The 56,498-nt window shown below is 56.5% G+C and carries 57 protein-coding genes, 1 tRNA gene and 1 pseudogene (1 of these 59 running past the window's edge); 31 read left to right on the top strand and 28 right to left on the bottom strand.

Annotated features, from left to right (window positions below):
* Positions 1-58: the 5' portion of a sulfatase family protein gene (locus Pla100_RS27665; protein ID WP_146582169.1), read on the bottom strand. 1,910 nt of this gene lie to the left of the window's left edge; only the first 58 of its 1,968 coding nucleotides appear in the window; the start codon lies at positions 56-58; its stop codon lies beyond the left edge, outside the window.
* 115 nt (positions 59-173) lie between these two features.
* Here Pla100_RS27665 and Pla100_RS27660 point away from each other — a divergent pair, with 115 nt between their 5' ends.
* The 5 genes from Pla100_RS27660 to Pla100_RS27640 all read left to right on the top strand — a co-directional run bounded on the left by Pla100_RS27660 (position 174) and on the right by Pla100_RS27640 (position 7,989).
* Positions 174-761, top strand: a complete 588-nt coding sequence (locus Pla100_RS27660; RefSeq protein WP_146582167.1) for a signal peptidase II — start codon at positions 174-176, stop codon at positions 759-761.
* Entirely contained in the window at positions 758-3,118 is a 2,361-nt protein-coding gene (locus tag Pla100_RS27655) for an efflux RND transporter permease subunit (RefSeq protein ID WP_146582165.1), read from the top strand. The genes Pla100_RS27660 and Pla100_RS27655 overlap by 4 nt, the downstream gene beginning before the upstream one ends.
* A 111-nt stretch (positions 3,119-3,229) precedes the next feature.
* On the top strand, positions 3,230-5,710 hold the full coding sequence (locus tag Pla100_RS27650; protein ID WP_146582163.1) for a hypothetical protein: 2,481 nt from the start codon (positions 3,230-3,232) through the stop codon (positions 5,708-5,710).
* 153 nt (positions 5,711-5,863) lie between these two features.
* On the top strand, positions 5,864-6,946 hold the full coding sequence (locus Pla100_RS27645) for a hypothetical protein (RefSeq protein WP_146582161.1): 1,083 nt from the start codon (positions 5,864-5,866) through the stop codon (positions 6,944-6,946).
* Positions 6,943-7,989 (top strand): hypothetical protein, encoded by a 1,047-nt coding sequence (locus tag Pla100_RS27640; protein ID WP_146582159.1) that lies wholly within the window; start codon positions 6,943-6,945, stop codon positions 7,987-7,989. The genes Pla100_RS27645 and Pla100_RS27640 overlap by 4 nt, the downstream gene beginning before the upstream one ends.
* A gap of 263 nt (positions 7,990-8,252) precedes the next feature.
* On the opposite strand, the gene Pla100_RS27635 is transcribed toward Pla100_RS27640, so the two are convergent.
* From Pla100_RS27635 to dapA, 3 genes are all read right to left on the bottom strand, one after another.
* Positions 8,253-8,699, bottom strand: a complete 447-nt coding sequence (locus Pla100_RS27635; protein ID WP_146582157.1) for a YbjN domain-containing protein — start codon at positions 8,697-8,699, stop codon at positions 8,253-8,255.
* A gap of 75 nt (positions 8,700-8,774) precedes the next feature.
* Positions 8,775-9,743 (bottom strand): carboxylesterase family protein, encoded by a 969-nt coding sequence (locus Pla100_RS27630; RefSeq protein ID WP_146582154.1) that lies wholly within the window; start codon positions 9,741-9,743, stop codon positions 8,775-8,777.
* A complete protein-coding gene (gene dapA / locus Pla100_RS27625; protein WP_146582152.1) occupies positions 9,740-10,672 on the bottom strand; it encodes a 4-hydroxy-tetrahydrodipicolinate synthase in 933 nt (310 codons plus the stop codon). The genes Pla100_RS27630 and dapA overlap by 4 nt, the downstream gene beginning before the upstream one ends.
* A gap of 298 nt (positions 10,673-10,970) precedes the next feature.
* On the opposite strand from dapA, the gene rpsL reads away from it, so the two are divergent.
* The 4 genes from rpsL (at position 10,971) to Pla100_RS27605 (ending at position 15,351) form a co-directional block, all read left to right on the top strand.
* On the top strand, positions 10,971-11,336 hold the full coding sequence (gene rpsL, locus Pla100_RS27620) for a 30S ribosomal protein S12 (protein WP_008676202.1): 366 nt from the start codon (positions 10,971-10,973) through the stop codon (positions 11,334-11,336).
* Between the two features lie 70 nt (positions 11,337-11,406).
* Positions 11,407-11,880: a 30S ribosomal protein S7 gene (rpsG, locus tag Pla100_RS27615; protein ID WP_146582150.1), complete on the top strand. Its 474-nt coding sequence runs from the start codon at positions 11,407-11,409 to the stop codon at positions 11,878-11,880.
* Positions 11,881-11,999: 119 nt separating this feature from the next.
* Positions 12,000-14,093: an elongation factor G gene (gene fusA, locus Pla100_RS27610; RefSeq protein WP_146582148.1), complete on the top strand. Its 2,094-nt coding sequence runs from the start codon at positions 12,000-12,002 to the stop codon at positions 14,091-14,093.
* A 598-nt stretch (positions 14,094-14,691) separates the two neighbouring features.
* Positions 14,692-15,351, top strand: a complete 660-nt coding sequence (locus Pla100_RS27605) for a Uma2 family endonuclease (protein ID WP_146582145.1) — start codon at positions 14,692-14,694, stop codon at positions 15,349-15,351.
* 512 nt (positions 15,352-15,863) lie between these two features.
* Here the strand turns inward: Pla100_RS27605 and Pla100_RS27600 are convergent.
* Both Pla100_RS27600 and Pla100_RS27595 read right to left on the bottom strand, forming a co-directional pair.
* Positions 15,864-16,175: a transposase gene (locus Pla100_RS27600; RefSeq protein WP_197168290.1), complete on the bottom strand. Its 312-nt coding sequence runs from the start codon at positions 16,173-16,175 to the stop codon at positions 15,864-15,866.
* A gap of 1 nt (position 16,176) precedes the next feature.
* Positions 16,177-16,608, bottom strand: a complete 432-nt coding sequence (locus Pla100_RS27595) for a transposase (protein ID WP_146582141.1) — start codon at positions 16,606-16,608, stop codon at positions 16,177-16,179.
* A 191-nt stretch (positions 16,609-16,799) separates the two neighbouring features.
* Between Pla100_RS27595 and Pla100_RS27590 the strand changes: the two genes are divergently transcribed.
* From Pla100_RS27590 to Pla100_RS27580, 4 genes and pseudogenes are all read left to right on the top strand, one after another.
* A complete protein-coding gene (locus tag Pla100_RS27590) occupies positions 16,800-17,378 on the top strand; it encodes a hypothetical protein (protein ID WP_146582139.1) in 579 nt (192 codons plus the stop codon).
* Complete coding sequence (locus tag Pla100_RS27585) at positions 17,371-17,682, top strand: hypothetical protein (RefSeq protein WP_146582137.1); 312 nt, start codon at positions 17,371-17,373, stop codon at positions 17,680-17,682. The genes Pla100_RS27590 and Pla100_RS27585 overlap by 8 nt, the downstream gene beginning before the upstream one ends.
* Positions 17,683-17,873: 191 nt before the next feature.
* Positions 17,874-17,999, top strand: coding sequence for a hypothetical protein (locus Pla100_RS32260; RefSeq protein WP_261344829.1), 126 nt, complete (start codon positions 17,874-17,876; stop codon positions 17,997-17,999).
* A 124-nt stretch (positions 18,000-18,123) separates the two neighbouring features.
* Positions 18,124-18,306 (top strand): annotated as a pseudogene (locus Pla100_RS27580) (Uma2 family endonuclease); the annotation flags it as partial.
* A gap of 199 nt (positions 18,307-18,505) precedes the next feature.
* Here Pla100_RS27580 and Pla100_RS27575 read toward each other — a convergent pair.
* Entirely contained in the window at positions 18,506-19,138 is a 633-nt protein-coding gene (locus tag Pla100_RS27575; protein ID WP_146582135.1) for a Uma2 family endonuclease, read from the bottom strand.
* Positions 19,139-19,543: 405 nt separating this feature from the next.
* Here Pla100_RS27575 and Pla100_RS27565 point away from each other — a divergent pair, with 405 nt between their 5' ends.
* The 5 genes from Pla100_RS27565 to Pla100_RS27545 all read left to right on the top strand — a co-directional run bounded on the left by Pla100_RS27565 (position 19,544) and on the right by Pla100_RS27545 (position 25,620).
* The gene (locus tag Pla100_RS27565) at positions 19,544-20,326 is read left to right on the top strand and encodes a glycosyltransferase family 2 protein (RefSeq protein ID WP_231603704.1); all 783 of its coding nucleotides are present in this window, start codon (positions 19,544-19,546) and stop codon (positions 20,324-20,326) included.
* 13 nt (positions 20,327-20,339) lie between these two features.
* Complete coding sequence (locus tag Pla100_RS27560; protein ID WP_197168289.1) at positions 20,340-20,729, top strand: DUF2304 domain-containing protein; 390 nt, start codon at positions 20,340-20,342, stop codon at positions 20,727-20,729.
* 1,150 nt (positions 20,730-21,879) lie between these two features.
* Positions 21,880-23,757, top strand: a complete 1,878-nt coding sequence (locus Pla100_RS27555; RefSeq protein WP_146582129.1) for a tetratricopeptide repeat protein — start codon at positions 21,880-21,882, stop codon at positions 23,755-23,757.
* A gap of 123 nt (positions 23,758-23,880) precedes the next feature.
* The gene (locus Pla100_RS27550) at positions 23,881-24,804 is read left to right on the top strand and encodes an ABC transporter permease (protein WP_146582127.1); all 924 of its coding nucleotides are present in this window, start codon (positions 23,881-23,883) and stop codon (positions 24,802-24,804) included.
* A 156-nt stretch (positions 24,805-24,960) separates the two neighbouring features.
* Positions 24,961-25,620 carry a Uma2 family endonuclease gene (locus Pla100_RS27545; protein ID WP_146582125.1) on the top strand — a complete coding sequence of 220 codons (660 nt, stop codon included), beginning with the start codon at positions 24,961-24,963 and terminating at the stop codon, positions 25,618-25,620.
* Between the two features lie 564 nt (positions 25,621-26,184).
* On the opposite strand, the gene Pla100_RS27540 is transcribed toward Pla100_RS27545, so the two are convergent.
* Positions 26,185-26,637, bottom strand: coding sequence for a substrate-binding domain-containing protein (locus Pla100_RS27540; protein ID WP_146582123.1), 453 nt, complete (start codon positions 26,635-26,637; stop codon positions 26,185-26,187).
* A 237-nt stretch (positions 26,638-26,874) separates the two neighbouring features.
* Between Pla100_RS27540 and Pla100_RS27535 the strand changes: the two genes are divergently transcribed.
* The 9 genes from Pla100_RS27535 to Pla100_RS27495 all read left to right on the top strand — a co-directional run bounded on the left by Pla100_RS27535 (position 26,875) and on the right by Pla100_RS27495 (position 39,602).
* Positions 26,875-28,437, top strand: a complete 1,563-nt coding sequence (locus Pla100_RS27535; protein WP_146582121.1) for a serine/threonine-protein kinase — start codon at positions 26,875-26,877, stop codon at positions 28,435-28,437.
* Entirely contained in the window at positions 28,434-29,729 is a 1,296-nt protein-coding gene (locus tag Pla100_RS27530) for an FHA domain-containing serine/threonine-protein kinase (RefSeq protein WP_146582119.1), read from the top strand. Before Pla100_RS27535 ends, Pla100_RS27530 begins: the two co-directional genes overlap by 4 nt.
* A 110-nt stretch (positions 29,730-29,839) precedes the next feature.
* Positions 29,840-30,892 carry a type II secretion system F family protein gene (locus Pla100_RS27525; protein WP_146582117.1) on the top strand — a complete coding sequence of 351 codons (1,053 nt, stop codon included), beginning with the start codon at positions 29,840-29,842 and terminating at the stop codon, positions 30,890-30,892.
* Between the two features lie 58 nt (positions 30,893-30,950).
* Positions 30,951-32,240 (top strand): GspE/PulE family protein, encoded by a 1,290-nt coding sequence (locus Pla100_RS27520; RefSeq protein ID WP_146582115.1) that lies wholly within the window; start codon positions 30,951-30,953, stop codon positions 32,238-32,240.
* Positions 32,241-32,304: 64 nt separating this feature from the next.
* A complete protein-coding gene (locus tag Pla100_RS27515) occupies positions 32,305-32,847 on the top strand; it encodes a hypothetical protein (protein ID WP_146582113.1) in 543 nt (180 codons plus the stop codon).
* Positions 32,848-33,153: 306 nt separating this feature from the next.
* Entirely contained in the window at positions 33,154-34,434 is a 1,281-nt protein-coding gene (locus Pla100_RS27510; protein WP_146582111.1) for a glycosyl hydrolase family 98, read from the top strand.
* Between the two features lie 152 nt (positions 34,435-34,586).
* Positions 34,587-36,467, top strand: a complete 1,881-nt coding sequence (locus tag Pla100_RS27505; RefSeq protein WP_407938261.1) for a S1C family serine protease — start codon at positions 34,587-34,589, stop codon at positions 36,465-36,467.
* A 46-nt stretch (positions 36,468-36,513) separates the two neighbouring features.
* Positions 36,514-37,542 (top strand): S1C family serine protease, encoded by a 1,029-nt coding sequence (locus tag Pla100_RS27500; protein WP_231603703.1) that lies wholly within the window; start codon positions 36,514-36,516, stop codon positions 37,540-37,542.
* The gene (locus Pla100_RS27495; RefSeq protein WP_146582105.1) at positions 37,539-39,602 is read left to right on the top strand and encodes a trypsin-like peptidase domain-containing protein; all 2,064 of its coding nucleotides are present in this window, start codon (positions 37,539-37,541) and stop codon (positions 39,600-39,602) included. Before Pla100_RS27500 ends, Pla100_RS27495 begins: the two co-directional genes overlap by 4 nt.
* 118 nt (positions 39,603-39,720) lie before the next feature.
* On the opposite strand, the gene Pla100_RS27490 is transcribed toward Pla100_RS27495, so the two are convergent.
* The 4 genes from Pla100_RS27490 to Pla100_RS27475 all read right to left on the bottom strand — a co-directional run bounded on the left by Pla100_RS27490 (position 39,721) and on the right by Pla100_RS27475 (position 42,619).
* Positions 39,721-39,948, bottom strand: a complete 228-nt coding sequence (locus Pla100_RS27490) for a hypothetical protein (RefSeq protein ID WP_146582103.1) — start codon at positions 39,946-39,948, stop codon at positions 39,721-39,723.
* Between the two features lie 65 nt (positions 39,949-40,013).
* Positions 40,014-41,702, bottom strand: coding sequence for a TlpA family protein disulfide reductase (locus Pla100_RS27485; RefSeq protein ID WP_197168287.1), 1,689 nt, complete (start codon positions 41,700-41,702; stop codon positions 40,014-40,016).
* A gap of 108 nt (positions 41,703-41,810) precedes the next feature.
* The gene (locus tag Pla100_RS27480) at positions 41,811-42,026 is read right to left on the bottom strand and encodes a hypothetical protein (protein ID WP_146582101.1); all 216 of its coding nucleotides are present in this window, start codon (positions 42,024-42,026) and stop codon (positions 41,811-41,813) included.
* A 209-nt stretch (positions 42,027-42,235) separates the two neighbouring features.
* Positions 42,236-42,619 carry a hypothetical protein gene (locus Pla100_RS27475; protein ID WP_231603702.1) on the bottom strand — a complete coding sequence of 128 codons (384 nt, stop codon included), beginning with the start codon at positions 42,617-42,619 and terminating at the stop codon, positions 42,236-42,238.
* 261 nt (positions 42,620-42,880) lie between these two features.
* Between Pla100_RS27475 and csrA the strand changes: the two genes are divergently transcribed.
* Both csrA and Pla100_RS27465 read left to right on the top strand, forming a co-directional pair.
* Positions 42,881-43,075: a carbon storage regulator CsrA gene (gene csrA / locus Pla100_RS27470; protein WP_146582099.1), complete on the top strand. Its 195-nt coding sequence runs from the start codon at positions 42,881-42,883 to the stop codon at positions 43,073-43,075.
* Positions 43,076-43,215: 140 nt separating this feature from the next.
* Positions 43,216-43,288 (top strand) — tRNA-Glu (locus Pla100_RS27465).
* Here the strand turns inward: Pla100_RS27465 and Pla100_RS32535 are convergent.
* The 9 genes from Pla100_RS32535 to Pla100_RS27425 form a co-directional block, all read right to left on the bottom strand.
* Positions 43,251-44,327: a tyrosine-type recombinase/integrase gene (locus Pla100_RS32535; RefSeq protein ID WP_390620669.1), complete on the bottom strand. Its 1,077-nt coding sequence runs from the start codon at positions 44,325-44,327 to the stop codon at positions 43,251-43,253. The two genes, Pla100_RS27465 and Pla100_RS32535, sit on opposite strands and share 38 nt — an antisense overlap.
* Before the next feature lie 380 nt (positions 44,328-44,707).
* Positions 44,708-44,908 carry a hypothetical protein gene (locus tag Pla100_RS27455; RefSeq protein ID WP_146582097.1) on the bottom strand — a complete coding sequence of 67 codons (201 nt, stop codon included), beginning with the start codon at positions 44,906-44,908 and terminating at the stop codon, positions 44,708-44,710.
* Positions 44,908-46,230 (bottom strand): replicative DNA helicase, encoded by a 1,323-nt coding sequence (locus tag Pla100_RS27450; RefSeq protein ID WP_197168285.1) that lies wholly within the window; start codon positions 46,228-46,230, stop codon positions 44,908-44,910. The genes Pla100_RS27455 and Pla100_RS27450 overlap by 1 nt, the downstream gene beginning before the upstream one ends.
* Positions 46,227-46,607: a hypothetical protein gene (locus Pla100_RS31275; RefSeq protein ID WP_197168284.1), complete on the bottom strand. Its 381-nt coding sequence runs from the start codon at positions 46,605-46,607 to the stop codon at positions 46,227-46,229. The genes Pla100_RS27450 and Pla100_RS31275 overlap by 4 nt, the downstream gene beginning before the upstream one ends.
* A complete protein-coding gene (locus tag Pla100_RS27445; RefSeq protein WP_146582093.1) occupies positions 46,604-47,299 on the bottom strand; it encodes a hypothetical protein in 696 nt (231 codons plus the stop codon). Before Pla100_RS27445 ends, Pla100_RS31275 begins: the two co-directional genes overlap by 4 nt.
* Before the next feature lie 20 nt (positions 47,300-47,319).
* Entirely contained in the window at positions 47,320-47,661 is a 342-nt protein-coding gene (locus Pla100_RS27440; protein WP_146582092.1) for a hypothetical protein, read from the bottom strand.
* Positions 47,658-48,044, bottom strand: coding sequence for a MerR family transcriptional regulator (locus tag Pla100_RS31270; RefSeq protein ID WP_197168282.1), 387 nt, complete (start codon positions 48,042-48,044; stop codon positions 47,658-47,660). Before Pla100_RS31270 ends, Pla100_RS27440 begins: the two co-directional genes overlap by 4 nt.
* The gene (locus Pla100_RS27430; protein WP_146582090.1) at positions 48,041-48,232 is read right to left on the bottom strand and encodes a hypothetical protein; all 192 of its coding nucleotides are present in this window, start codon (positions 48,230-48,232) and stop codon (positions 48,041-48,043) included. The genes Pla100_RS31270 and Pla100_RS27430 overlap by 4 nt, the downstream gene beginning before the upstream one ends.
* Before the next feature lie 84 nt (positions 48,233-48,316).
* Positions 48,317-49,276, bottom strand: coding sequence for a hypothetical protein (locus Pla100_RS27425; protein WP_146582088.1), 960 nt, complete (start codon positions 49,274-49,276; stop codon positions 48,317-48,319).
* A gap of 262 nt (positions 49,277-49,538) precedes the next feature.
* On the opposite strand from Pla100_RS27425, the gene Pla100_RS27420 reads away from it, so the two are divergent.
* Together Pla100_RS27420 and Pla100_RS27415 are read left to right on the top strand one after the other, a co-directional pair.
* Positions 49,539-49,883: a hypothetical protein gene (locus Pla100_RS27420; RefSeq protein ID WP_146582086.1), complete on the top strand. Its 345-nt coding sequence runs from the start codon at positions 49,539-49,541 to the stop codon at positions 49,881-49,883.
* Positions 49,884-49,975: 92 nt separating this feature from the next.
* On the top strand, positions 49,976-50,752 hold the full coding sequence (locus Pla100_RS27415) for a hypothetical protein (RefSeq protein ID WP_146582084.1): 777 nt from the start codon (positions 49,976-49,978) through the stop codon (positions 50,750-50,752).
* A gap of 61 nt (positions 50,753-50,813) precedes the next feature.
* Here the strand turns inward: Pla100_RS27415 and Pla100_RS27410 are convergent, their stop codons facing one another.
* The 7 genes from Pla100_RS27410 to Pla100_RS27380 all read right to left on the bottom strand — a co-directional run bounded on the left by Pla100_RS27410 (position 50,814) and on the right by Pla100_RS27380 (position 56,300).
* Positions 50,814-51,086: a hypothetical protein gene (locus Pla100_RS27410; RefSeq protein ID WP_146582082.1), complete on the bottom strand. Its 273-nt coding sequence runs from the start codon at positions 51,084-51,086 to the stop codon at positions 50,814-50,816.
* Positions 51,087-51,089: 3 nt separating this feature from the next.
* The gene (locus Pla100_RS27405) at positions 51,090-51,371 is read right to left on the bottom strand and encodes a hypothetical protein (RefSeq protein ID WP_146582080.1); all 282 of its coding nucleotides are present in this window, start codon (positions 51,369-51,371) and stop codon (positions 51,090-51,092) included.
* Between the two features lie 98 nt (positions 51,372-51,469).
* Positions 51,470-51,805, bottom strand: a complete 336-nt coding sequence (locus Pla100_RS27400; protein WP_146582078.1) for a hypothetical protein — start codon at positions 51,803-51,805, stop codon at positions 51,470-51,472.
* A gap of 153 nt (positions 51,806-51,958) precedes the next feature.
* Complete coding sequence (locus tag Pla100_RS27395) at positions 51,959-53,179, bottom strand: hypothetical protein (protein ID WP_146582076.1); 1,221 nt, start codon at positions 53,177-53,179, stop codon at positions 51,959-51,961.
* A gap of 1,525 nt (positions 53,180-54,704) precedes the next feature.
* Positions 54,705-55,244 (bottom strand): hypothetical protein, encoded by a 540-nt coding sequence (locus Pla100_RS27390; RefSeq protein WP_146582074.1) that lies wholly within the window; start codon positions 55,242-55,244, stop codon positions 54,705-54,707.
* Complete coding sequence (locus Pla100_RS27385) at positions 55,241-55,609, bottom strand: hypothetical protein (RefSeq protein ID WP_146582072.1); 369 nt, start codon at positions 55,607-55,609, stop codon at positions 55,241-55,243. Before Pla100_RS27385 ends, Pla100_RS27390 begins: the two co-directional genes overlap by 4 nt.
* Positions 55,610-55,976: 367 nt before the next feature.
* Positions 55,977-56,300: a hypothetical protein gene (locus tag Pla100_RS27380; RefSeq protein ID WP_146582070.1), complete on the bottom strand. Its 324-nt coding sequence runs from the start codon at positions 56,298-56,300 to the stop codon at positions 55,977-55,979.
* Positions 56,301-56,498: the final 198 nt, after the last annotated feature.

The following is a 56,498-nucleotide window of genomic DNA, read 5'->3' as shown; positions in this document are numbered from 1 at the left end:
CATTTCCGCACGAAAAACGCGAGTTCAAAAACAGAAAGACCGGTTTTCGGTTGGGCATGAGGAGATCGCTGAGAATCGGGGTGATGAAATGAGGAGCTTTTCGATAGAACTACCAATATAACGCACATCGCATCGGCGATGCGGCCCCATTATTCATCCAGATCTATCAGCTCATGGCGTCGCCTGAACCTTCCATTCCGTTTTCTCGTTACGTGCTCTTCGGCGTGCTCGCGGTTGTCGGAGCCGGCGCGGATTTATGGACCAAGCAGGCGGTGTTTGAGTCGCGTGGGCTGCCCGGACAAAGCGACGTTTGGTGGGTCATCGAGGGGTATTTCGGGATCGAAACGGCGGTCAACATCGGTGCAGTGTTCGGCATCGGTGCCGGTAAAGGTTTGTTGTTTGCGGTGATCTCGGTCTTTGCGTTTTTCGGAATTTTAACGTGGTTGTTTTGGTTCCGCGGGGCCACCTCGGCTTGGTTGACGTTCGCGATGGGATGCATCACCGGCGGGATCATCGGCAATCTCTATGATCGCTTGGGGTTGTGGTGGCAGCCCGGTTATCCTGAACCATGGCGAAGCGGCGTGCGTGATTGGATTTTGTGGCAGGCATCGAATCAATGGAAATGGCCGAACTTCAATATCGCCGATTCACTGTTGGTCACCGGGGCGATCATGTTAGTCGTTCAGTCGATCTTCTTTCCGCCACCGATGATGATGGGTGAACAACCGGCCGACGAGTCGAGTTCGGCGTCACCGGAATGACGGGACTTCGCCGTCGGTCACGGAACACTCGGAAACAGAATGCTCGGCCGCTGATCGCTCGGCATTCCGCATCGTTGGCGAAGTGTCTCGTTCGATGGCGATGGTTCGCGTTGGTGCTGGGCTTGGCCACGCTCGGGCCGTTGTGGTGGGCGCAGGCGGGTCTGCGTGTCAACCGTGAACTCGCCGCGATGTTCGCCCCCGATGATCCGGTCTTGAATGACTACCAGACTTTGCAGTCGACTTTCGGTGGTAATGTCGTCGTGATGTTGGTTTACGAAGATGATTTGTGGTCGGTCGACGGAGTCCGTCGCAACCGGCAATGGTCCACCCGGGTCGATTCGATCGAAGGAGTTGCCGGCGTGCTGTCGGTGGCCAAGCTGGTCGACGTGTTCGCGTACCTGCGGCCTGCGCTTCCGTTTTCAAACCGCAGCGAACCGGCGTTGTTGGATCGCGGAGACCCTATCGCCGAACAGTTTCGCGATCTGTTCGAAGGCTACACCCACGGGCCGGAGCGATCCGGCCGATCGACCGCATCGATCGTCGCCATGATTGACCCACAGTTCGCTTCCCGTGCGGTTGGTGCGTTGAAAACACTGTCGCGTGAAATGGGCAACCAAGCGGTGCTCGTCGGAGAACCCGTCTTGCTCGAAGATGCGTTTGATATGATCGTCGCGGACGGGCGACGGTTGGCGATCGGGACGATTTCGTTATTGTGTTTGGTGATCGTCGTGTCGTTGCAAGACTTGCGAATCGTGTTGTTGTCGGCGGCGTCGATCACTTGGTCGACGATCGCGACCCGCGCCTTGATGGTCGCTTGGGGAATCGAAATGTCACTCGTTTCGACGATCTTGATCGCGATCGTTGCGGTCATCGTGGTGGCATCGGCGATGCACTTGGGCGTGCAACGTTTCCGAGGTGCGGTGACGATCGAACGAGTCTTGGCGGGACTGGCGATTCCGATCTCGCTTACGTGTTTAACCGACGCGGCCGGGTTCGCGTCGCTGATGGTTTCGGACGTCCGACCGGTAACGCAGTTCGGCGTGATGACCGCGACGGCTGCCATGATGGTGATGGTATCATTGGTGCTTTTCGCGCCAGCCATCATGAGTTTGCCCGATCGGCTGTCGTCGCGATGGGTTCGCAACGCATCACGATCGGGCCATGCGGTTACCATGTCGGTACGGCACCACGATGCACTGCGATCGATGGCAAGATGGTGCGTCGAGCGGAGCGGCGTGTTGAGCGTTCTCGTCGTTGTGACTGTTTTGATTGGCGGGATTTACGTTTCACGACTGACGACCAATACGAGCTTCTTGAAAAACTTTCGCGACGACAGTTCCATCGTCTCGGCCTACGTTCGGATCGAGGATCGCCTCGGCGGCGCGGGCGTGATGGACGTTATGATTCCCGCACCCGATCAGATCACATCGGAATTTCTCAAAACCGTTCGGGAGCTGGAAGATCGTTTGCGAGCGATTCGCGTCGGTTCGCAGCACGACGTCGGTTTGACAAAGGTCCTATCTCTGGCCGACGCCGATGCCGTGGCCGCTCAGGTCACGATGTTGTCGTTCGTTTCGCCGGAGGTTCGTTTGGCGGGAATGCGTTCGGCGATCCCAACGTTCGCCGAAGCGTTGTTGACGTTCCCAAACGCGAGCGATGATCGGTCATCGCAAACTGACCAAGCAACCGAGCAGCGTTGGCTGAGGATCATGTTGCGGACTCAAGAAGACCTACCAGGACCCGACAAGACCGCCCTCACCGAAGCGGTGCGGAACGAAGTCGAGTCGAGTGTCTGGAAAACATCGCGACGGCCGGTCGTGACGGGCTATTCGGTTTTGATGGCGAACTTGGTCAGCAGCTTGGTGCGGGACCAATGGTGGGCATTGACAACCGCCCTGTTCTTTGTGGGAGCCATTTTGTGGTGGTCGACGCGGCGGTTCGGCGAAATGATCGCGGCACTGGCGGTGAACACGATTCCGATCCTGATCGTGCTCGCGTGCACCGGGTTGTTCGGGGGCGAACTGGATTTAGGATCGGCGATGATTGGTGCGGTTTCGATCGGGTTGTCGATCGACGGTTCGGTCCATTTTCTAACCGGATACCACAGGCGCTTGCGACGGGGGCACGCCGCAGTTGATGCTGCGATCGATTCGGCCGCCGATCTGGGGGCACCGATCCTATTAGCCAGTTTGGCACTCGTGGTTGGTTTCGCCGTCTTGATTACGAGTCCGTTCGTCCCCACCTCCACCTTCGGATTGCTCGTGTCGGTGACGTTAGGCTTGTCATCGATTGCGAATTTAACGCTGCTACCGGCATTGGTGATCGCGTTTTCACGATCGAGTAAGGTGATGCGATGACCTTTTAGAGGTTGGTGGATTCGGCGATCGGTTGTTGTGGATTGGTATGCGAATCGCTTCGTTGGATCGGTTGAAACAACGACCTTCAATCCGCCTCGATCAAGGATCACCATGAACGCCAAACGAGTGTCACTTTACCGCCGGATCGCTTCGGCCACACGCCACACCGCATTGGTCGGTGGCGTCTTCTTAGCAGGTCAAGCGATTCAACCCGATCGTATGATTTGGGCGCAGTCGGCTGGTAACAATGTCGGATCATCGAGCAATCCGGCCGCTTCAACGAATTCTTCGGAGAACGTTGATCTGCAAAACTCACCTCCATTGCCGACACCGGAGGGAATGGAAGTGATTACTCGTGGACCCGTGCACGAAGCATTCGCCGAACCGCTTCCCGGGACTGGCGCCAACGGAGAGAGCCTCGAACAATTGAGTTTGATTGAACCACCGCCGGAACCGATTCAAGAAGCCGCTCCGGAAATCGACTTGCAAGCAACCGGCCGAACGGCACAGTGGGTTCCCGGCTATTGGGCGATTGAGGAAGGGACGTCGGATTGGTGTTGGGTCAGCGGGACGTATCGATACGCTCCTCCAGGACGGACTTGGGTCGGTGGCCAATGGGCCGACACGAACGGCCGACCGCAATGGGTTTCTGGATACTGGGCGCTCGAAAATAGTCAAGTCCAATACCTTCCGGCACCACCGCCATCGCGGGCAACCGACCCGACCACGGCCGCGCCGTCACCGCAACACATTTGGATCCCCGGCCAATGGGTTTACCAAGACGGTAACTATGCATGGCAGAACGGTTATTACACCCAAGGTTACGAAAACTGGATCTGGACGCCAGCCTGTTACGTTGGCACGCCGCGCGGCTACGTTCACGTACCTGGATATTGGGACTACCGACTCGAAGACCGCGGATTGCTGTTCGCCCCCGTGCGAGTGGCCGCCAACTACAACCGCTCGCGCACCTATCGACCTTTTGTGCCGTTGAATATCGGTGCCGCTCTGGTCAACCTATTCGTCCGTCCCAACTACGGGCACTATTATTTCGGCAACTATTACGGGAACCAGTACGATCGATTCGGGTACCAGCCTTGGGCTGCGTATCAAACCGGACGGGCGTACCGATATGATCCGCTGGCAAGTTACTATCGAACGTTCCAACCGAACTATCTCAGTCGTCTGGGTGCTTACCGCAACAACCTTTATCAGTATCCGAGCCTGCGGCCGACTATCCTTGCCGGTTCGAACACGCGAGATCTAATAACGAACGGGTTAGTGCTCGCCGGGACAGTTGCCGTTATTGACGCCATCACGGACAACGATAACAACCGTCGCCGCAATCGATTCGACAATGACCCGAGAAGACGTTTTTCGTTCACCGAAGAGAATTTGCGACAGCAACAACTCGAGCTCGGCGATTATCGCAATCAGTTGGAGCAACTCTCGTCGGGCTTGCCAACCAATCCGATGCAGAACTTTCAAGAACAGGTGACGCAACGGCTTGAGCAAACGATGGGTCAAACGGTTGATTCGGCGCTTGGTGCCAATGCGAATGCCGATGCCACCGAGAATCTTAGCGGCGAACCCGGACGGCAAGGTCGCAACGATTCCAATCAAGGTCTGTTGGGACAAACTCAGGATGGCCAGACCCAAGGCGGCCAGCCTCAAGACTCGCAAGCTCTCGATGGCGAAGCCATGGGGCAAGGGCGGGTCCGCGCAGCCAAACCGCCCGTGTCCGGTTCGGCGGAAGCAGGGACCACAGCTGATCCAGGCATCAACGTGAACCCCAATGATTCTGGCAACCCCAACGCCGGTCTCGATACCCCAGGAGGGGCGAATGTTACCGGTGAAGCCAATGCGAGTGGCGATGTCAACGTAGGCGGAGGCGCAAATGTTGGCGGAGGCACAAACGTCGGTGGTGGAGCCAATGCCGGTAGCGGAGCCAATGCCGGAGGTAGCGCAAACGTCGGCGGCAGTGCAAACATTGGTGGAGAAGCAAACGTTGGTGGTGGTGCAAACGTTGGTGGTGGTGCGAATGCCGATCTCGGCGGCGGCAATCTTCCAGGCAATGAACGGTCGTCGTCGGGCTCATCCTCATTGCCGGCACCGCTACCCGGTCAATCGCCGATGTCCAATCCGGGTGCCCGACAAGGCGGGGACAGTTCGTCTCGCAATTTAGGTGGTGCTTTCACTCCCGGCCGAGGCAACGGTGGTTTGCCCAACCGGGGCGGACTCACGCCTGGATCGAATCAACCCGCGCGCGGTTCGTTCAACCCGAACGAAAGCACGCGTCCTCAAACTCTTCCAGGCTCGGCTCCTGGCGCGATGCCATCTCCCGGGGCGTTCGATGGCGGACTCGGGAATGCAGTCGGGCCTCAGTCGAATCGTCGCTCGGGTGGCCGTGCGGTCCTGGGCGGTTTCGGAGCCGGCCAAAATCCGGCGGCAAGTGGGGGTCGTGGAGCCATTTCGCGAGCACCTTCGGCTCCATCCGCCGCAGCGTCACGAGCAACTTCGGCTGCTGAAGCGGCGAGCCAATCGGCTGGCCGAGCAATCGGCGACGCGGCTGGTGCGCTGGGTTCGGATTGATCGCTCATCGTGAGATGTTCAGGAGTTCGACCAACTGGACGTTAAAGTTTGCTTAATCGTTGTGTTGCGTCCCCTTCCAGGTGGGGTTATTCGATACGGTCGTTGAGACCGATCGAAAGGGAGGAATCCGCGCAACACTCACCGGAAACTTTCATGTCCGCAACCTTTCGATGGTATTGCCGAAGGCACCTCGGCGTTTTACTCCTCATTTTGTTTGTGTCGACCGGCGGGCTTGTCTTGCCGGGATGCACTCCCAAAGTGATCGTTCGCAAGAGCCCGACGGATCAGGATCGCGGCGTCCGATACTACCGGCCCAAGCCGTATTTAAAAATCGAACCGGCCGAGGTGGCTGTCAACAAAACACAGTCGAGCCTCGTGCCCGGTTTGGTTCGCATCTCGCTGGTCTACATGCCGGACTTCAGCGAAGAGTATTCCATCAGTGTTCGCAGCGGATGCGGGATCGCCGACGTGGGCATTAAACTGGAAGACGGTTGGAACCTGACCGAGATCAGTCAAGAGCTGGACAGTCAAACGGACGAAAACGTCGAAGCGATCGGTAGTTTGCTCAGTGCCGCCGGCGGATTGATCCCGACATCGGCCGCAGACCGATCGGCCGAGAACGTCTCGTTCACCGTACCCGCCCGCAACGTACCGATCGGTTTCTACGAATCGGTGGTCGGACGTGATTCCTGCAACGTCAAACGTTTGTACGGATTTCGTTATCTCGGCTTCATGCCATTTGCCGGTTGCCCGGTCGAGATGAACGGTCATTCTCACGCGTCGTGCCAAGATCCCAGCCTATGCGGTCAACATCCGGCCGGTTCGCTTTATGGTCTGACCTTTGTGGGCGGCGAGATGGTGTTTCAATCGCTCGACGTAATGGCAGTCACACCGGCGGTTTCGGCGGAGAGTTTGAGCGAAAAGCAACCGACACGTTCGGATGTAGACGCCGAACACCGATCTTCAGGCAACGAACCGGACGAATTGAAACCGCCGATCGCGACAGTCGATGTGTCTCAGCTGACGCTGGAACTTCGAGCGTATCTGACGGAATTGGGCGTCGATTTAACGATGCTCAATGCCGAAGCACAGGACGGTGTCACGCTGGTTCGCGTGGTCTTGCCGAATGCGTCCGCAGTGATGCCGGTTCGCCAAGCGATCGACGACTGGTTGGTCCGACGGTACTCGAGTCGAGAGCCTTTCGAAGTTCAACTTAGCATCGGTGCGGAGGGATGAGCCGATTGGGTTCATCGCAACGCCTTGGATTTCTGAGTTTGGATGACCTGCGGCGTTTGCAACAAACGTTTGAGAAACGGGTCGCCCGTCGAGATTCGGCGAACATCCGCTCGGTCGGTTTTTCTCCGGTGCAATCAATTGCAAATGAATCGATCGGCATCCGGGCCCGATTTGACGTTCATAGAAAACTGAAGCGGGTCGAACCGTCCAAACGAATCGAACCGATCGAAACGGTTCGATTACTCAACCAGCGAACTCGAAATTTTCGGCAGTTCGATATTGCTACCCAGGTTCGTCCTGCCGGCGAGATCGTGGCGACCGGGGTCAGCATCTCGACCGTGAACGATCGAGCGACGACGGCGTTAGTCGTCCGGTGGACGACCGTTCGGCCGATCCCACCGCGACCGGATCGGTCCCAGCCCGACGATCCGCGATGGCGATGGGGATTGTTGACGGTATCGCATTTGTTCGTCGGCCGCGGGGCGAATGAGAGCCGAGAACGAGCCCAAGTGCGGCGGGTCGCGGTGTGCGGCGATGGTCCGCAAACGATTCAATCACATGTGGTGGCACGCGGACGCATCCCGGGCGGACCCGACGTTGCCGTGACAGAAACCGGATGGGACCGCTTGTGGTTAAGTGGTTTCGTTCGCGAAATCGGATCGCCACCGCTGGTCGTCGTCACCGGCGCGGACTTGAGTCGATGGGTCGCCAGCGGAACGACCGGCCAGTTCGTCGGCGACGCGGTGTCGCACGATTGGTCTTGGCAGGCGTTTTATCCTGCGTTCTCGATCGACGGTTTAGGACGGTTGCAGCACGTGGTGTCCTACGAAACACCGAATGATTCGACTTCGCCAGACGCGCCGTTCGGCCCCGGTAGCAGCGGCGGGGTGATCACGGCGGAAGGACTGCTGATCGGATTGCAGATCGCCGCGATGAAACCGCGATTCCAAGTCGGATACGCTCAAACTTTCGACGTCAGTCTGGCTTGGTTGCAAACGCGATTGCGTGCGAGCGCGTTCGATGTGGTTGCGGTCGTTCGATAGGTCTACGCGGCGTCTTGGTGACGTTGAATACGAGTGACGTGAAGCGGATAAACCACCCAATCAGCCAGCAGGCTGTCGATTGAATCGTAACCCGATGCGTCAGCGAGGGATTCATCGCCATTAACACCTCTTTATATAACCTTCGCTCACGCATTTTAAAGTTGCGCTTTTTTCGTAACCCGCTGCGTAAGCGAGGGATCTTTGATATTGACTCATCCCTCGCTCACGCTTCGGGTTACGATGCAAACTAAATCAACGCGCCGCTAGAGCTCGGCGGCGTCAATGGCGAGCTTGACGTCTTCGTTGCCATAGATGATCGACAAGAACGCCGGAATGTACCGGTCGACCATCGCGCCGCCGACGTATAGTAAATGATCAAGAACCTCGTCGTCGGGAAGTTCGCCTTCGATCGGTATCGCGGTCTGGAATCGCAATTCACCGTCGTCAAAGTCCATTTCGAATTTACCGAGCTTCAAGCCGTAATTGGCTCGCGTGATCGCTTCGGCGATCCGATGTCGATGGTTGTCGGGAATTTTGTTGGCGGGGTGAGTGAAGATTTGCAGCATGGATTCTTCGACAATGATCAACACCCGAATGTCGCCGTGCTTGCCATCGAATGCCAAACGAAACAAGCCACGATCCTCATCGTGGTCGTACTTCAGACCGCCGCGATCAAGGTAAGCGCTGAATTGGTCAACTTGAGCGGACATATCGTTGGCTCCGAAAGTTGGCGGCAAGAAAAAAACAGGTCGGACGACCCGATCAAGTGATCGGGTTGCCAACCATCAACGGGTTTGCTTGAACAACCAAGCGTAGGTGGCTTCGTCGGCGTAAGTCGCCGTCCAACTGTCGTGTTGAACGCCTGGAAGTTCGGTATATCGAAGTTCACCGGAATGACCTTTGGAGGCGACCGCCGCGATCATTTCGCGACTGCGGGTGACCGGCACGACCGGGTCGGCATCACCGTGAACGGCCCACAGGTCCGTCGAGGCGTAACGGCCCGCCCAATCCGGATCGGCTCCGCCGCAAATCGCGAGCATCGCGGCAAAACCGCCGGTCGTCTGGTTGGTTGTCGCCTTGCGGGTTGTCGTCGCGGAAGCGTTCAATCGTGCGGAACTCATTTGCTCGGAACTCATTTGCTCGGGACTCGCCTTTCGGTTGTTAGCTTGGTGGGAGCTGCCGGGAGAGTACTCCGCCGCCGCATACCAGCTTCCGTAACCACCCATCGACAGGCCGGTAACATAAAGACGCGATGGATCGACGTCGGTTCGCTGAACTAACTCGTCGAGCAGTTCAAAAACCAATTTCATCGGTTCGGACGGGGTTTCGGGAAACGTCCCATTGCCGGGTGCTTTGCCCCAATCGGTCTCCACCCACCGCTTTTCCTTGGGACATTGCGGGGCCACGACGATCGCGGGGAAGCGTTGGTCGCGTCCATCGCGGATAAATTCCAATGCGCCGTGTTTCAGTTGGGCTTCGTTGTCGTCGCCCCGTTCGCCCGCCCCATGAAGGAACAGCACGAGTGGGAACTTGGTCGCGTCCGAGCCCGAGTCGTCACGGACACCGGCGGCCGGGAAGTGAATGCGGTAATGGAGTTTCTCACCAGCGGCATTCTCGTAGACCGCGTGCGCATAGGGACTCATGGAAGAACTTGGCGTGGAAATGGGGCGTTGATCGGCCAGTAGCGAGGCACCGCAACCGGTGGCGACCGCGAGGCTTACTGCAACGAGTCGGCAGAAACCGGCGAACCTCATGACGCCGAGCCGCTCGTTTGCATCGCCCCCGCGAGTGTTGAATCGAGACCGAACTGCATCAAGGTTTCCTGCAAAATCGCACGTTCGGAATCATTCAAGGCCACCATCGGCAATCGCAGCTCACCCGTGTCGCGACCGAGCATCTGCATCGCCGCCTTGACCGGAATCGGGTTGGTCGACAGTCCCAACATTTTACTGCACAGCGAATACAGCCGATGATGGACGGCGGCCGCGGTCGTGTAGTCGCCCGCTTGGGCGGCTCGGACCATCTCCAGCATCACCGAGGGGACCACGTTACCGGCGACGCTGACGACGCCTTCGGCCCCGACACTCATCATCGGCAAGGTCAACGAATCGTCGCCCGACAACACCGTCAGATCGGTCGTGTTCAACACCGCCGAACACTGGTCGAGCGAACCGGTCGCTTCCTTGACCATCGTGATGCCGGGTAATTCGGCGAGACGCTGAATTGTTTCGACTTCGATGTTCTTGCCCGTTCGTCCGGGAATGTTGTAAACACAAACCGGGATATCGATGTCCTCGGCGATCGCCCGGAAGTGCTGGTACATGCCTTCCTGGGTCGGCTTGTTGTAATACGGAGCGACTTGCAAGGTCGCGTCGGCCCCTTCGGCGGCAGCCCGGCGGGTCAATCGCAACGCTTCGGCGGTGCTGTTGCTACCCGTTCCGGCCATGACTTTCACCCGACCGGCCACGTGAGCGATCGTTTCGGCGATCACCCGTTCGTGCTCGTCGTGGGACAATGTCGGGGATTCACCCGTCGTCCCGGCGGGCACGATGCACTGGGTGCCCGCCTCGATTTGAAAGTCGATTTGTTCGCGAAGCCGCTCGACATCGAGTTGGTCGTCGCGGAACGGAGTAATGATGGCGACGGCCAAGCCTGCGAATTGGCTACCTTTACGCTGCGTCATGAAATCAAAAGCCGGTTGGGGGCGTTGGAATGGTTGGGTTGTGGAATCGATCGGGAAAGGAATTGCGGGTGCAACCAGGTGAAGTTGCGGTCAGACCCGAAAAAACGGCCGCCGAACTCAACGAATTACCCAGTATAACGCCTTCGGGGGCACTTTTACGAGGGCTGACGTCGTTCGCTCTTGACAAAAACCCGTCTTCCGCGATACTTCGCGGCTCGATTCGTCGCTCGCCCAAGAAAATGGCGTTTGCGGGTGCACGAACGGACCCCTCTGAACATCTTCACTTCGTTGTCAATCCATGCCTACCATCAATCAACTCGTTCGCAAGAATCGCAAGCTAAAGAAGAGCCAGAGCAAGTCGCCAGTGCTCGAAAAGTGCCCTCAAAAACAAGGCGTTTGCTTGCAAGTGCGGACGATGACCCCCAAGAAGCCGAACTCGGCTTTGCGTAAGATCACGCGGGTCCGATTGAGCAACGGCAAAGAAGTGACCGTTTACATCCCCGGCGAAGGCCACAACCTGCAAGAACACTCGATCGTGCTCGTTCGCGGTGGTCGTGTCCGCGATTTGCCGGGTGTGCGTTACCAAGTCGTCCGCGGTTCACGCGACGCATTGGGCGTCGACGGACGCAAGCAATCCCGCAGCCGTTACGGTGCCAAGAAGTAGTCACCGGGCGAGCTAGCTCACCGAATTTTTCACCAACCCCCGCACATTCACTCCTTACCGATCAGTTTTCATGGGACGCATCACTTCCAGTCGCAGCCAACTCAAGGGCGATCCGCGACACCATTCGTTGTTGGCCAGTAAATTCATCAACTGTTTGATGTACGACGGCAAGAAGACCACCGCCCAGCGCGTCTTCTATGATGCACTGGAAGAAATCGGCAAACGACACGAAGGCGACGAAGATCCGATCGCGGTTTTCGAAACCGCCTTGGAGAACGTCAAGCCGTACATCGAAGTTCGCTCCAAGCGGGTCGGTGGTGCGAGCTACCAAGTTCCGATGCAAGTCAACAAATCCCGCCAACAAAGCCTCGCGATCCGCTGGGTACTTGGCGCCGTTCGCGACAAGAAGGGCCGTCCGATGCACCTCAAGCTCGCCGACGAGTTGCTGGCCGCTTACAAGAAGGAAGGTGCCGCGTACACCAAGCGGGAAAACACCCACCGAATGGCCGACGCGAACAAGGCGTTTGCCCACTTCGCTTGGTAAGCCTGTTCGGCTCCACAAAAAAACATCACAATCGTTCGCGATCTGGCTGATCCCAGATCGCGATTTTTTTTGTCCACACTTTTTTGCCCTCTCGTTCGCCTCCTTCCCAGCACGACTTCATGGCCGCTGACATATCCAAGATTCGCAACATCGGCATCATCGCTCACATTGACGCGGGAAAGACCACCGTCACCGAACGCATGTTGTATCTCAGCGGCGAAAAACACCGCGTCGGTCGCGTCGATCACGGGACGACCGACACCGACGACGACCCCGAAGAACAGGACCGCGGTATCACGATCTTCAGCGCATGCGTGAAGTACAAATGGGGTCCGTACAACGTTAACTTGCTCGACACTCCCGGTCACGTCGATTTCACCGCCGAGGTGGAACGATGCTTACGAGTTCTCGATGGCGCGGTGGTGGTGTTTTCAGCCCGGGAAGGCGTCGAAGCGCAAAGCGAAACCGTGTGGCGGCAAGCGGATCGTTACGAGGTGCCACGCATCGTCTTCATCAACAAGATGGACCGCGAAGGGGCAAACTTCGAGAACGTCTTCAACGACATCGGCCCGCGGTTGGGAGGGCGACCCGTCGCCGTCGAAATCCCCGTCGGCCAAGGACCAACGCACGTCAACGATCCATTTCGTGGCGTTATCGATTTGGTCGATATGAAATTCCTCGAGTTCGATCCGGAAACCGAAGGCAAGACGGTCAAAGAAACCGAGATCCCCGATGAACTCGCCGATGACGCCGCGATCTGGCGTGAGCAGATGTTAGAGGCCGTCTACGAAATCAGCGAAGACGCCATGGCACTTGCCATGGAGGAACAGGAAGTCCCGCGTGACGTGATCATGGCGGCGATCCGCAAAGGCTGTCTCGAACGAACGATCCAGCCCGTATTCTGTGGGTCGGCGCTGCACGGGATCGGCGTCCAACCGCTCATGACCGGCGTCGGGAACTATCTGCCCAGTCCCTTGGATCGTCCGCCTGTACAAGGCGTTGCACCGGGGAAACCCGACAGCGTCGAGCTTCGCAAGCCGGACATCAAAGAGCCCTTCTGCGGACTCGTTTTTAAAATCTTGCCTGCCAAGACGGGCGACAACTATTGGATCCGCGTTTACAGCGGCGAACTTCATCAGAACTCGCGCGTGCTATGTCCGAATCGTGACAAGAAAGAAAACGTCGCCCAGATTTGGCAGATTCACGCGACCAAGAAGGATCGCGACGGACAGAGCGAAGTCGTCGGTGCGGGTGACATTTGCTGTGTCATCGGCCCTCGCTTCGCCATCACCGGTGACACGATCTGCGAATCCAAAGCACCGATCGAATTGCCGAGTATCAAGTTTGCCGAGACGGTGTTGTCGATGGCGATCGAACCCGAGAGCACTTCGGATCGCAAGAAGCTCGAAGAGACGCTCGACATGCTCCGTCGACAAGACCCGACGTTCCGCGCCGTCGAAAACGAAGAGATCGGGCAAACCATCATCAGCGGCATGGGCGAGTTGCACTTGGAGGTGATTCAACATCGCTTGACCCGCGACTTCAACTTGAACGTGAAGTTTTATAAGCCCCGCGTCAATTACCGCGAAACGATCGGCGGCAAGGCCGATGTTACCGGCGTTTGCAACCGCATCGTCAACGGCCAACAGATGTTCGCCCGGCTCAAGGCACGCGTGTCGACGACCGAAAATCCGTCGGATCCCGTCGTTGTTTTTGATCGCTTGCCGCCCGAATGCCCACTGCCCAACGCCGTCCGGACGGCTGCGATCGAAGAGATGCGAGAACGCGCCGGCGGCGGCGGAATGATCGCCGGCTTCCCGTTGTCGGGCGTTCGATTCGAGGTCTACGACGCTGAAGTGCATGAAGACGGCAGTGACGAAGTCGCCTTTCGGATCGCGGCGGGAGATGCGTTCGAATCGGGCATCCAAGCCGCCGGACCGGTGTTGCTCGAACCGGTGATGCGAGTCGAGGTCACCACGCCCGACGACTATATGGGCGAGTTAGTCGGCGACTTGCAACAGCGACGGGCGATCATCGCGTCGACGGAATCTCGCGGCGCGATGACGGTGATCACCGCCCACGCGCCGCTCAAAGAAATGTTCGGCTACAGCAGCGCCGTGCGAAGTCTCAGCCAAGGCCGTGCGGGCAGCAGCATGGAACCCTACGGTTACCAAGCCGCCCCGAAGGAAGACGCCGAGAGTTTCTCGTACTGAAAAGTGAGACTGCTGATTTAACGAGCCGTTTTGGCCTTAGCGAGCTATTGATTTAATCGTAACCCGAAGCGTAAGCGAGGGATGAGTCAATTCCAATGATCCCTCGCTTACGCAGCGGGTTACGAAAAACCAATGCCACAGGCAAAATCGCCACTTCAAAACTCACGCATCGGGTTGCGATGCAAACTAAATCAACAGCCCGTTAGCCACGGTTTCGGCACCGCAGAACCGGAGCTGACGCCCAAACGGCTGATCTTCAATCGGCGCTCTTGACTAAATCAGCAGTCTCAAAGCTTGGGGAGAAGTCGAGCACGACGTTGTATGCGTTTGCACCACTTCGCTGAAGCGGCGTCACGAAATTCGCAAATAAAAATCGATCTTGTTATCCTGGGTGATAAACCAGTGGCATTATTCGCAAGGATTTCGATCTTCAACCCAGCTAAGCATCGCGGGAACAATAAGTAAAACATTTGTAGTGGATCTTGTTAAAGATCCTCCTGCAAAGGGATCTTTAACAAGATCCACTACGTCAGCGAATTCAACATCCACCATAACGTCACTTCGTCACCCGCTGCTCCTTCGCCAACCCCCTAACAACATGTCGCAGGCATTCGACCCTTTCGATTCGGTAGCACCGCGTTTGCCGTCCAAAGACGGCGAACCCGCTTGGGAAGCAGCTTACTTTTTTGCCCCGCAAGGTCGTTGGTCCGAAGAGACGTTTTTGCAATTTCACACCAATCAGATGGCCGAATTGGTGGAAGGGCGCCTTGAGATTTTGCCCATGCTCACATGGTTGCATCAACTCATCCTCGAGTTTCTGTTCGACCGCTTTCGCGACCATGTGCGTCAGCAAAAACTTGGTGGCAAAATGCTTATGGCTCCGCTTCCCATAAAACTATTCCCAGGAACGATTCGCGAACCAGACCTGCTTTACGTTCGCCCTGAAAATATACCCGCCGACATCCGTGGCTACCCCGACAAGATTGATCTTGCAATCGAGATCGTTAGCGAAGATCTCAAATCACGCCAGCGCGACTACGAAGAAAAACGAATCGACTACGCCAAGGCGGGAGTCTCCGAATACTGGATCGTTGACCCGCAAGAACAAGTTGTCTCGGTGTTGACCCTTCAAGACGCTCAGTACCAGATCGATCAAGAATGCCGCGTTGGCGAAACAGCCAAAAGTCGCTTGCTCAGCGGATTGGCGATCCCAGTTGACGATATCTGGGCTTTGGGTAACAGCAAGAATCAACCGTAGCCGGATTCACACGAATTCCGATTCTCCACCCATCCCCCCCCCGGAACTCTTGCGAGTCCCGCTACCAAACTCCCTCAAAATTCGACCTTGAGCGAAGCATCCTCGAACGGCATCCCAATCGGCAGGACCGCCGAAGGCAAGCAGATCGGATTTCTGCATTGTAAACATGTTCGTTGCGATCGTTGCAAAAAAGGGCCATTGGCGATTGGCTAAATACCAAACCTGCCGGGTCTCCGCCGAAGCGACTGCGACCCAGCCTACCAACCACGAACGCTGGCCATCCGTAGGCTGGGTGAAGGAGGCTTTGCGACGAACACCCGGCATAAACGCGATTGGCCGCTAGCCCGGATACTGCATCCGCAGTGTCTTGAATTTCATTTGGGTTTGGGATAGGGCGATTCGGCGAGACCCAGGATAGTAGAGCATTTTCTTCGACGATCAGCGCGGACCGCCCCCCTCCCCCATCTCAAAAATTCAGTTGGAGTCCTCGGCTTTTTCGACGATGGGCACCGCTAGCCGCTGCGGCACAGACGCACCAGCACACGCTCGACGATCAGTTGGCTTGGACAGTGACTCGGAAGATGAAACACGACACGTCGAGTCGTCACCCGGACTCGCGCTGCGATCTTTATCAGCTTCAAACGGATCGTGTCCACGCGCCAACGTGCTTCCTTGCTGCCGGACAAACCCAAACGACGAATACCATCGACCAAGACATACGCAAACGTCGAAAGCATCAAGCGAAACTGATTGGCCATGAACCGCGTGCAACTGGTCCGATCGGCAAACAGACACAACTGCTGCTCTTTAATCCGGTTCTCCATCTCACCTCGGGCACGGTAAACCGTGCAATGTGTCGACGAGGACTTCATGCAGATCAAAGATCACCTTGGAGTCGATGCGGTTTTCAAACCGGCAGTGCGTCCAAGGACTCGCCAGAGGCTGATGTTCTTCGCCGTAATTGTTTTGTGCAGGGGTACGTCCGGCAGCGACTTGGAACGCCGGATCGTGCCGAAGTTGATCGTGGTCGTTGGCGTCTTCGTTGCCCGCAGCGATGCCGAAAATACGACTGGTGAGGATCTCGGCTTGCCGATGGGCGGTGTAGATGGGATCGCGAGGATCGGGAATCGCTTGGTCAATGCGTCGAATCGGATCGAGCCTGCGATCCACTTCGCGTAGCAGCACGAGTCCTCCGTCGGAGGTGAGCGTTCCGCCATCGAAATCAACTTCAACGGCTTGTCGTCGGAGGCGTTTCAGAGCAGGTCGTTTTCGTTTACACTTTGCTACCGCCCGAAGCCTCGGATTGGTGGTCTATGAAGTGTCGTAACTCCAATAGATACCTAACCGAAGGCTTCTGCGAGATAGGGGCAAACCGATCTTCGGATAAGATGTCCGCACTAGCCCCAGTTCTCGGATAGGTTCTTAACCTTCAACACGGTAGATATTCCTTGTCGCAGGCGGATTTACTCGCATTGGTCGTCGGGATCCTGCACGAGCTTGGCATCCCTCACATGGTCGTGGGTGCCCATGCATCCAGTTTGCACGGGGAGCCCAGATCGACCCATGATGTGGACATGGTGATCGACTTGGCTCCGGCGAAGATCGACGCATTGGCCGAACGATTTGAACCGACGCGTTACTACATCAGCAAATCAGCTTTGCGGGAAGGTCGCATGGCGAACGTGATTGACTTGCAAACGGGCGACAAGTTGGATCTTTTCCTCTTGCAGGATGACCCCCACAGCCAACTGGCGATGAATCGGCGTCAGCCAGCAGAAATCATGGGAGTCGCCGTCGACGTTTCCTCTCCCGAAGACACCATCTTGGCAAAACTTACCTGGGATAAACTTTGCGGAGGCTCGGAGCGTCAGCGAACGGACATCACCCAGATCTTGCGGATTCGCGGCGCCTCGCTGGATGATGGATACCTGCGACAGCAAGCCGAAATCGCTGGTACGATCGAGATATGGCTTGATTTGCGAGCGAGCGTTCAGACCAACAACGAGACAAATGATCGTAATGCATGATCACGAACTTGAAATTGCCAATTCGACGGCTGCCGGTCGCGAAGCCTTAGCGTTGCGGTTGCGGATCCTGCAATCGCTCACGCCCGAGCAAAAGCTGATGAAGTCCTTCGAGTTGACCGAATTGACACGACAGACGATGCGTGCCGGGATCCGACGCGATCACCCGGACGCCACGCAGCCCGAACTTGACTGGCTCTGCGCCGACCGGTTGCTGCAATTCCAAAAGCTTTGTCCCGAAATACGCCAAGAAGTTCTGCGCAGGCGCCAGGCAATGCGGCCCCAGTCGGCGATTGCGACTGAATAAACCGACGCTTCTCGGTGAACGCCACGACTATAACTCCATCAATCCTCCGTTTCCTGAATACCACCTTTCTCCCAGACCAAACTTCTGCCAGACAGACATCCTGCAGACTCGCCTTCGCAAATCCCTCACCCACCACGTGATTGCTTCGTTGGTTAGAATGGGTCAAACGCTAACGCCTAAAAGCTCTCACGATGTCCCACGCCACCGTCAGTGAAACATTTGCCGATCGACTCGCCGATCTGGGGCACCTCGACGCGCAGCGCATTCGCGCCCGACCGGCTCCCGGTATCGCCGCGCTAGTGGTCTGGGACAGCTAAAAGTTAGGGTAGTGGATCTTGTTAAAGATCCTGTAGCGGTCGGATCTTTAACAAGATCCACTACAGCCAACCCTAGTTTTTAGCTGTAACAGACCACTTGCCCCCTTAAGAAGACAAACGCACCGACTACGCCAAAGCCGGTGTTTCCGAATACTGGATTGTCGACCCGCAAGAAGCCAAGATCACCGTGCTCGTATTGCGAGAGAACGACTACGTCGAACTCGGCGTTTATCACACCGGCGAAATCGCCAGCGGCCGACGACTGCCCAACCTCGCCGTCGACGTCACCCGAGTGATGAACGCATAAAACGGGTCCCACTGAAACCACCCAATCAGCCGCAACGCGATAGCGACGTGTTGATTTAATCGTAACCCGAAGCGTTAGCGAGGGATTCATCACCATTAAGTCCTTTGTATGTATCCCTCGCTCACGCTTCGGGTTTCGATGAGGACTAAATCAACAGCCCGATAGCGTGCGATTCCCGCGACAAACGTCTGCCATGAAATCAAAGCGGCGACGCATCCTCGAACAACATCGCTATCGGCAAGACCGCAGCCGGCAAGCAGATCGGAGAAATGGACTCGTCGGCGGTATGAGTCGATAGCGTCCGGTACGTGCCCGCTTGCGGATCGCGGTAAACACGGATCTCACGACGTGGGACGTTGATGTGCCAGTACTCGGGAACACCGTCGCGAGCATAGATTTCGCATTTCTCGTTGGCGTCAAACCGGGCGATTGTGAGACTCGCTTCGATCAATAGAAAAATGTCTTCTGGGCCGGGATGTTGACGAGCATACGATCGCCGCTTAACCCAAGCGATATCAGGTTCAGGCACACTGATAGAACTGGGTAGCACGATGGGTTTCTCGACACGAATGCGAAACTGTCTTTCCGCCTGTTCGATGCACCATTCACTCAGAATGTCGATCGGATCCGCGTGCTCGGGGCCTTGAGGATTCGTCCGGATAATCCTGCCGTTGATGAGTTCGATTTGTCCCACACGGCCTTCAAAGTGGCCGTGATCGACCAAGTCCGCGTACTGCTGGATCGAGATCGGCAGCGTTACCGGCATCGCATCACCTGGTAAAACTCCGGTTTGGGAAGGAAGGTTTTCGTGAAGCGGATTCGCCGTGCTCATGGGGAACGCCTGTGAGATGTGAAAAACAAACGCCGCAAAATGTCATTCCGTTCATGACGAGAAACAGAATGGTTTGCCGCATTGTAAGCAAGTTTTTTGCGATCGTCGTTAAAAAGGGCGATTGGCGGTTGGCTCAATATCAAACCTGCCGGGTCTGCGCCGAAGCGGCTGCGACCCAGCCTACAAGAGGTAGGCTGGGTGGAGGAGGCTTTGCGACGAACACCCGGCATAAACGCGATTGGCCGCTAGGCTCGTCAGGTGACATTTGCCCGTCTAACTCAATCAGCCGCACCGCGTTAGCGGCGGTTAACCAAACGCCCACCGCCAACCGCTAAAAGCCAATCGCCAACCGCCAACCACCCCGGCTAAGGTTCATGAAACCTTCATCCCGTTTGACTTGCTGTTTTGACCGGCATCGTCATCCTTTATCGCATGACACCGACGATCTCCCCGACCGAAAATCCTCGCACGCAGCCCAGCGTCGCCCCCCCCGCCACGTCCAAAATCTCGCGGTCAACCACCTGGATCATCGTCCCCGCTTACAACGAGGCAACCCGGCTCGGCAATACGCTCAATAAGCTTTGCCAGGCGGGCGACTATCAAGTCGTCGTCGTCGATGACGGCTCCAAAGACGACACTGCCGAGGCGGCCGCGAGATGGCCCGTTCATGTCCTGCGTCACCCGATCAATTGCGGCCAAGGTGCGGCAATTCAAACCGGTATCGATTACGCACTTTCCCGAGGTGCTGAAGTCTTGGTCACGTTCGACGGCGACGGCCAACACGACGCCCGTGAGATCGAACGACTGCTCGAGCCGCTTCGAAACGGAGTCGCCGACGTGGTGCTCGGCTCGCGTTTCCTGGGCGGCACGATCAAGATGCCCGCATCGCGTCACGCGTTGCTGGTCGCCGCGACTTGGTACACGCGATTGACGACCCGTTTGTCGGTCACCGACACCCACAACGGATTTCGAGCATTTACGCGCGAGGCGGCGATGCAGGTTCGCATCCGTCACCCGCGGATGGCCCATGCGTCCGAGATCCTTGAAGAAATCGCCCGACGCGGACTACGCTGGGTGGAGGCTCCCGTGACGATCCGGTACACCGAGGAAACGCTCGCCAAGGGCCAATCAGGCTGGGACGCGATTCGGATCGCGGGGCAATTGATGCTGGGGCGTTTGGTAAGATAGCACCTTGATCACTATGTCCGGTTTCTGCCAAGTTAATCCTCAAGCCATCCAGCCTGCCATGACTCTCTTCCAGTGGATCGTTGTTCCCCTCCTGAGCGTATTTTTGCTCCTGGAGATCCATGGAATGCGATCGGGCCGAATTCGGCGAACGGTCCGTTTGGCCCGCATCTTACTTTGGGCAGGCGCAATTCTTTTGACCTTGTTTCCAAACGTCACTAGCAAGTTGGCCATCCTGGTCGGGATCGGTCGCGGCGTCGACCTAATCGTTTACATATTCATGATCGTCGCCTCGGTCGCCTGGCTGCACATGCAAACTCAGCACCAAAGACTCCAGCGATCGATCGTCGAATTGGCTCGATCCCAAACCCTCCAAAACCCCGTCAAAGATTTATCCCAAAGTTAGCTCGGTGAACCGCCGCAACGGCCTTCGCCGACGTTGGCTTGCCCGCACTTAACAAAACAAGAAACGAGTGATCCATCAATATTGAATTTTAGGGTGAACCGAACGCGTAGCGACCTGTTGATTGAATCGTTTAACGGCAAGCCGCAGGCGACAGAGATTGAAAACGCAGGCGCCTGCGGCTTGCCGTTAAACGAAAACGCCCAAACGTGCACTAAAACAGCAGCCCGCTAACGTCGGGTGTCGAGCAATGCCCGCGGCTGGCGCCGTCGGCTCACTTCACTAAGCCTAATTTTGTATTTTGACAAAGCACTAACCGGAGTCGGAAGACTTCGGTGTCCCCTCGAAATCCGCTGAACTCTTGCGAGTCCAGCTACCACGGCCGCTCGAAACTTTCTAGGTTTCAGGCCACGAATCCAGCACCACGCCATGGTTGACACAAAATTAAAAGTGTCACCCAAGTAGACGAAGTCCGCGCGGCTGGAGGCTAGTCCAGCTTCTAGTGCTTTGTCCAACTTTAATCTTTGGATTAGCCGTTTTGGCGCTAGCGGCGTGTTGATTTAATCGTAACCCGAAGCGTCAGCGAGGGATTGATCGCCATTAAATCCTTTGTAGGTATCCCTCGCTCACGCTTTTTGAAGTTGCGCTTTTACTTGTGGCATTGGTTTTTCGTAACCCGAAGCGTGAGCGAGGAATGAGTCAATATCAATAATCCCTCGCTTACGCATCGGGTTACGAAAAAAGCGCAACTTCAAAACTCACGCTTCGGGTTTCGATTCGGATTAGATCAACAGCCCGCTAGCCACGGTTCCGTCGCAAAAACCGGGGCTAGCGTCCAAACGGCTAATGTTGCCAACCCTCAAGTTGAATCTAGACAAAGCACTAGTATTCCTCTGCAGTTCAATTTTCGGGTAGTGGATCTTGTTAAAGATCCTTTCAGCATGGGATCTTTAACAAGATCCACTACGGTCTACCCGAAAAACAAGGTGAGCTGGAATACTAGACTGTCTCTTTTGCGGCTCTCGCTTGCGTTCAATGCCCTTGCGCGGATACCGAAATCTTGCGATTCCGGCTACTAATCCCTTCACGTTTCCCGTTCGTTTTGTCTAGTCTACCGTTAAGCCCGGAACGCCAAGATAGCGCGACCAGTAGCTTGGGCGTAGCCCTTCCGCATCAGTCCACCGCGCCCGTCGCAACCGCGACTCAGGAACGCGCTCTAAGCAAAACGATCGGCACAGCCTTCGCTGTCGTTCTCTCTTTTCTTGTCCTATTCCTGTACTCGCCTTCGTTTGTCGGACCCTATGTTTACGACGATATCGGTCATCTTCGTGGCAACTCGACACTCGACGCGTTTCCGCCGAGTCTGAGTTGGACGCGAGCCGAAACACGTCCCGTCGTGATGGCGACATTTGCCCTCGAGCGGGCTTTGTTCGGTGAGTCGCCTTCGGTTCATCGCATCGGGAACGTGCTGATCCATATCCTCACCGCGATCCTATTGTTTGTGCTCGTTCAATCGGTCGCCCGGTTCTCCCTATCAGTCGACGACGAGGAGCGAAGTGAAACGAATCCATCGACCAACCGCGACGCGACTGCGTTGGCATGTTTAGTCGCACTGTTGTGGGCAGTTCATCCGCTCAACACGCAAGCGGTCGCCTACATTATCCAAAGATGCGAATCGTTGATGGGGCTTTGCTTCATCGTGTTTCTGCTGATGCTCGTTTGGCATCAACAAAGTGAACAGCGTCGCTGGCTGATTGTGGCCGGCATTTTCTTCGTGATCGGACTATGGTCCAAAACCGTGATGGTGACCGCACTCGCCGTGGGCCCCTTGTTCGATCGTGCTTTCCTTGCCGCTGACTGGAGAATGGTTTGGAAGCGACGCGGTTGGCTCTACGGCGTTCCGCTCGCCGCAAGCGTCGTGGCCGTCGTCACGCTATTGCCTGGGTTACTTCGTGGCGATGCCAACGTCGGCTTTGGTGGGGACGCCCCTCCAGCGTTACCTCATATCGCCGCTCAAGCCGACATCGTCTTCCGGTATCTCGGCATGTCTCTGTTCCCGATCGGTCTGAATATCGACCACGGTCTGACAGTGCCTCAACCATGGGTTCAGTTTTTGCCGCAGATCATGTCGGCATTGGCTGTTGTGATAAGTGGATTTGTCGCGGGTTACTTCGGCTATTGGAAGCTCGCGTTTTTCCTCCTTGCACCGCTGTTCATCCTCGCCCCAACTTCCTCGTTCATCCCGACGGCGGATTTACTCGTCGAACATCGCATGTATCTGCCTCTCGCTTGCATCGTGACAGGGAGCGTATTTGGGGCGAGGTTGCTGGCCCGAAGGCTCCGTCATTCCGGCCTGCCAATGACCAATCGAATTCACCGCCCGGTTCGATGGGTCGCGATCTCGAGTCTTCCGATCGTGATGTTGTTCAGTTGGGGAACTTGGTCTCGGGCTCACGACTATCAATCGGGTTCCCGGTTGTGGTATCGCTCGTTGATTGAAAACCCGGCCAACCCGCGAGCGGCACAAAACCTCGTCAACACCGCGACTGAAGAGATCTCTTCCGAAGCGTTGATGCAACTTTATGTCGACGCTCTCGCGTCGGCGCAACAGCGTGCATTGCCGACCTCGATCATCCTCGGCCGCATCGGTGAAGAACTCGTCAAAGCGAACCGGGCCGTGGAGGCCACTCAGGTCTTGCAACGATCGATCGCCGGAGACCCAACGCAGGAAGATTTCGCCAACCGATTTTATCCTCCGAGTACTCGCGAAGAGTACGCGTCCCACCACATCAATCACGCCCTCGCGCTGATGCAACTCGGCCGAATCGATGAAGCGGCCGCCGACCTGGAAGTCGCCTTCCGCATTCACGACCAATCCCCACTCGCCAGAGCCATCGCCGGCGATCTCATGCAAAAGGCAGGAAATCCAGAATCGGCGATCGTGCATTTTCAGAGAGCACTTCAACTAAGACCACAGTGGCCCGAGGTTCAATCGCAACTCAACGACTTGTTGTCAGCGGAAGCCCCGTAGCTGGACTCGCAAGAGTTCAGTAGTTTGCAAGAGTCGAAGATCGTAGCTGGACTCGCAAGAGTTCAGTCGAACCCAATCGAAATCCGAATTCTTGCGAATCCGGCTACTATCTCCCCCCATTTTATGAACGTCGTCACTTCCGAACCGTTGCATCCCGCATCGACCGATCAGCCGATGATCGAACCGGCAGCATCACATACAGGCGATTCGAATACGCCGGACCTCCCAATGCGTTGGGTCGAAGCCAGTCCCGCATGGCGGCTGATTTCGTTTCGGGAACTGTGGCAATACCGCGAGCTGATTTGGGCCTTCGGATTCCGCGACTTGAAAGTCCGTTATCGCCAAACGTTCGTTGGCTTGGCATGGGCCGTCATGCAGCCGCTGTTCACGGTGATCGTTTTTGGTGTGTTGATCCATTGGCTACGCGGAAATGCCAGCGACGGAACCGTCCCGTACGTCGTCACGAGTCTGTGTGGCATGGTTCCCTGGCAGTTCTTCGCTGCGGCCGTTTCGCAAGCCACATTATCGATCGCGCTAAACAACAACCTCATCAAGAAAGTGTATTTCCCAAGGGTCATCCTGCCGCTATCCGCGTTCGTGCCCGCCTCGGTCGATTTTGGTGTGGCCTTCGCGATGCTCGCCGTAGTCATGATGTACTTCGGAATTTTTCCCGGATGGCCAGCCTTGCTACTGCCGGTGCTCGTTGCCGCCACGCTTGTTGTGGCCGCCGCGTTCGCGCTGTGGCTCTCGGCACTCAACGGCATCTACCGTGATGTTCAGTTTGCCGTTCCATTTGTTTTGCAACTCGGAATGATGGTTAGCCCCGTGGTGTACGAAACCGGCGCGGTCGTTCCAGAGAAGTGGCAACCAATTTACTACCTCAATCCACTTGCCGGATTGCTGCAGTGCTACCGAGCGGCGCTGCTCGGTTCACCGTGGCCCGACCTTTCCTCGATCGCCATCTCGACCGCCGGAGTCCTCGTGCTCCTCGTCGGCGGCATGGCTTATTTCCGCCGCATGGAACGCTACTTCGCCGACGTGGCTTAGGAGATGAATAGGTCATAGGCAACAGGTTACAGGTGACAGGTTTCTGGTCACATTCCCGTCCGAATTCGAAAATCAAACCTTTTGCTGTTATGCTGAAGAAGTGTGCAAGACATGTTTTCCTGTTCTCCCGTCCTCCTGTTTTCCTTTTAACCTCCAATGTCCCACGCCACCCTCATCGAAACGTTTGCCGAACGACTTGTCGAGCTTGGTGGTGTTGATCCGGCTCGTGTTCGGCTCACGCCCGCGCCCGGTACCAGCACGCTGGAAGACTTAATCAAGGTCAATCACCATGAAGACACACTGTGTGAACTCGTTGACCGCACCTTGGTCGAGAAAGCCATGAGCTACGAAGCATCCGTCGTGGCCATGACCATCGCCAGAATTCTTGGAACATTCGTTTCGTTTCAACGCCTCGGAATCGTCTCCGGTCCCGACGGGATGTTTCGGTTGCTTCCTGGAAACGTCCGGGGCCCCGATGTCGGCTATGTCTCTCGCCTGCGTTTCCCCGAAGGCCGTTTTCCCACTGCGGCCTATCCCTCCATCTCGCCGGACCTAGCCGTAGAAGTTCTCAGCCCTGGCAACACCAAAGCCGAGATGACTCGCAAGCGAATCGAGTATTTTCATAGCGGCGTGAAGCTCGTTTGGATTGTCGATTGTCGCGACCGATCCGTCGCCGTGTACACCGCCCCCGACGAGGTGGTCGTCCTGAATGAAGGAGACACGATCGACGGTGGTGAGGTGCTTCCCGAGTTCTCTGTCTGCGTCGCCGAGTTCTTCAGCGATCTGGAACTCCTCGATTCACCGTCGTCCCCGTAATCGAATTCGCGAGAACTGAATCTCCCGACTTGGTACTCCGAACTTCCACTTCACTGCGAATCGATAACTTGATTGAACCGGAAAAGTCGCCAAATTCTTCGGACGTAACGGGAGCCGGCATAAGCTCGCTTCAGACTTGTGAGATACACATGCCGATCGTGAATCAACCAAAAACACCTTTGCGAGCAAGCCTATCAGATGGGACTAGCGAGTCAGTGGAGCGAGTTGGCGAAGGAGATGGATTTCAGCGATGAAGATTGAAAAATACGAGGACCTTCTGACGGCGACCAGTCCCGGCGGACGTTTTGAAGTTGTGCTTTTTTCGTAACCCGCTGCGTAAGCTCACTGTACCACACAAGTGTGGTCGGATTGGTTGTCTGATTTTTTTCGAGAATCGGGGCCGAAAGCGTCCCATGCGTGGGACAGGTCGTTGACTCGTTGCAGTCCAAGCCAAAGAGTCTGGGCTACCTCGATGCGGTCGTGGAACTGTGCGAGCACCTGGAGTGCGCCCAACGAACCGGCGACGGTGACTCGGACTTCTAGTACGCGGCCCACTGCCCCGGTTCACCCGCCTGGGCAGATAGAACGCTTACGTCGTTTCCAGGTTTCGACTTGGCCGGTGAAGATCATCTTGACGCCATCGAGAGGAATGTTGTTGGCGTCGTTCTTCTCGTTGACGATCACCGCGATCATGTCCACGCCGGCAACGTGCTCTTGCACCATCATTCCCGCATCGGCGAGCTTTTGCTTTTCAGAGTCTTTGATCGGACGGCTCGACATTCCGATTTCTGCGGAACCATCCAGCAAGGCTGTGAAAGCGTCTGAAGAACCGAGAGCTTCGACTTTGAAGGTCGCCGAGCTGCCAGACTTTTGGTAAGCCTCGACCAACTTCGGCACCATCTCGTCGCCCAGCGTGTCCGAACCTTTCATCGTGATAGTTTGGGCGTTGGTGTTCGTCGAAACGACGCACGCAACGGTTAACAAGAAAACGAGCGACAGGTTAATTCTAAAACGCATCTGAGTGAGTTCCTCGGAAGGATGGTTCGTGGGGCGGGTTCAAGCTGAAACAATTCAGGCGCGAAGCATTTCATATCGTTCGAACGTCGGCAAGTCGCCGACCGGCTTCTCGGCGCGTTCTTCATCAAACCTTTACGACGCGGGGGTTCATCGAAAATTAACGCAAAGGAAGGTTCCGTAAACGACCGGCTTTTGGGATTCTTTCGCACCCACTCCTGACCGCCACGTGCGAGACCGATGACTCAACCGCGCCCTCTCGACGATGTACTTGACGCCGATACGGTGGCACCGGATTCGAGCGTCTCAAGTGCGACCAACGAGACAACCAGCTTGCCCATCGCCCGGCGAATCGACGATTACGAAATCGTCGACGAACTCGCCCGGGGAGGAATGGGGGTGGTTTACCGTGCCAAACAGATTTCGCTTGGAAGAGTCGTGGCGTTGAAGATGATGCTCGGCGAGCAGCATCCTGATACGGTTCGACGGTTCTTGACCGAAGCCGAATCGGCTGCATCGCTCGATCATCCAGGCATCGTCCCCGTCTTTGATGTCGGCCAACACGACGGACACTTGTACTTCACGATGGCACTCATCGAAGGCGAGAGTTTGGCCGAGCGATTGCGACGTGGGCCGATGGAACCGGATCCGGCGGCCCGTCTCGCTCGTGATGTCGCCGTAGCAATCGGTTACGCGCATCGGCAACGTTTGATCCATCGAGACGTCAAGCCAGCCAACATTCTGATCGATCGACATGGCCAACCTAGGATCACCGATTTTGGTGTCTGTAAAAGCTTGACCGCGCAGTCGGAATTGACGGCCGTCGGCCAACTGATCGGCACCCCGCACTACATGCCGCCCGAACAAGCCGGCGGAAGCTCATCGTCTTCGGAAGTCGCCAATCAACCCGTCGGACCGACAGCTGATATCTATTCGATCGGCGCAGTCTTGTACGCGATGTTGACCGGCAGCCCGCCGTTTCAAGCCGCCAACCCGATCGATGTCGTGGCTCAAGTCTTGACGCGAGAACCCGTTCCGCCGCGAACGCTGATTCCTGGTATTCCGCGTGAGCTCGAGATTATCACGCTGAAGTGTTTGTCAAAACGCAAAGGCGATCGCTATCAGTCCGGCGAGGCATTGGCCGACGATCTGCAGCGGTTCTTGTCGGGACAGCCGATCACGGCGCGACCGCCCAGCTTGGGCAGACGCATTCAACATGCGATTCATCAGCACCTTCTCGTCGCCACCGTGTCGGGGACCGCCGCACTGGTGCTGGTGTTCTTAACGCTCGTGCTGCTAATGTCGTGGATCAAGGCAAGTTGGCAGTTGAACGAACTACGGGACCAATTGGCTCAAGAACGATCAACGGCAGGATCCTACTTGGCCGCTGCGAAATCCAGCCGTGAAGACCGCGACGGAACCAACCTCATATCCTCGGACGCACACGATATTCTTGCCGCTTACGAACTGAACCGATTAAGCGATTCGGTGAAGCGACTTCGAGAGGCGGGACGTCATGAAACGGCATTACAACTTGCGATCGCTGCGGCCACGCATGCGCAAGCCAACGACCTACCTCCGACGCCGCCGATTATGGATGTCCTGACCGAAAACGCTGGCGATTCGGAAACCAACTTTGATTTGGACGGCTTGATCGCGCAGGCAAAAACGGCATCACGACAGCCGTTGAGCGAATTCGAAATTGCTTTGTACGGGTTGGCTCCGTCACCCGATCCGACCGATCCATCCACTGACGGTGCTCCGGCCGTCGTTCACGCCAACGCGAACCCCCAAACACCATGACGCCGATTCGATATGTACTGGAAATCACCGACGGACCGGATGCGGGGCGGCGTTTCGAAGTCGACTCGTCCGAACCGTTCGTGATCGGACGGGGCTCAGACAGCCATACCCAAATTCGCGATCCGAAACTCAGTCGTATTCACTGCGAACTCAATGCCCAAAACGGATCGTTGACTCTGGCCGATCGTGGAGGTGCCGGTGGCGTTCGCCTCGATGGCCGACCGATCCAACAGAGCGCTCAAGTTTCAACCGATGGCGTGATTGAAGTGGGTGATTCGCGGATCAAACTGACGTTACTCGACGGGCTCGATGCGCCGACCGTCGGTCCGCAAGTTGCTTTGGCTCCGGTGCAGTCGTCTGTAAAACAGGACACAGCCAAGCCTGATGCGTCCAAACCCGAACCCAAGTCGGTGCGTGACTTAGTCGGTCACACACTACATCGTTATCGGATCGACAAACTCGTCACTTCCAGTTCCAACAGTGTAGTGTTCAAAGCGTTCGATACGCGGCGCGAACGCGTGGTGGCGTTGAAGGTTCTGCAGCCGGCGATGGCGTCGACCGATGTGCAACGCGAGCGTTTCATCCGCGCGATGCGAACCGTGCTTCCGATCCGTCATGACAACATCGTGCGGTTGTACAAAGCGGGGAAACAAGGGCCATATTGTTGGGCTGCGATGCAGTGGGTCGATGGCATCAGCGTCCGCGAACTGATCGACCATGTCGGAGTCAGCGGAATGCTGGATTGGAAGGAAGTGTGGCGATTGGCCGTCGACATCGCTTTGGCCCTCCAGGAAGCCGAAAAACACCGAATCATTCATCGCAACGTCACCCCCTCGAACATCCTGCGTCGACAAAACGACATGCGATATTTGTTGACCGATCTGATTTTTACCCGCGCGCTCGAAGAAACCAACGCGGCTCAGTTGACACGGCCTGGTGACGTTATCGGCGATTTGTGCTTCCTCGCACCGGAACGCCTGCTTGACGCAACCCAGTGCGACGGGCGATCCGACCAATACAGTTTGGGAGCAACGTTGTACGCATTGCTAACCGGACACCCTCCTCACGAGGCGTTCGGGGTAGTGGACTTGATCGACAAGTTCCGCCGTGACGACCCCAAACCGCCACACGAATGCCAACTCGGCTTGGACGAACGATTCAGCGACGTGGTGATGAAGTTGCTACGCAAAACCCCGGATCAACGTTTCTTGTCCCCGTCGGACTTGCTTCGGCAGCTCCAACGGGTCGGACAACTTGCCGGGATCGAAGCCGGTTTGGGCGTCTGGCAGTGACTTCATGAGTTCTTCACGACAAGCTCACGCTGATACGATTCTTTCGGTCGGTCGGCTTGTTATGCTCTTCGGGCATCCGATTAGCGGCTCTTTGATGGACAGAATGAATCATGTTATCGACACGAATCGAAAATCAATCACTTAGCACGTTGTGCGAACGCGTTGGCGTGGCGTTTGAAGTCGGGCTGGACCCGTACCGCGTGTTTGATCGTGAAGCGGGCACGTCGAGTTCCCAATACAGTCGACGCATGCGATCCGTCGCCGAGCATGTTCGCGAAGGTTCGTCACTTTCCGATGCGGTGAAAGCTCAAGGGAATTACTTCCCACCGCATTTCGCAGAGATGCTAGAAGGCGGTGAACGTTCCGGTCGTCTTGATCGGGTGCTGGATCGACTTGCCGACTACTACAGTCAACTGGCTGAGTTTCGAAGCATCTTCAAGAATTCGATTCTATGGCCGATGATTCAATTGACGCTCGCCGTCTTGATCGTCGGGATGTTGATCTATCTTCCCGCCGCGCTGATTCCCGATGCGCCTGCGGAGCGACAAGACCTGATCGGCATCGGCTTGGTCGGCGAGCGGGGCTTGATGATTTACATGCTGCTCGTCGGCACGGTCGCTGGCGTGCTGTTCGTTTTGACGTTGCTGGCCAAGAACGGTTACTTCTCCTCGGTCACCGAGATGCTCGCTCGATTGCCATGGATCGGGCATAACCTCCGAGTATTCGCGGAAGCTCGATTTGTGCAAACGTTGGCGCTGACGATCGAAGCGGGCGTGGATGCGGCAGCGGCGATCGACCTATCATTCCACAGTGCCGGCACGAGGCAATTCAAGAACAAGGCCGAACAAGCCCGCATCGCAATCAAACAAGGTCGCGACATGCATTCGGTTCTCCAAGACACCGGATTGTTCCAAGAAGACACGATCGAAGTCGTCGAACTGGGCGAGGCATCCGGCCGACTTGCCGAATCGCTTGACAAGCACTTTCGTCACCTGAAGACTCAGGTGCGAAGCTCGATGGCCAAACTCACCTACCTCGCTTCGGCATTGATTTGGTTCACGATTGTCGCAGTCTTGATCCTGATCATCTTTCGAGTGTTCTCGATCTACGTCAACGGAATGGGGGATCGCGCAACGGATGTGATCCGTGGTGGCGGCGTGTAAACCTGAACTAGCTGAATCGTATCTTCTTCATCATCGATTTACATCAAAGGCTTTTCCTATGAGCACCGTCATCCATGCCAATCACGTCGAAGCGAACCCGGAAGTCAATGGTCAGGCTGCCAATGGCAGTTCTTCGGGTCTGCAAATCCAATTAACCGAAGCACGCGAGCGTCTGAAACGATTGAATCCGAAGGTTGCTTCTTACGCGACCGACTTTGTCGACATTCTGCTGAAATTCGCCGATGCTATCGCGACCAGTGACATGCACCTGCAACCGACTCTCTCGGGAACCGACATTCGTTTTCGGCACGACGGCGTCTTACAGATATTGGGTGAATTCCCATCGGGAGCGAGTTCGTCGGTCGTTTCTCGGTTGAAAGTCCTTTCGAACTTGCTGACCTACCAAAGCGACGTACCGCAAGAAGGCCGCATCGCATTACCGGGCGAGGCCGCCGAAGTGCGAGTCAGCACGTTCCCGACACTCTATGGTGAACGAGCGGTGCTACGTTTTTTTGGGCGGGGTTCCCGCCTGAAACAACTCAGCGATTTAGGACACACGCCCGAAGTCACGCAAGCATTGATCGACACGATCGCCGAAACCAGCGGTGCGATGATCGTGACCGGCCCCGCCGGCAGCGGGAAGTCCACGACGCTATACGCGATGCTGCGAAAACTCGTCCGGTCGACCGGCGGCAACCGCAGCCTGTTGTCGATCGAAGACCCGATCGAAGTGCCCGTTCCGGGCGTTTCACAAAGCCAAGTCAATGTGCCTGGCGGGTTTGATTTGCACACCGGATTGCGGTCGTTGTTACGACAAGACCCCGAGGTCATCATGATCGGCGAAATCCGCGATCCGTTGACCGCTGAAATCGCGATCCAAGCCTGCTTGACCGGACAACTGATGCTGACGACTTTTCATGCCGACAGTACCGCGACCGCGATCAGCCGATTGCTGGACATGGGAATCGAACCGTACTTGTTGCGAAGCGGCGTCATCGGAATCTTGAGCCAGCGGTTATTGCGGAAAGTCTGTGAATGTGCCCAAGAGTCCACGCAACCTAATGATTTTTGTGGTCTGCCGGTGGATCGTTGTCTTGTGCCACGGGGATGCGATGCGTGTAACCAAACCGGCTACCAAGGTCGTGTCGTAGCGAGCGAGTTTCTGTCGCTGAAAGATTCCTCGCTCGCCGACCAAATTCTCGATACCAAAGACAGCCGCGCGATCTACCGAATTGCAATCGACCATGGGATGAAATCGTTGTGGGAACGAGCCACCGAATTGGTGCGTGAAGGCATTACGAGTCCGATCGAGGTTCGGCGCGTGCTGGGGATGACCATGCGAATCTGACAGAGTGACGACCGAACGATCCGCCTGCCCCGTCGTTTCCCGATCCGAAATGTAAATTCAATCCATGAACATCCACTCTGGCCATACCGATTCGAGTCTTCCCGCCGATTCACATAGCGGCTATTCGTTCGACCGATCGCCGAGCGGGGAGGATCATGAAGTCGATGAGTTTCGGCTCAAGCCCAATGTTCCGCGTCCAACGATCCATTCGGGAACCGATCACATTGCTGCACCGGCTTCTCAGGACTTGCTTGAGCGTCGAGAGCAATCCGCGGAAACCTACAATTCGACTTCGGGGAGTTATCCCAATGTGCGACATTATCCCACGCTCGAGTCGATGCAACGTCTCTACAAGCTATTCGGGTACGTAACCGTTGCGGTCGTGTTCCCATACTTGATCTTTCGGTTGGTCTACCTGTTGATGACCACCGAAGAAAACTTATTGGTCGAGCTAGGGACCTTCAGCGAGTTTGCTGTTCCGCTGATTCTGCTTTCAGTCGCGGCGACTGCGACGCTGTTTGGCGCAGCCGAAGGAATCCGATTGGCGATGGATATCCAAGACAACACCTTACGATTGGCCAATCACCACGACCGCTTCCGCCGTTGACCACGGATGTCTCGCTCAGTGGCGGATAAGTTCGTAGCCTGCTTTGTTGACCATACTCAGGGGCGAATGAATGCGGCGGCGAACGGTCGTCGGCAAGATGATCGAAGCTAAGGGCCAAACCAAACGGAGCCACTATATGGCCAGATCAAGGGGCCTAGCTTGCTTAAGTGGCAGACGCCTCATTTGGGGAAACGTGATCGGCTGGTATTCGCTACCGACCGGAATTCACTACTATAGAACCTGAAAGACTGATAAAGTCCAATGGCGTTTCGCCTTTTCCGCACTTCTATGCCCCCGTTGCTCACCATGATTGACCCTCGCCTTCGCTTCGTTTTTGCTCGCCGAGGTTTTGTCATTTGGATCGGATTGTTTGCGATCGGAGTCGTTTCGGAATCGACAGCCGCGACGGTCGAAGTCGCGGTCGTCACAGCCGACGGTGAATCCGTCACCGGCGGGCTCGCGGAGATGAGCGACGTGGCGATCGCCTTGGATCTCGGTTCGGAAGTTCGAACGATTCCGCTAGAAAACGCGTCTCGGATCGATTTTTCACATTCATCGCTCCCGCCCTTGCCCACCGTCGTCGAGCTGCGCAGCGGATCAAAGATCCGCGTTTCGCAGGTGACTTGGGATGGCGACGACTTGAAATTAACGCCATCGCGGCAGGCTCCGTTGACGCTGCCGGTCGCTCGCTTGCGGTCCATTCGCTACCGAACCGGCAACCCCGCGACCGACACGACATGGTTGGGCTGGAACGAAGACGCCCGGCGGGGCGACCGTTTGGCGGTAAGGCGGGATGAAAAGACACTTGATTCGATCGACGGTACCGTTGTCGGGATCGGGCCCCAAACGGTTCAGTTTGAAATGGCGGGCAATACGATCGCAGCACCGATCGCGAAACTCGAAGGTATCTTGTTTTCGTCGACCAACCCGAATGCCGAATCACCCGCAGATCCGATCCGCGTCGTTGATACGTCGGGATCGCAATACCTCGCTGCTTCCGTTCGTTTGGCACCGGAAAGCGAGCATTTAGACATTCAACTGCCCGGCCAAATCGGACATTCGATCCCCTTGGACCAAGTCATGTCGATCGGATTCGCCGGCGGAGTGTTGCGTTTGGTCGAGGCGGAAGTTGCATCGTCCCGGTTCCTGGCGGGGCAGAACTCCGACGCGTTTCCGGCGTGGATGCAAAATTGGTTCGAACCCCGGGCGGGCGAAGAGGGTAGTGATGATTCCGACGTGGTCTTGATGCGATCACCGAGCGAGATTCGATTTCGGATCCCCGAGGGGTACGAAAAGCTCAAAGTAGCCGTTCGACGGCACCCGGAGGTGGATTGGTTCTTGCCGGTGGGTGTTGAAGTCCTGACCGACGAGGAAGTCGTATGGTCGGCAACGCTCGAGGATCGCGAATCATTGGGTTTGGAATTGGAACTCGGCGATGCCCGGACGGTGACGTTGCGAACGTCCTCGATTGGCAGGGAAAGAGACTCAACAACATCAGCGGATCCCACCAAAGATCGGTCAAACAGCCTCCTTCCTCATCAACTCGGCGGTCAAATCCAATGGTTCGGCGGGCGGCTATTAAAATGAACGGAATGAAAGCTCTGATACCCACGACCTTTTTTTGCCGCCGACGGGGATGGCAAGTTCTAAAGCGGCGAGTCCCATCACGATGGCTCATCGGCTTGGAATGCTTTGCCTTGTTCGGTTGGGCTATTTGCGGAACGAATCCGTTCGGTTCAATCTCGACCGTTCACGCCGAATCGGGCGTCGGCCCCGCAGGAAATGGTGACTTGATCGCCCGCGTTGAAGCCCAGCGGATCGCCGCGGTTGCCAAAGCGATTCCGTCGACCGTTTGCGTCTTTGTGCCCGGCGGCGGAGGTGGAGGCTCGGGCGTGCTGATCTCGCCGGACGGTTATGCACTGACGAATTTTCACGTCAGCAGTCCCGCCGGGACGTACATGCGATGTGGTTTGAGCGACGGTAACGTTTACGACGCCGTGATTGTCGGAATCGACCCGGTCGGCGACCTGGCGTTGATTCAATTGCTCGGACGCGATGATTTCCCCACCGCCGACTTTGTCCCCAGCCGATCGGTGTTGATCGGCGATTGGTGTTTCGCGATCGGCAATCCATTCTTGCTGGCGACGAACCTTCAACCGACCGTGACGGCGGGCGTGATTAGCGGCACACGGCGTTACCAGTATCCGTCGGGTACGTTGCTCGAATACGGTAGCTGCTTTCAAACCGATGCTTCGATCAACCCCGGCAATTCAGGCGGTCCTCTCTACGACGCATCGGGTGATCTGATCGGGATCATCGGCCGCGCTTCATTTGAAAAACGCGGCCGGGTCAACGTCGGCGTCGGCTACGCGATATCGGGTGACCAAGCACAAAACTTCCTGGGATCATTGCACAGCGGTCGGATCCTCGATCACGCGACTCTCGGTGCAACGGTTGGTACCGAGGACGACGGCTCCGTTCGCGTAACGAACATTTTGGCCTTCAGCGACGCGCACCGTCGTGGGCTGCGTTATGGCGACGAAGTCTTGGAGATCGACGGACATGTCGTTCAGACCGCCAACGATGTGCAGAATTTGCTCGCGACTTTTCCTGCCCAGTGGCGAATTCCGATCGCCTACCGACATGACGGTGAGGTGGTCGAAACGGCGATTCGTTTGGCCAGCGTTCATCGAGGCAGCGAACTGCTTGAAAAGATGAAGTCCGCGCTCCCTCCACCACCTCCGGCCCCGCCCAAACCGCAAGCACCGGATCCCGAAGGCGATGCAGATGAGGAAAGCGAAGACGCTCAAAAGGATGACAAGAACGAAAATGCACCGCCCGAACCAGACGAGGATGCCGATCGGCCTCAAGACGCCAGTGGCGAACCGATTCCGGATGCCGCAAACCAACGGATCGAAGAACGCCAAGGTTTCGCCAACTACTATTTCAACCGGCAACATCAAGACCGATTCATCGGCCGATTGCGTGCTGAATTTCAAATGATTTCGCCGGACGGGCGGCCATGGAAACTGACCGGAAAGGTCACGCTGGCGAATGCCGAAACGCCGCAGTTGTTCTCGATGACGATCGATGGTCAGTCGGGCGAATTGATGGTCGGTGATCAACTAATGGACGCATCGAGTCCTGACGACTTCGTTCAAGCGGTCGACCGCTCGACCGTCCCGGCCGTGCTCAGCGGTTTGAGTTCGCTGTATCGAATGCTCGAGGTCGGTCCGAACGAATTCGGTGAAACGTATTATTGGGGCACCGCACCTTTAATGGGACAACGTCCGTTGCGAGATTGCACCATCGGAGTTCGAAACGCTCTCGAAAATCGTTTCTTTCAAAGTTCCGATGTCGATCAACTCGAGGTCATCGAAGTGTTCGCTGATCGCGACGGTGATCCGGCGGAACTATGGTTTGATGCCTCCGAAGTGGTTCGTCAAACGACATCGGAGAATTTCTCTAGTCGCAAATTGAATGCGTCGGCAACCGCGCCGACGACGCAGCCCGATGATCAGCTACCAAAGAACATCCAATTACGATTCGGGCTCGACCCGATCGCGACGTTCGAGATCGATTCTTGGACCGTTGAAGGGGAGACCGAAGATGCGTCATAGGATGATACCAAACCGATCTTTCCGATCGAGTGTGATCAAGCAGTACATGAGGCGGTTGCATGGAGTCGCGGTTTTGTTGCTCGTGATCTTCGCTACTTCACCATTGGCCGCTCAACCTTCGCTGGCCCGGTCAAGCGACCAGGTGCAAGATCGGGTGGTGAAGATCTACGGTGCGGGCGGACTAGGTGGACTGGACACATTCCAAAGCGGATTCCTGGTTTCGCCGGTCGGGCACGTGGCGACGGCATGGAGCACGGTGTTGGATGTCACTCCGTTTGTCATACTCAGCGACGGCCGACGGTTCGAAGGCGAAATCGTCGGTTTCGAGCCTGAATTGGAACTGGCTGTTTTGAAAATCGACGCGGGTGATCTTCCTTTCTTCAAGGTACCTCAAGAATCCGATCCGTCGTCCGTTCCAACGTCTATTCCGACGTGGGGAGATCCTGTTCTTGCGGTTAGCAATCTCTTCAACATCGCCACCGGAAATGAACCCGCAAGTGTTTTGCAGGGGCGCATCGCAGCCCGCAGCAAATTGGACGCTCGTCGTGGAACGTTCCAAACCGCCTATCGAGGCGAGGTTTGGTTGCTCGACCTCGTCGCCAATAACCCCGGTGCGGCCGGTGGTGCGCTAGTGGATCTCAGCGGCAATCTGTTGGGGATGCTGGGCAAAGAACTGCGAGATCGCAAGACCGGCGTATGGCTCAACTACGCGATTCCCGCAGACGTCCTGCGAGGCCCGATCGGAGATATCATCGCCGGGCGTAAGACCGTCCTGCCGTCGACCGATCAACCACTCTTGGCTCGCGAACGTGCCCACTCCCCGGACGGCCTGGGGATCGGCTTGATCCCAGACGTACTCGAGATGACCCCGGTTTACATCGATACCGTCGCCGCCGATTCGCCGGCCGCCGGCAGCGATCTCAATCCTGATGATCTGGTGTTGCTGGTCAACGGACGACGTGTTGCTCATCAACGTGAATTCCGAGATCAACTGCGACGGATCGACCGCCGCGACAATGTCATTCTGACGATCCAGCGCAACAACGAGATTCTCGAAGCAGTATTACGCCCATGAAAGTTCTGTCCAAGTTGGTGGCCGTATGGTTCACATTAATTTGCGTAACCGCCACGGCCCAAGAAGGCATCAACCCGATCGCTTATCAACAAGCCGTCGCCGAGCGTATCCGAAACATCGCCGAGGAAATCTTGCCGTCGGTCGTCAGCATCGAGGTGATCGGTGTATTGCAATCCGATGGCGAGGTGCGCCAAGACGCACCGACATGCGGCGTGATTGTTGACAGCGACGGATTTATCCTCGCGTCGTCTTGGGTCGTTCGCAGTGAGGCGGCCAGCATCATTGTTTCAACCGGCGATGGCAATCGTTACCCGGCGAAGGTCGTCGGACGCGATGAACACCGCGACCTCGTGCTATTGAAGATCGACGCCAAGGGAGCCGCGTTGGAGGCGATCGAGCTAACCGCGTCCCAAACGTCACCGCCGATCGGTTCGACGTTGGTCGCGTTGGCCCGTTACGGGGAGTCGAACGTTCCGATCATCAGTTCAGGCGTGATGTCGGCGGTCGATCGTCTTGACGGGACCGCGATCCAGTCTGACGTGCGTATTTCCCCAACGTTCTACGGCGGGCCGTTGTTGGATTTAAATGGGAACGTCGCGGGCATCTTGATCCCGGCGGTAGGTGAAAACGGTGCCGATGATCCCACCGCCTGGTACGATTCAGGAATTGCTTTCGCCGTTCCCACCGACGTGATCGCGGCAAAGTTGAAGCGGCTAAGAGACGGCGAAACCATCCAAGCTGGCCTACTGGGACTGGTCATCGGCGGCAGCGACCCCTACGCCCCTGGAACGACGATCGCCACGCTTCGCAAACGCTCACCAGCGGATCGATCGGGCCTTCAAGCGGGCGACGAACTAACGCGGGTGGGTGATCGCCCCGTTCGACGACAACAAGAAATCAAATTGGCCCTGGGACGTTACGACGCCGGGGACGAAGTCGAACTGGAGGTCAAACGCGATGGTCGATCCAAGGTCGTCGTGGCGACACTCGTTGACGCGATCGAGCCGCTTCGCCCCCAGTCGATCGGGGTTGCCTTGGAAGGGCTGAAGGTTGCATCGATCCTGCCGGATTCGCCCGCCGACGGGTTGATTCAAGTCGGCGACGAAATCGAATCGCTCGACCGCACCAAACTCCCCAACGCTGCGACGTTACGCCAACAGCTATGGGCGGCTGACCCAGAAACCAAATTGACGTTCGGCGTCCGGCGCCTCGACGATTCCACCAAAGAAGAACCAAAACCTGCGCCGGAGAACGAGATCTCGATCACCCCCAAGCCATGGTCAGGTGAGTTTTCGACGACCGTGATCGAATCGCTCGGGAAGTTACCCGCGACCGGAACCGGCCAATCGTGGGAGGCGACCGAAATACGATTGCCGGACGTCGTGAACCAAGCGTATTTGTGGCATCCCGCTCGCGTTGTTGAGGATGCGAAAGAAACATCCGAGCAAGGGGCGAAAGCGGATCCCACGGGCTCGACGCTTTCGACGGGCTTGGCGATCGTGCTCCTGCCACCCTCGCAGCGTGACGTTGCGGACGCCATGGTTTCGTGGAAGCAAACTGCCAAATCCCTCAACGTGGCCGTTTGTTTGATCGCTAGTCAAGACGAACAACGCTGGAGTCTTTCCGAAATCGATGCGATCTCGAAAATCACCGCGGCCGCGATTAAGCAATCCGCTGCCGATCCGAACGCAGTCGCTGTCGTCTCCGCCGGGATCTTGTCAACCCAAACCGTGGCCCCGACCAACTCTCCGAACGAGGCCCCGATCAAAGGCAAAGCGAATCCGGCCGACGCGATGGCTTTGGCGGTTTCGCTGTCTACGGAAAACATTTACCAAGGCGTGGCGATCCCATCGTCAACCCAACCTCCCGGCATACGATTACGACGCGACGCACCGATGCGATTGTTGCGGGTACTGATCACGGGTGACGTCTCCGAAATGCCGCCGTGGACCGAAACGCTCACCCGGATCGGATGCCCGGTTCAAACATTCGACGAAACGATCCAACAGGTCGATCGGCGAACCGTGCTGAGTTGGTGCCGCTCGTTATTGTTCCTATAAACTCGCGCCCGACAAACATCCAAATGGACGGGCTTTAATAGCAACCCGCAGCGTGAGCGAGGGATTCCTGATCATCCCTCGCTCACGCTGCGGGTTACCATTGCTTGGGCCGTGATGCTCAGAGCCAATCGAGCTCGGTGATCTTGCGGAGTCGTTCTTCGAAATTGCCTAACAGGCCGCCGACCATGACCCATTCGTCGCGTGAGCGCAGCTCGATCTCGCCGAACTTGTTGATCCGCAAGATCGAGTCCCCGTTGACGCCGGCGCGGTGCAATTGCCCCATGTCGATTTCGCCTTCATTGATGACGTCCAGCAGCGTTTTGCCGGTAAGCTCGATGAACTGCATGATCGAAAGCTCTCAAACGAAAATCAATGGCCAATGAATTAAACGGACAAGGATGAAAGCATAATTCAGCGGAGTAGTTTTTCGACCTTTTCAGTCAGATCTTCGCCAGAAAATTCAACCGAAACGACTTTGCCGTCTTGATCGATGATCGCGACGAAAATCAACGATACCGCTCCAAACCGATAAGCGACTTCATTGGTAATGTCGGCTGATGGGTCCGATTCGCTGCGGAAACTTGGGAAGTTCAGGCCGTTTTGTTTCATGAACCCCCGGACATCTGTCCCTGACAAATCTAAGTTCATGCCGACGATCGCCACCCGGTCTGGATACTGAGCTTGAATGTTTTGCAAATTCGGCAACACGGCCAGTGAATCAGGAAACGCGCCGGACCAAAAAGGCATCAGCACGACGTTTCCACGCAAGTCCACCATTGATAACTCTTGGCCGTCGACGGTCGGTAAGTCTGGCATGAAGACTTGTCCGATGACGGCTTCTCGATTGCGTTTGGCTTGGATCGCCGTGCGGGCCTCGCGACCGATCGCGTCCTGACGATCGATCACTTTGGCCTCCAAGCGTTCGTAGGTGGCGTCGGCGATGTCGTCGCGACCGATCGCTTCACTCTCCAAACTCATTCCCGCGAGAAACTGGACGGTCAAGAGATCAACTGAATCCTCAAGCACCGCGTCGACCGCCTCGCCCCACTGCTCGGCGGTGACCCCTGCTTGGTCATTCGGCGGATCGACAATGGCCATCCGGAGTTCTTCGAGCCGCTGCAGTTTCGGATCGAGTTCGCCAAAGCCTGAGGCGGCGATCATGGCGGCCATTTTGGCGACTTCCGGATCAGCCGACCCGGCGAATCGATCGAGGATCAACTGCCGAACCTGAGTTGCTTCGTCGCGATGCTCGTACTGCAAAAGCGTGTCTTTGGCTTGGCCCATGACCATCAGGGTGGCGACATCGACGGGTTGGTCAATGGCAGCGGTTTCTCGCATTAGCTGCAATACACGTTTCGCTGCACCTTCTTTGCCATGTCGAATCGATTCGATGGCAAAACCGATCAGCACCAGCCGGCTGTCGGATCGTAGCTCAGGATTGGGATCGTTGCGAAATTGCTCGGCAAACTCTTGCAACTTCTCGGCGGATGCCAGATCGCCCATCGAGGCCAAGTGCGACATCGCTTGCAGATAACCTCGGCGTCCGATCGTTTTGCCTTTCGTATCAGCTTGTGGATCGTTCATCAATCGTTCGGACGCGGTACGTTTGAGGCGGACGACCCGGTCGACCTCGCTCTGGATCGCTTGGGGATCGGTGATCCCTGATTGACCGTTGATCAGACCGCGCATTTCGCGATCGACTTCGCCGAGGAACGCGGCCAATTGGGTCGGCGTCAAGTCGGCGCGGAGCTGTGGATCGTCGGCATTTTGAATCTTGGCGATGGGCAATGATTCAACGCCCGAGTCCTTGTTCGGAATCGCGCCGTCCGAGTTGACGTCGGGACGTTGCTCCATCGATTCAGCTAACCAAGAGCGATCACCGGGCGAATCGGGCGATCGTGCCTGCGAGGTTGCGAGCTGGGATGACGAGGAATTTGGTCGTGAATCCGGAGGGGAACGATCTTCATCGTTCGAAACCGAGACGGCAGAGCGATCCGTCGCGATCTCCGTTGCAGCTGGTTCAGTCGACCCGCCGCAACCTGAGCATGCCAACCAACCTAGCAACACCAAGCCGGTTGCCGATTTGAACTGTGGTGACATGCTGATTTCGCTCCCATCGAGTTGACACGACTGCCGGCTGCCGAACGCATTGTCGCAAGCAGCCAAATCGGAAGTGTAAACCGATCGCAGCGAGATCGCATCCCCGACTTAGGCGGCGTGCGAGTCCAGCTCAAGAGCCTCGATCAGCGAGGCGAATCGTTCGTTGGCGACTTGGCGACGCTCGATTCGTTCCGAGACGCTCCAACCGCTACGAATCTTGCAAACGCGGCGGAGAATCTCAACATCCGACGGCATCGTCTCACTTTGAGACGGGGCGACGATATTCGAGACGATTTCTTGAGCGGAGGTGGTCGCGGTCAACATGGTTATTCTTCCTGAAAAGGGGACTTGAAATAGTCGACGGCTGGATCAGCCGTGTTGCCGGTTGTAACGACGATGCGACCTATCGCAGACGGTGTGCCAAAGTGGACAGTTCGCTCGTCAAAAAGTTCGCAATTTTTTTCGAGGCGTCAATTCGGCTGGAATCCGAGTTCAACCGTCCCCAAATGCGGTCGTTTCGTCCGAATCTCAAATCAAGGGCGACCGGCGGCGAGCAACTCTTTTTCAAAGTCTTGCAAATTTTGCCAACGTCGATCGGGTAGTCGCATCAACATCAATTCATCCGGATTTCCCCACGTCGAGAACAGGTCTCGGAGCCGATCACGCAGCAAGCCGACGCCGGCCGGCTGATCGATTCGCCCATGTAAATCAACGTATTGCACCTGATTCCCGTCGTCGTAGACGGTTCCGTCGATTTGCCAACCTTCGGACTGATTGGCCCACGTTAGCGAACCATCCCACTCGAAAAAGAGTCCTTGTAGGGCGATCATCGGCGGAGCGACCTCCTCGAGAGAGCGACCCAGAGGTCGGCCCTCACCACGGTAAACGTACGACTGGAAAGAAAAAACGGCGGCCATTGCGATGAATTCCTGATGGAAGGTCGTAACCAAACTGATTAAATCGCGTTAAAAGGATGCCAAACGACGGTCAATCGGCACCGAAAGGGGAATTTTCTTCGTTTGTCAACCCAGAATTCCTTGACCGATACAATTTTTGTCCTAGAGTTAAGTTCTCAAGGATCCCTGTCCGTTGACAACCTCATCGACCTGTCCCCTCCCCAATGACGTATTGAAGGTCGTTTGACCGAGGTTTTGCGGCCTAAGAAAAGGAATGAACCCATGTTGGTTTTGTCAAGAAAAAAGAACGAAAGCATCGTCATCAACAACGACATCCGGATTGTCGTCGTGGAAATTCGTGGCGACAAGGTACGCTTGGGCGTCGAAGCCCCCCGTGAGGTGCCGGTACATCGTCATGAAGTGTACGAAGCGATCCAACGCTGCAACGAATCGACCGACACATCGGTCGAAGGCTAGTCTGACCGACGGTGGTCAATCCCCGCTTCTAAGGTAGATCTTTCCCGCCTTGGCAAGATCCCCTCGTTTTTCTAAACGAGTGTGGCCTGTGGACCCTTGACGTGCCGATGGTGTCTTCGTTAAAACTTCACCCATCACACGGCCCCTTCGTCTAGCGGTCTAGGACATCGCCCTTTCACGGCGGTAACACGGGTTCGAGTCCCGTAGGGGTCATCTGGCTATTGCTCTCAGATAATCTAAACCCGGTAAAACCCAGTGTTTTACCGGGTTTTTTCGTGTCTTCATCCGATTGGGACTGGCTGGGAGCGGCAGAGATGACACCGCCAGGGACACCGCCGCTTGTGGCGGTGTCATTTGTCGTCGCAAGGGTCGCCCCCGCCTCCCAGTGATCCGGTGTCACTTGTAGATAGTGCTTCGCGGCGACCTTCGCCGAGTGCCCCATCCACGAATCAATGACGTGGCCGGGGAATCGCTCCTCTAGTTCGGTTCGGCGGGACGCTCTAAGGTTCTGGAACGTCTTTTTCCACGGAATGACACCGGCGGCCTCGATAATCCGCTGCATTTGGGTTCCAAGATTGGCTCCCGGCAGGTAAGCGGCGATCAAACGGCGGTTCATTACCAAGTCGTTTTCCCGGTCGGCGGCGGCAGCGTCGATAATTGGCCGCAATTCGATGAAGATGGGGCAGAATCGCAGCCCGGTTTTAGGCGAATCGATGCGAATCCGCTGGTCATCGAATTGGACGTCAGTCCATTTGACCGTCAGGAACTCGCAAACCCGCAGGCCGCCGAAACGGGCGAGTGCAAAGGCTAGTTTCCAGTCGTGATCTGGGCAGGCTTTGAGTACTTTCGCGGCAACTTCCGGCCGCACGAAGAAATCACGCTCCCGATTCACCTCTTGGCCGCCTTTGATGGCCGTCATCGGGCTCTCGTCGATCAATTTCGCGTCGACCGCCTCGGAAAATATCATTTTGGCGATCTTAATGTGTTTGCTCGCCGTGGCATCCGCCATCGTCGCCGTGGGCTTCCCCTCGGTGTCACGCCTGACGACTTGTTCGGAAAGCCATCGCTTCCATTTCTTGGCGTCGGCCTTCGTGATTGATAGTAAGAGGCGATCTTCGCCGAACATTCCAACCAAATACCGTTTCGTTTTCCGGTAGTTGGTACGGGTCGCGGCGGAAACGTCGGTCCGGCCCTTAATGTAGCGTTCGCAAAACGCACCCAAATACCGATCGGCGTCATCGTTTCGCTTCACGGCGGGATCGACCAAGCCCCAATTCTCAAGCGTGCCGCGGATTCGCTCATCTTTCAGTCCCGAAACCCAGCGAACGGTGGCCGCATCGGGCAGCGTGTTGGCTTCGTGTGATCGCACCAACTCGTCAATGTGACCGGCGATGCCTTCGGCGGCACGCTTGCTTCGTGAGCCAAGCCACAACGACCGGCGTTGGCCAGCTTGTCTGAACTGTAACCGCCATCCGGCTCGGGTGCGGTCGGTCTCTTTTCTCAACGATGCCAATTATCCATTCCTGTTCTGGATCCTGATAAAAAGGAACCAACGGCAACCAGTCAGGTTCTGGGGTTCGCTCCGTCGAGCTAGCCGTGGTCGGTAAAACTGTACGTGTGTGGGTCGGCCGGTCAACTCTTCACCCGATCGGCTTCGGTTGGTATCCCCGTGTCGCGGAAAATGTCTTCGCACGCATCAAGCAACTCGTGCAAACGGTCTTGGATCGCATCCGGGATGCCTTTGGCTTGGCTCGCTGGTGTGGTCGCTAGTGCATGCGCAGTGTCATACAAACGTAACCACGCCGCCTTATCGATCGACTTCTTTTCGGTCATCACGCCCACTCCGCCAGATGCGAACAACCCGATGGTGAACCGAACTCGGTCCGCACGGGATCAAACCAAACATCGAGCGTTTGAACCGCACCGTTGCGAAACTTCGCGAGCTTGATCGTGGCTTCGGTGGCGTCGCGGTCGGCCCGATGGATCAACCAAACGTCGTCGGCTTCGGCTTCGATCATCGATGACCCGTAAAGCTCGTCGACGGTGGGCGATTGGTCGGCGGCTCGACCGTCTTTTCGCTTGGCTTGTGTGAGCAACAAAACCGGCAGGTCCAATTCGGTCGCCAGGTTCTTCGCGGCGCAAACGATGTGTGCTATTTGCTCGTGGCGGATGTCTCGATTGTCGGTCGGCTTGATCTTGAGTAGGTGATCGATGGCGATGATACGCGAGTGATGTTTCGCGACGTGTAGCCGCGTCATCGCGGCGATGCGTTCGATCGTTTGCGGTTGCTTCGGCCGCCAAACATGGAGCGGAACGCCGGTCAGATCATCATCGACGTACGCACGCAACGACGATAGACGCTCGGCATCGAGTTTGCCGGATCGCAGGATCATCGAATTGGTCCCCGTGTCGGCGGCGATCGTGCGGTCACCGATTTGTTGGTTGGTCATCTCCAACGAGATGAAGAACGCCGGGATACCGGCACGGGCCGCCGATCCAAGAATCTGATAACCCAACGCCGTTTTGCCCATCGACGGCCGGGCGGCGATGACGGTCAGGCCGGGGAACACGCCGCCGGTGGCCCGGTCGATGACCGGAACGGAAGTTGGTATCCCGGCGGCGGTCTTGTCGCCGGCGGCCACTCGCTCGGCTCGATCGATTGAACCGGTGACGATTTCGGCGATCGTTTGGATTTCGTTGTCGGACGATCCGGCGTCAATGCTAAGCGTTGCCGCTCGCATTGATTCGGCGATGTCGTCGGCGGTGTCGTCCAGGCCACCGCGATGGGCTCGCACGATGGCACGCTGCGCGATGTCGACGATTCGGCGGCGTCGGCATAGGTCGCGAACGCAATCGATGTAGTGATCGGCGTTGTCGATTCGCGTTGACAGTGCCTCCTCGACCGCCTCCATTCCTCCCACGGCGTCAATCCTGCCTAGTCGTTCGAGACGATCAAGCAAAACAATCGGATCATCGATCGGGATCCCGGCGGCGTGCAGATCGATTAGCGTGTTGAACATCGTTTTGCGTGCGTCGCCGGTGAACGCTTCGGCGTCCAATCGGGCGTGAATCGAATCGCAAAGCGTCGGCGTGACGATCATCGCACCCAATACCGCTCGTTCGGCTTGGTCGTTTGTGAGGGGGTTTGCGGTCACTGTTTGTGTTTTTCCATGCCGTTGTTGATTTGCTTGAATGTTTCCACCGCGATCGAAGGAGCCCCGTCGATCGGTGAGTTGAACCGTTCCAGCCGAATTTGGTGGGTCTCGGCGTCGCGGCCGCTGACGAGTAGGCGGCCGGATACAATCTCCATCCGCCGGTGAAGGTCCATCGCATCGCAAACCGCGATGTAACATGCTTCGCGAATCCGAAAGGCGTCTTCAATTTCGGTATCCGTCGCGCCGTCGGCCCGCATGCGTGAAGCCAATTCCGCTCGGGCTTCCGGTGAAGGAACCGATTCGATGACCTGGCGGCGAATCCTAACGCGGCGTCGGATCGTCATCCGTCTTAGCTCGGTGTCGTAGTCGATGCTCATCCTTGAGGCCTCTTGCGAGGTACGGCCGGCATCGCGGCCAACTCGTCAAGGGTCGGCGCTCGCTTGTCGGCGGCACTTTGCTTTGACGTGGATGAGTTGGTATCGGATCGCTCCCACGTCCTCACGCACGCACGCCAATCCTTGACGGTCGATTTACCGCGCCGCCAACCGGTGGTCTCGTAGTGGTCAACGAACTTAGTCGGGTCGACTTGGTTACCTCTTTCCCTGCAGTATGCGGCCACTTCCTCAACGGTCGGTTTGATGAATTTGGCGCTTGCGCCCTTCTTATTATTCTTCTCTCCTCTCCTCTTCTCTTGGTCCGACGTTTTGTCGGACAATGTCGGACATTTGTCGGACAATGGTTTCTGTTCTTTGCGACGCAGTCGTTTGGCTTCCGATTCGAGTTCGCGAGCTTTCGCCGATGACCCGTTATGTCTCGTGAATTGCGGGACAATCAGAGTTTCGCCATCGGTGACCAACCAACCGACGTCGATCATCCCATCGGCGAACCCGTCACGCTCCACAAGTCGGTCGATCGTTGATTTGGTTGCGTTCGCGAGGGTGCCGTCGGCGCTATGACGATCAACCCAGGACCAGAAAACAAACAAGCGTCCGACGGTTGCGTGGAATGTGTCCGACAAATTGTCGGACAATGTCAGACATGCCGGGTCGTCTCGCAGGTCGTGACGCATTTTTATCCATTCGCCGGCCATCATCCGCACCTCATCCGCTCGAACACGAAAGCGGCGTAGCTCACGGTGTGAGGTGGTAGGATCCTATTGAATCGCTCTAGTCGACGCTGGTATCGCTCCGCCTGGGAGCCATCGCATCGAACCACCCCGTCTTCAATCGAGACACAGCGGCAACATGCCATGGCCGTCGTCACCGCCTGCTCGCATTGCTGACGTAGGTCGAACATCGCATCCACTTCGGCGGTGGTCCAGCCACGACGGGTAAGCGTTATCCGTTCTCGCATCCGATGGACCTCCCCAGGCATGGCCTGCTCGACCGCTAGGATGTCCTCGATTTGCTCGATTACCGATTTCGCAATCATGAGTCGACTCCCATGGCGTATCGGACGCGCGAACGCTGGTCGTCGTCGTCACACGCGGCGAGTAGCTGGGACAGTAGCTCGGCTCGCCGGGCATCGTTGGTGGGTGTCGACGCGGCGGTGAGGGCCGCGAGCACGTCGGCCGGAACGTATCGACGGCATCGCTCCGTCGGTCCGGCCATTACGCTGGGGATCACGCCGGCCGCCCGCAGGCGATCCAGCGTCGGCCGTGAAATAGATAGCCGCCGCGCCATCTCGCCCGGTCCGACTGCTAGCGGGTCGGTGGACTCGGCGAGTAGGGGCGTGATGGCTTCGACGACGTCGGCGACGATGGCCGCCCGAAGTGCCTCGGGGTCGATCGACTCGACCATAGTGGCGTGACTCATTGGGACACCTCCGATTTTTCGGGGGTGGTCGATGTGTCGATCCGCGTCAGGTCATAACCCAGCCGAACGAGGTTGCGTCTCGCTGTTTTTTCGTCGGTCGATTTGCCGTGCTTGATTGCTAGCACAAGGGCTGCTGCCCAGTACGCGGGATCATTTTTCCGCGTCACGTCATAGATACATTTGGCCATAGATGGTCCTCCTGTAGAACCATGGCCATCGTCATTAATTAATGAAAATGAACGGAATCCCTAGCGTTTGACGCAATATTTTTTTCAATCTTCTGTCATTCTGTTATTGCGCGATTGATATTTTTCCGCTTCATCATCAATCCAGCGTCGCGCTGTCGATTCGGAAACTCCAACCATCGTCGCAAGTTTCGCGGGATCGTCTTTTAGGGTGGGGTGACTTCGCAGTTCTGCGAGCATTTGCGTTCGCCGCAATTCCGATTCGGCCTTGCGTAGTCTGCCCTTCCTCGTGGGCTTGTCCGACGTCACTCTCTCGGCTTTGTCATTACACGGATGCTGATCGTTATCAACGTCGCGAGAATCTTCATTAGCAGGCCCTCCGCATGAGTGGGCGTGATCGCGACGGGGGATCTCTAAACCCGAATCCTCGATCGCCATGAGGATGTCATGAAGACCGCTCGCCTTGCGTATTTCAGGATCAACGATTCCGCAAGCGTAGCATCCTCGCAACTTCCCAAACGTCTCTTCAACTCGTGGAATCAATGATGCGAATTGCTCAAGCCTTTCAATGACGCGACGTTGGGTAGTGGATTCAACGGATTCCACTGAAAAACCAACAGCGTCCATGACCTCGTCGATAATCTCAGTGACTTCGTGTTTTCGGTCTCCGTCAACGATCGCTTTTGTCGGCTTCACCTTCATGTCTAGCACTAAGTTATCGCAGCCGGTCTCAAACCCGCATCTACGCCAAAACGCATTTCGCGTCTCGGTGCTCGGATAACCGCCGGTGGCACCCAAGGCAGCCGACCACGTGTTGACGTCTGCCCACGCTTGCCAATCAATGGGTACGTATTTACTGCTAATCGCTTCGATTATTTTGCCGTGCGTGTGGATATCTTCACTCCAACGTTCGGTCAACGTCATCAACCGAATTGAACGAAAGATTTTCAACGCATGCGATAGGTGGCCGGTAGCCTCATCAAGCAATGCTTGCGAGTATTGAACGGGATCGCCATCGTCGTCATGCAATTGCACGCTGTTCATCATCCTGCCCTCATCGAGAATGCGGCCCGCCGCCGTGGAGGGCAGTCACACGGCGACGGAACGCGAAATAGCAAGGGAGCTACCCTTGCGACGTTGGCATTCTATGCGCGGGCGGGCTTTGTGGCTACTTCTTAGGCTGTTTCGGGGCCGGTTCTGCTTCGGTCGAAAAAAAATTCTGCCGCGGCCGTGACCAAACGTGACAAACGTCCGAAGACAATGACCGAATTGACTTTCCGACCCTTCCAACCAACGCAGGAACCAGAACATGAACCGAATTGAAATCGAATCCGTTAGCAACGTTGATGCCTTGATTGACCGCATCGCGGATGCCGTCTTTGATCGGCTGAGGCCACTTATCGCCAAGAAGGATGAACCCCGTCAGGAGCGTTGCGCAAGCCGTGACGAGATGGCGAAGATTCTTGGTTGGTCGATCGCGAAACTCGACCGGCGAACATCCGAAGGAGCGGTGCCAAGCATCATGGACGAAGGCCGACGGACCTACATTGTGGAGGACGTGTTCGCGGCGTTGAGGGAAGGCACCCCGGCGGCTGAAGCGGCGGCGAAGGAGCGGCAGGCGAAGAAACAGGCTGTAAGGAAGAGTGCGAAGTGATGATCGAATTAACATGCAAATGCGGGCGGCCGCTACGGTTGAAACCGGAAGCGGCAGGCCGCCGGGTTAAATGCCCTGGTTGTTCGTCGGTGATGGACGTTCCCGCTCCGCCACCTTTACAGCCTGCCCGTTACGAAGTCACGGCCAACCTCATCGGTTCCAAGACGGTTCGGTTCTCGTGCCCTGCGTGCAAGGCCGGTCTCACGTCGCCGTTGAAGGAGGCCGGAACGTTCGACAACTGCCCCGAATGCTTGGCGAAATTCATGACGCCTGGAATCGTGGAACAAGAACAAGTCGAGCGTGAAGCGAACGAGCAACGGTATCGTCAGCATGAACAACGCGAAGCAAGACGCCTCGCGAAGGAGAACGCTCGGGCGGAGATGCTGGCCCAACGCCAAGCGGAAGAGGTGGCCGCAAAATCCGCCGACGACGCAGGCGATCAGGTTTCAACCGGCGGATCGTGGCTTCAACGACGAACACAAGTCACGCCGCAGGAAGAACGCAGGCGGCCGGGCAACGGGAACGGCTTCACCGTCCCGGCTAATCGGACTTACCCGAACTTGAACGCGTTGTGCTTGGTGATCCGACTGCTTGCTCTATTGGTCGCGTCTGTCGCGATCCTGATAGCGGCGGTGATGCTTTATGCGGCCTTTCAACGGGATGCAATGGCGGACTCGATCCTTTTGCAAGCGTTGACGACGGCAATGGTCGGCGTTCTTGTTGCTGTCGCTTTGGTGTCCGTTTCCGAATCGATCCGCGTTGTGATCGACACACAAGACAATACGCTCGTCACGGCACGTGCGACCATCGAGCTATTGGCGATTGCCGAAATGTCAAACGAAACAAGCGTTGATGCCGGCCGACGATGAACCATCCAGCCTTCAACTGCTATCGGTACGTCCTCGGGCTCCTCGAACGTATCGCGGTCGCCTACTTCCGCGTCTTCCGTGGCGGCTTGAACTTCACTTCCAACGATCCACCGGACGCAGCCGCCAACGCGGCGAGTGCCCCGAGTGAAACACTTTTTGCCCCGTTCCACGTCTGCGATACCATCATTCGAGACAACCCCGCGCGTTCGCCGATTTGTGCGTTGGTTAAATGTTCGAGATGCGGCTTGATCTGTTCGAGGACGTCGGCAAGATCAACGCCAAAATCAGCCGGGTCGACTCGCTTGGAGTGCCCGGCTTTCGATTTGTCGGCCATCGCTTAGACGCTCTCGGTTTCTCGGGATACGCTGCAGACGCTTGCGAGCCCGAACCATTGGTCATTGCAACCGGGGGTGGTGATCTTCATTGACACGGGGCCGTCAAAGTCTTCTTCGGTGACGACGCGTTCGCGATTGCCGCCGATGTTGACGGTGACGCTCTTGAAGCAAGTTGCTCGGCCAACGGTGCCGGTCGGCGTGCCGAGTGAAACGAATCGGAATCCGTTCAATTTGCTAGTGTGAAGTTGAAGGCCATCGCGATAGAAAGTAACAAAGGTCGTCATCTGATTCGTCCCCGAAAAGTGAAGTAACTGAACTACGCCTACTGTATACCGTAACGGATTACATTGCAAGTTCTCTTCAATGTTTTTTTGAGAAAGAATCAAAACGGCCCGTGGTCGTCGTCGCTGCTCGGCGTGGTCGCGATCGCGTAAGATGCCCGCAGTCGCCCGGCTGCGTCGTCGGCGTTGCTGCCTACGTCAATCAGGCATCCAAGTAACGGGCCACCGTCCTTTCGTCCGGACGGGATCGATTCGACGGCCACGACTTCGCCAAACCGGCCTGCGATGGCCTCCGCGATCATCGAGGTTGACTCGTCGCGGCCGTCGTACAAGAAAACGTGCCGATCATCGGCCAATTCGACCACGCCCCAAGTGACGCTACTGGGGATCGCGTCGGCCACGTTGAGGAGTGATCGGCAGAGCGTTTTTTCGTCCATCGTGGATACCAATGCGTTTATGCGTATTTTGCGGGGCGAATCGCTGATAACAGCCGGAATCGGGCGTGTTCGGTCCCATGCCCTGAAAACGAAAACAGCGGGTAAGGTGCAAACCTACCCGCTGGTGATGCCGATCGGAATCGGTGGCGTTTGTTATCGAGTTTGCCGGGCGATCTCTTCGCCGGCCTCGCGAATGGCGTCGCGAATGCAGCCACGCATCTCGAAACAGATCTTCATGTGCACATAGTGATGCAAACGCGAAACAACGGCAGGGGCCTTGCTGTCGCGGATAAGCTCACCGACTACGGAGGACAAACGCTGTAGGCTGTCATTCATCACGTAAGCGCCGTTCAGTCCGGCGACGCTGTATGTCTCCATCATCGAACGGCATAGATTAGCCATTTGTCGCATTGACTCTTCTTGGCTGTACAGCAGGCCTTCAATTCGGACCGTGTCGCCGGTGAGTGACTTTGTAAGTGACTCCCGCACCACTTTGACGTCGTCGGCCATTTCGTCGTAGTCGTCGGCCGTGACACGCAGATCGTAGCCGATGGGGTTCTGCTTGCGTTCCTCTTCCGGATCCTGGTCATCGTCGTTTGAATTAACTTCGACGCCGGTCTTTTGGTCGAAATCGGCGATCCATTTGTCGACAAACTCATCAATGTCGGTCTTCCCGAGGAAGTATGATTGCGTCGCTTTTGTCTCGACCACGCACCACGGGCGAGTCTCGCCGGGTTGGATGATTCGATACTCATCACAGCCGCGCCATTCGACGTTGATGCTGTTCTCGGATCCGAATAAATCTCGCAAGGCCCCTAAATCGTCGCCGTAGTACAGCAACTCGGCGAAATCCATGCCTGAGCGTTTGCCGACGAACTCGACGTGCCGGGATACCGATCCTTTCCGTCGGCCACCCGGCGTGATTTCGGTCGGCAATTCCTCTTCCCATTCGCGAACGGGGAATCGGGGCGAGATGACGGCGGGCCGCCCGCCTCGCTGTAGCAGTTGCTTCGCTTCGTGCTTGGCCAGCAACCGACTCGGCTGCTTGACGACCAAAACCGCGCAGCCCGTCACCACGTCGAACACCTGATAAAGATACGGGTCGATTTCAAGCGACTCAAGCGTGATCGGACCGGCTACCGGGGCGACGAAAACAGCGGCATCGTTGGATCGCACCGACATTGAAAAGTGGTCCCACGCGTCCGCAAAATCTTTCGTGGATACGATCGGGATTACCAACGCGCTCCCGTGCTCGAATTGGATTTCGTGGACGGTCGCCTCGGTCGTATGGACCGGGACCTGGATCGTTCCCACATTCAGCGGGCCGTTGTCCGTTGCTTGATCCGTCGTCGTCTCGATTGTGGCAGTTGACATGAAATGTCGTTCCTTCCGCCGCCCCCACGTGCATGAGGTGCGGTCAGTGCGTGCATGAGCCCGGAAAAGAAGTTAAGAACATAGGCGTCATACGGCCTACGCAGGGGCGCTCTCTCACGGCCTGTGCCGATCGCAGATTGCAACCCAGCCGGTTGAACCGACTCTGCCACCAATTGCGTGGTGACTACTCTTCTCGTCCGGACTCTTGCACCGCTTGGTTTTAGTTAGAGGGCATGACTTTGTGAACGTTCGCACCCGTGAAGCGAATCACGTTGGAAGGTGCGATCGTTATCGAGTTGGTTTCTTACGACCTTCACGACAAACGCATAATCGTCGTGTCCACCTCAGCGGTCAAGCCCGAAAACATTCAGCGCGTACCACGCCCCACTACGGTCATGGTGGTTTTCGCCACAACCGCTTCATCCACTGCCCAACGTTCCAGCCTCAAAAATCGCGTCAAATGTGAGCGATAGAGGCCGGGCGGCAGCGATAAAACCGAAACGAGCGGGTGCGACCCCACGATTGACCATGACACGCATCTTGGTGGTTGCTAACCTGCGAAAAACAACATTGCCCCAGGTGCCAAAAATGCGGAACAAAACAACTCTCTTGGTTCTGATTGTGCTTGCGTCCGTGACTGCTCAAGCAGATGAGGCGGTCAATCGCTCGACGGCTGGTCACTCGAACGAGGTGCGATCTGAGGAGGGCGTGGCCACTGCTGATCGGCACAGGTTGCCACCACCGTACGTCGCCAACAGGCTGGCAAGGAACAAGCTTGCCCGTCAGGAGGGAAGGCCTGATACATGGTTGATCACTGTGCTCAACGCGATCGAGTTTCCCATTAACCGAACTGCGGGAATTTCATCTCGCGAGCAACCAGGGTCTGTTATTAAACCAGACATTGACGCGGGCATGATGGCCGACGAATTTGAACGAAAGCATCATTTGAAGTTATAGATGTTGCTTCATTTTTAAATGCGACCTCGATCGAACCAGTGACGCTTTCGGCGAGCCCTATTTCTATGCAAAACGTAGTTGAAACAGTTACTCAGTTGGGGCAGTTTGCAGCTTTGGTAATTGTGGTGTGCGTAGTCGTCATGCTTTTTATCTCGCGAATTGACCGACACCCACGCAGCAAGAATCCAACTGACGAGGCCTTGCCCGACGACGCGAGCGATGTCGAAAGGCTACCGTGAAATCAATCTGCGGATAAACTTCCGATCGCAATGGAGAGGCGGTTGACGCTGTTTTCGTCATGGCTACGTCTTCCGATGAAGAACAGCAACCGGTTGCCAGAAACGCCGAACGCTTTGCCGGCTGCGTCGCGGGCATCTGCCGGCCAACTTAGAGAAGTGCAACTGTGCAACTCGATTGCACGATTCGACTTGCCGGGTAGTCCGCCACCGAATCCGGCGACGCTCGATCGAGCGGCGAAAGCAGCTGGAAACGGCGGCTGGTGATGAGGCAATGCGATCTCACGTCACCAGATTCGGCGACGGTATCGAGCTTCATTTTTCGGCGTTGCTCAACAGGCCTGAAGACCACGTCCATGAAATCGAGTCGAAGAATTTTCACGGTTATTCAATGACAGGTAAGCTTGAGCCAGTCGGCTGATTCTTCTCAAGGATCCGATCGCAAATACTACGGGCACAATCCAAATCAAAAGCCCCCCGGTGTTGGTAGCAAGAACAGCCAAGCTAATTCTACAAGTTTCCTTGTGGATTTGGGTGAACGCTGGATCGTGACATTCTGCGATTGCCTTCCTCATTCGGGCTACAAGTTCTTGAGCCTCCGGATCTTTCATCTTGGTACGAACTCTCGCCAAATCGCTGAAATGCAACTCGGACATGCAGGAAATCATCGCATTGCAGTGATACTGCAATGCTTCAAAGGCATCTTCATTCACGGGAGAGTCAAACTGCTGGCAACGCAAAGCGTCCCTAGCGCTAAAGACTCGGTAGCGAAGGTAGATGCGGATAGATGGCGCTACAGCCGACTCGTAGACATATTGGAAGCCAGCAATTACGAGCATCGCGAAGATTACCCAACTCAGGGCGTCAATCATTTTCGGTTTCGTTTGCTTGAATGGATATTTTTTTGAGATGACAGTTTTTTCTGAAGCTGTGTTCGCTCCTGCGCAAGCCGTTTCATTTCGTTGTGATGGACTCGCCGCATTGTCGCCGCGTGAACCACCCAGCCGCCACCGAGAAGCACTGCAAATACCCAGCCAAGTGCGTTCGTTTCAACAAAACGACCAACAAGTGAACTCGCCAATTGCTCTAAGGTGGCTTCTGGCAAACGCCATGCGATGATAATAATCAAAAAAAACCCGGCGAGGATAGGCAGTTGCCCTCGATCAATCGACCGAATTGTAATATCCCGAAAAGCCTCCGCCCAGGTAACTTTGACCGATGGATTCCGGCCGCTCATTCAGGAATTCTTTCGTTTTTCGGGAGTTTGTCTCAATCCCCCCATCATGGCCGACGTGATTATCGGCCACAAGTACGCTGAATATGGACGGCGAACAGCTGCTAGGCCTGCAAGCTGACACGTCAACGAGGTAGTCACGTCGCCGCGTTACATTCGCCAATCCCGGCCGAACTGACGCTGTGATTAACCTAGTCGGCGGGATCCGGGCGGCCACTTCGTCTTCGATGATCGCCACAAAACGGGGCAAACAAATTCCGGGGCAGTTTTTTCTTGAGAGATCCCTACAGGCCGCCGCCGCGGTAATGGATCGGTTCAAGCGGTTGGTTCGTCAGGAACTTGAATTGATCGAAGTGGTCGCAAAACCGTCTTAGGCTCCGATGACTCCGGCGGCACCTGAGGCCGTCGCTTCGATGGCGTGAGGTGCCGCCGGAGTCCGAGGACGCAGGCGAAGCGTGTGGGAGTAGTGAGCCGGCTTTGGGGTGAATTTCTCTCGCATGCGCAGCCCCTTTTCGATGACGCGTTTGGCGTGGTCGACGGACTTGCCGGAGACCCCGGACGCTTTGCCGGCCGCGTCGCGGGCTTTACCCATAACCTGTGGCAAATTTTCCACCGGTTTGTCCTTGGGCGGTCGCCCGCTGTTTTGCTCATGACTCTTGGCCGCCTGCTTCTCGTCGATGCATCTGAATCCCACCCCTCAATTTCTCGGCAGCCTTTCGCTGGCATTTGCCTGCGATTTCTAAAGGATTCTTTTGGAATCCTGAGCCCGCATTATTCACCAAGGACGAAATCGGTTCTGCGTTTTGAGGTTTGGCCATTGCGAAACGCAGCGAAGCGGATTGCGAGTCTGATTTTGACCGACCGCGCACAACGCCCCCCTCCCCCAGAATCG

This window comes from Neorhodopirellula pilleata (assembly GCF_007859915.1).
Taxonomy (GTDB): Bacteria; Planctomycetota; Planctomycetia; order Pirellulales; family Pirellulaceae; genus Rhodopirellula; species Rhodopirellula pilleata.
This window is presented reverse-complemented; position numbering and strand designations above follow the sequence as displayed.

Excerpts from the sequence above, each read along its gene's own strand:
- Pla100_RS27660 (WP_146582167.1), top strand. The coding sequence starts at position 174 with ATGGCGTCGCCTGAACCTTCCATTCCGTTTTCTCGTTACGTGCTCTTC.
- Pla100_RS27655 (WP_146582165.1), top strand. The coding sequence starts at position 758 with ATGACGGGACTTCGCCGTCGGTCACGGAACACTCGGAAACAGAATGCT.
- Pla100_RS27650 (WP_146582163.1), top strand. The coding sequence starts at position 3,230 with ATGAACGCCAAACGAGTGTCACTTTACCGCCGGATCGCTTCGGCCACA.
- Pla100_RS27645 (WP_146582161.1), top strand. The coding sequence starts at position 5,864 with ATGTCCGCAACCTTTCGATGGTATTGCCGAAGGCACCTCGGCGTTTTA.
- Pla100_RS27640 (WP_146582159.1), top strand. The coding sequence starts at position 6,943 with ATGAGCCGATTGGGTTCATCGCAACGCCTTGGATTTCTGAGTTTGGAT.
- Pla100_RS27635 (WP_146582157.1), bottom strand. The coding sequence starts at position 8,699 with ATGTCCGCTCAAGTTGACCAATTCAGCGCTTACCTTGATCGCGGCGGT.
- Pla100_RS27630 (WP_146582154.1), bottom strand. The coding sequence starts at position 9,743 with ATGAGGTTCGCCGGTTTCTGCCGACTCGTTGCAGTAAGCCTCGCGGTC.
- dapA (WP_146582152.1), bottom strand. The coding sequence starts at position 10,672 with ATGACGCAGCGTAAAGGTAGCCAATTCGCAGGCTTGGCCGTCGCCATC.
- rpsL (WP_008676202.1), top strand. The coding sequence starts at position 10,971 with ATGCCTACCATCAATCAACTCGTTCGCAAGAATCGCAAGCTAAAGAAG.
- rpsG (WP_146582150.1), top strand. The coding sequence starts at position 11,407 with ATGGGACGCATCACTTCCAGTCGCAGCCAACTCAAGGGCGATCCGCGA.
- fusA (WP_146582148.1), top strand. The coding sequence starts at position 12,000 with ATGGCCGCTGACATATCCAAGATTCGCAACATCGGCATCATCGCTCAC.
- Pla100_RS27605 (WP_146582145.1), top strand. The coding sequence starts at position 14,692 with ATGTCGCAGGCATTCGACCCTTTCGATTCGGTAGCACCGCGTTTGCCG.
- Pla100_RS27600 (WP_197168290.1), bottom strand. The coding sequence starts at position 16,175 with ATGGAGAACCGGATTAAAGAGCAGCAGTTGTGTCTGTTTGCCGATCGG.
- Pla100_RS27585 (WP_146582137.1), top strand. The coding sequence starts at position 17,371 with ATGCATGATCACGAACTTGAAATTGCCAATTCGACGGCTGCCGGTCGC.
- Pla100_RS32260 (WP_261344829.1), top strand. The coding sequence starts at position 17,874 with ATGTCCCACGCCACCGTCAGTGAAACATTTGCCGATCGACTCGCCGAT.
- Pla100_RS27575 (WP_146582135.1), bottom strand. The coding sequence starts at position 19,138 with ATGAGCACGGCGAATCCGCTTCACGAAAACCTTCCTTCCCAAACCGGA.
- Pla100_RS27560 (WP_197168289.1), top strand. The coding sequence starts at position 20,340 with ATGTCCGGTTTCTGCCAAGTTAATCCTCAAGCCATCCAGCCTGCCATG.
- Pla100_RS27550 (WP_146582127.1), top strand. The coding sequence starts at position 23,881 with ATGAACGTCGTCACTTCCGAACCGTTGCATCCCGCATCGACCGATCAG.
- Pla100_RS27545 (WP_146582125.1), top strand. The coding sequence starts at position 24,961 with ATGTCCCACGCCACCCTCATCGAAACGTTTGCCGAACGACTTGTCGAG.
- Pla100_RS27540 (WP_146582123.1), bottom strand. The coding sequence starts at position 26,637 with ATGCGTTTTAGAATTAACCTGTCGCTCGTTTTCTTGTTAACCGTTGCG.
- Pla100_RS27535 (WP_146582121.1), top strand. The coding sequence starts at position 26,875 with ATGACTCAACCGCGCCCTCTCGACGATGTACTTGACGCCGATACGGTG.
- Pla100_RS27530 (WP_146582119.1), top strand. The coding sequence starts at position 28,434 with ATGACGCCGATTCGATATGTACTGGAAATCACCGACGGACCGGATGCG.
- Pla100_RS27525 (WP_146582117.1), top strand. The coding sequence starts at position 29,840 with ATGTTATCGACACGAATCGAAAATCAATCACTTAGCACGTTGTGCGAA.
- Pla100_RS27520 (WP_146582115.1), top strand. The coding sequence starts at position 30,951 with ATGAGCACCGTCATCCATGCCAATCACGTCGAAGCGAACCCGGAAGTC.
- Pla100_RS27515 (WP_146582113.1), top strand. The coding sequence starts at position 32,305 with ATGAACATCCACTCTGGCCATACCGATTCGAGTCTTCCCGCCGATTCA.
- Pla100_RS27510 (WP_146582111.1), top strand. The coding sequence starts at position 33,154 with ATGATTGACCCTCGCCTTCGCTTCGTTTTTGCTCGCCGAGGTTTTGTC.
- Pla100_RS27500 (WP_231603703.1), top strand. The coding sequence starts at position 36,514 with ATGAGGCGGTTGCATGGAGTCGCGGTTTTGTTGCTCGTGATCTTCGCT.
- Pla100_RS27495 (WP_146582105.1), top strand. The coding sequence starts at position 37,539 with ATGAAAGTTCTGTCCAAGTTGGTGGCCGTATGGTTCACATTAATTTGC.
- Pla100_RS27490 (WP_146582103.1), bottom strand. The coding sequence starts at position 39,948 with ATGCAGTTCATCGAGCTTACCGGCAAAACGCTGCTGGACGTCATCAAT.
- Pla100_RS27485 (WP_197168287.1), bottom strand. The coding sequence starts at position 41,702 with ATGTCACCACAGTTCAAATCGGCAACCGGCTTGGTGTTGCTAGGTTGG.
- Pla100_RS27480 (WP_146582101.1), bottom strand. The coding sequence starts at position 42,026 with ATGTTGACCGCGACCACCTCCGCTCAAGAAATCGTCTCGAATATCGTC.
- Pla100_RS27475 (WP_231603702.1), bottom strand. The coding sequence starts at position 42,619 with ATGGCCGCCGTTTTTTCTTTCCAGTCGTACGTTTACCGTGGTGAGGGC.
- csrA (WP_146582099.1), top strand. The coding sequence starts at position 42,881 with ATGTTGGTTTTGTCAAGAAAAAAGAACGAAAGCATCGTCATCAACAAC.
- Pla100_RS27455 (WP_146582097.1), bottom strand. The coding sequence starts at position 44,908 with ATGACCGAAAAGAAGTCGATCGATAAGGCGGCGTGGTTACGTTTGTAT.
- Pla100_RS31275 (WP_197168284.1), bottom strand. The coding sequence starts at position 46,607 with ATGAGCATCGACTACGACACCGAGCTAAGACGGATGACGATCCGACGC.
- Pla100_RS27445 (WP_146582093.1), bottom strand. The coding sequence starts at position 47,299 with ATGCGTCACGACCTGCGAGACGACCCGGCATGTCTGACATTGTCCGAC.
- Pla100_RS27440 (WP_146582092.1), bottom strand. The coding sequence starts at position 47,661 with ATGATTGCGAAATCGGTAATCGAGCAAATCGAGGACATCCTAGCGGTC.
- Pla100_RS31270 (WP_197168282.1), bottom strand. The coding sequence starts at position 48,044 with ATGAGTCACGCCACTATGGTCGAGTCGATCGACCCCGAGGCACTTCGG.
- Pla100_RS27430 (WP_146582090.1), bottom strand. The coding sequence starts at position 48,232 with ATGGCCAAATGTATCTATGACGTGACGCGGAAAAATGATCCCGCGTAC.
- Pla100_RS27425 (WP_146582088.1), bottom strand. The coding sequence starts at position 49,276 with ATGATGAACAGCGTGCAATTGCATGACGACGATGGCGATCCCGTTCAA.
- Pla100_RS27420 (WP_146582086.1), top strand. The coding sequence starts at position 49,539 with ATGAACCGAATTGAAATCGAATCCGTTAGCAACGTTGATGCCTTGATT.
- Pla100_RS27415 (WP_146582084.1), top strand. The coding sequence starts at position 49,976 with ATGGACGTTCCCGCTCCGCCACCTTTACAGCCTGCCCGTTACGAAGTC.
- Pla100_RS27410 (WP_146582082.1), bottom strand. The coding sequence starts at position 51,086 with ATGGCCGACAAATCGAAAGCCGGGCACTCCAAGCGAGTCGACCCGGCT.
- Pla100_RS27405 (WP_146582080.1), bottom strand. The coding sequence starts at position 51,371 with ATGACGACCTTTGTTACTTTCTATCGCGATGGCCTTCAACTTCACACT.
- Pla100_RS27400 (WP_146582078.1), bottom strand. The coding sequence starts at position 51,805 with ATGGACGAAAAAACGCTCTGCCGATCACTCCTCAACGTGGCCGACGCG.
- Pla100_RS27395 (WP_146582076.1), bottom strand. The coding sequence starts at position 53,179 with ATGTCAACTGCCACAATCGAGACGACGACGGATCAAGCAACGGACAAC.
- Pla100_RS27390 (WP_146582074.1), bottom strand. The coding sequence starts at position 55,244 with ATGATTGACGCCCTGAGTTGGGTAATCTTCGCGATGCTCGTAATTGCT.
- Pla100_RS27385 (WP_146582072.1), bottom strand. The coding sequence starts at position 55,609 with ATGAGCGGCCGGAATCCATCGGTCAAAGTTACCTGGGCGGAGGCTTTT.